Below are 56,793 nucleotides of genomic sequence, written 5' to 3' on the forward strand. Positions count from 1 at the left end.
CAAACGGTGCAGGCATAGGTTGCACAGCAGAAGGGTCCTCCGGAACAGTTGGTACAGAAGGACGTGCAGGTTCAACAGGGGTAGAAGGAGTGGGGACAGAATCTGGAGATGAAGTGTCCTCCGGAACAGAGAGCTCAGATGGACGAACCTCATCAGTAGAATCTTCAACTGGAACAAACGGTGCAGGCATAGGTTGCACAAAAGAATGGTCCTCCGGAACAGTTGGTACAGAAGGACGTGCAGGTTCAACAGGGGCAGAAGGAGTGGGGACAGAATCTGGAGATGAAGTGTCCTCCGGAACAGAGAGCTCAGATGGACGAACCTCATCAGTAGAATCTTCAACTGGAACAAACGGTGCAGGCATAGGTTGCACAGCAGAAGGATCCTCCGGAACAGTTGGTACAGAAGGACGTACAGGTTCAACAGGGGCAGAAGGAGGAGAAACAGAATCTGGAGATGAAGGAGATACCGGAATAGAGGGCTCAGATGGACGAACCTCATCAGTAGAATCTTCAACTGGAACAAACGGTGCAGGCATAGGTTGCACAAAAGAATGGTCCTCCGGAACAGTTGGTACAGAAGGACGTGCAGGTTCAACAGGGGCAGAAGGAGTGGGGACAGAATCTGGAGATGAAGTGTCCTCCGGAACAGAGGGCTCAGATGGACGAACCTCATCAGTAGAATCTTCAACTGGAACAAACGGTGCAGGCATAGGTTGCACAAAAGAATGGTCCTCTGGAATAGAGGGCTCAGATGGCAGAACCTCATCAGTAGAAGGAGCCTCTGGAACAGTTGGTACAAAAGGAACTCTAGGTTCAACAGGCACAGAAGGAGTGGGAACAAAATCTGGAGATGAAGGAGATACCGGAATAGAGGGCTCAGATGGCAGAACCTCATCAGTAGAAGGAGACTCTGGAACAGTTGGTACAAAAGGAACTCTAGGTTCAACAGGCGCAGAAGGAGTGGGAACAGAATCCGTAGATGAAATATCCTCTAAAACAGAGGGCTTAGATGGCAAAACCTCATCAGTAGAAGTTTCAACTGGAACAAGCGATGCAGGCATAGGTTGCACGGAAGAAGCGTCCTCTGGAACAGAGGGGACAGAGGGAAGTACAGGCGAAACAGGGGCAGAAGGAGTGAGAGTAGAATCCGTAGGAATAAATGTTTCAGACGGCTCAGATGTTTCAGGCAAAGAAGGTGTAGATGGTATAAGCGGTGGCTTAACAGAAGGAGGTTGTTCAGGCGCAATAGTCTCTGATGGCCGTTCAGAAGGTATAGTTTCTTCTTCAGATTTAGGTGGTAAAACTGTGGACGTAGGCTTAATAGACGGAACTGAAATAGATTCAGAAGGATCTAATTCAGGATTAATGTAAACACTTTCGAGACGAAAATCCCAAAAATCTCCTTCCCCTTCAACCAATCTATTTTCGGGACTTGCTTCTCCAGAAGAAGAACCAGGACCATAAGCACGAAGTTTATATTGATAAGGAAATCCATTTATCGCAACATAATCATTCAAAAGCTTAAAAGTATCTTCCTTTGCTTTTCCAAAAACCTGAATAATCGAAACACTTTGATGACTTCCGTCAATCACGTTTGTATCTGAAGCTTTTTGAAATTTTTCCATTCCAATGAGCGTGGTTCCCAAAACATCACCATAGATTAAAACGCGATCAGTTTTTTGAGGATCAAATGAACCATCATTATTCATAAATGTGCTCATCTTAATCCGAGAATTACCTTCCGCACTGTATACTTTATTGTATACGTCATCCACACCCGCTGTTTTACCAATATCATCTAATGCATAAACATCTTCTTTATTGTATATTTTCTTTCCAATATGCAATGTTTGATAATCTTGAGAGACATATTTCTCAAAAACAAGCGTACTATCAAGGAGACTCAAAGTAGAAAGCGATGAAACCGTAACATCCTTTTCTTCTAAACCTTGATATTTACTTTTAGTAAGATACCATGTTGAACCATTTTTTAACTGTAAATCTACGCGAGACCTATCTTCAATGCGCACTCCCCCTATAAGGGTTGAAGAATATGCTTGAACAAGAAGAGAAGAATCTTTTTCAGTTTTTATTAATAAGTCACCAGAGATTTTTGTATCGTCCAACAGTTCAAGGGTAGCTTTAGCCCCAAAACCATCAGTCCCAGTGCTATAAATGGCGATACCTTCTGGAACTGTAAAGTTTGTCTTTGATAACTGAACAAATGCCTTTCCTATAATGATATTTCTGCCTTGTAACAACATTTCATTAGTTGAATCAGCTATTCTAAACCCTTCCTCTGGTTCTAATCCATAAAAATACAGACCATGTACTCCTTTACCCTGCACAGAAACATTGGATTTGTTAATCTTAATATTTGTCTTCTTAAATTCATCCGATGAACTAAATGCTTTCCACAACAACTTTTCTTTATCATTCACATCAACCGAAGAATTTTTCACCAAAAAACCATGCATATCACTCAGTTCAATAGAACTATTACTCAACTGAACATTACTTCCTTGAGAGACATCGAAAGCTTCTGGTATTTTATCAAAACCTTCCTCATCGACGATAGTAGTTTTTTGTTTTCCTTTACCCTTAATGATAGTACTATCGAAATTATACCCTCCCCCATAAAATGATGAAAATCTACCTTTCCCATTAAATGTAACAGTACTGCCTGACATCCTAATCTTTGCACCAAGTCTACTCACAAACCCGATATCTTGCAGGTTGTCTGGCTCAATCTCAATCTTTACACGCACTAAAGCAATATCCGCTTCTTCACCCAATGCATACATAGCGTGAGAAGTTTCCGTAATTGACCCATCTGTCATGCTAATGACCGCATTTTCAGCATGAAGAGCACGTACATTCTTAAAATTTGAATTTTTTAGATTAAGACGCGCACCATATTTTGCATATGCACCATATGTCAATATTTGACCTGAATCATCGCCATAAACATTTATCTGAGATGCATCAACAACTGTACCTGCTTTTTCTACATATATAGCCTTAATAGGAGCAGAATCAGGAGCATGTTCTTGAGAACTTTTTAAATTATAAGTTTTATTTTCAAGTGTATGTTTTTTACCATCACTGCACGTATAAAAGCTCCCTGTTTCATCACAGGGAGCTGCAAAAGCATGAAAGCCAGCATTAATATTTACAACCCAAAAAAAAGAAAAAGCAACTGTTGTAAAAGTCAACCTATAATTTTTAAATATATTAACCATAACTCTTTTGCAAATCCTTCTCCCCCGCTTTATTTAAAAGTGAATGAGATCTGAAATAATGTTAAGTTAAACATATGAATAGTTTTAAGTATAACAAATAAATACTTGCTTTGCAATTCATAAAATACTATATATTTATGTAAATGTTATTCTATATTTCAGAATATACATAAAAGCGTAGTGTAAACCGCATGAAAAATCATCTCTGAAAAACCAGTTTTACTAAGACGATGCTGATAGGTTAAATCTCCGTGCAATAAAAATTTGAAGATAACTGAGCATTACCCCCCATTCCAGCTTCTAGAGAAGAACCAAAACCCCCTAATTGGAATTCATCTCCAAACTGTACACGTTGTTTTCCTCCAAAACTCATGGCAAGATGAAACTTGCCATTGAAAGAAACAACCAGAGCCTCTTCAGAAGCAGCAAGCGTCTTTCTTAAAGACCCGCCAACACGCATCACCCACAAATCAAGTTTTTCTATTTCAATATCAAAACCATCAATATCAAACGCCTGATCAAACCGCACATTTTGATAAACAACCTAAACCTGCGGTATCAAAATAACCCCTTTATGTCCTGTCATAAATGACTTACCCGCAATCAATAAAGCACTCAAAGGTGTTCCCTTCAATGTTGTTGTCTTGCCTCTTGCTTGCGTGAGAACATTCCCTTTAAATAAACCATAGGAAAAAAGACCCTCGATATAAAAGCCTGTATCATACTGCATGCTGCCATATGTGTAATAGACCATTTATCAAATGTACTTTTTTGTTTTCTTCAACATCTTGAGGTTGTAGAGAATTTTTTCCATCATTCCCCATTATTCCAAAGCTTAAAGTGTGATGTGTATCCTCAATCGCATTGAGCAAAACACTTGCCTCTATAGCGTTATAATTCAAATTTCTACCATAACCATATTCAAGCGCAGACAGATCAGAAACATAACGATAACTTCCACCGTAACCTCGCGCAAAAAGAGCAGGATTTTTTACCTTTTTCTCCCAAAGTCCCAGCAGCAATACGCAATGTTTCCAGCAGTTTATTGTGATTGTTCATATCCATCAAACCAACCTGAAACAAGCATGAGGCATCGATAGATATGCTGAAACTTGCGGAACAACAGCTTTAATGCCCTCTTCAGGATAAAGAACAGAAGCATCATGATCAGCTAAAACATTATTATGATGAGTATGAGTACTTAAAGAATGAGACACATCATTTTCCAACCGCATATGATGCAGATGAGAAAGTTTCTGAACATATTCAGCTTCAAGTCGGAAATCCCAAAAATCTCCATTATACTCAATATTTTTCTCTTTAACGGATCCATCCCCACCTTTACCTGTCTATGAGAAAAATTGGGACCATAAGCACGAACACTATATCGATAAGGCGCTCCTCTTAGAGCAACATAATCTGTTGTTAATTTAAAGGAATCATCCGCAGCCTTTCCATAAACCTGAACAATTGAAACACTGAGGCTGTCTTTTTTATCGTCTTTTTGCTTACCTTTGCTCTGGTTCTTTATTTTTTTTGAAGCCACTGTAACATCGACAATATGCACCTTACTTTTTCCATAAACATCACCATAGATAAGAAGTTTATCAGCTTTTATTCCCTTGCTTTTACCATTTGCAGTAAGATATGCATTAACATATAAGCGTGCGTCCTCTCCTACAACGTAAGCATGATCTAAACCATAATCATCATCCAATCTCCTAACACGAAGTGTCTGATAAAAATCATTTCTTGGTTTCTGAAAGAAAATAAAACTATCAATAAGCCTTACAAAGAAAATAGATGAACCTACACAATATGGAACTTTTTTATGATTATTTTCAAGCGCATTTTTATTTGCTCTTACAGTCCATAGAGATTGATTGAACAACTCAACACTACCATAAAAACCTTTCTCAACATGTTCCCTTCCTGCAAGAAAAGACGCATAGGCACCAAGCGCAACAAATGAATTATTTTTGACATCTAACCGATCAGCAAAAATACGCGAACTCTCTGATACCGTAATATAAGGATACCTCCTAGCATCGTTACTATAAATAGCCGTACCATCAAGAACATGAAGAGCAGTCTTTTTAAATCGAAATTCACCTAAACTTATAAGAAGCACTCCCTCTTGATATTCATGTTGAGGAGTACTTCCTCTAAAATGCAAACTATGAACCCTTTGTCCCTGAAGAATGATCTCTGAGTTTTCAAAAGAAACCAAAGACATAGAACTATCTCGAAACTCAAATGACCTTTCCTTAAAAACCGGTTTTGCACTTTCAATCGCTATGTCATGAACATCAGAAACCTGAATCTTACCTTCATCAAAGAAAAAAACCGCTCTGCTTCACACCAAACACAGATTGAGATAACTTGGCATTTCTACCACTTTTCTTTTCGCTATTTCCTATAATAGAACTCTTTTTAAAAGAAGTTTTATTGTCTTTTGACACAACCACTGCTGATGTAATCTTCTCAGATCTATTTAATTCTAAAATTCCACCAATTCCTGAAACGCCTTTTCCCCTTTACTTTTTTCCGGCTTAATAACTATGTTATGAGATTGTATTGTAAAAATAACACCTGTAGTCCTTCCTATCCAATCCACTCATATATAACTTATTACGACTTCCAAAAGTACAAGCAGCACCAACTGTATCACACGAATACGATTTAAAAAGAGAATTACATGAGGGTTTATAACCTTCTGCACTCACATCTATATTGTGCGCGAAGAAAAAATAGAGGTCGTAAGAAAACACACACATGGCGTTTTAATACTTTAATCATAATTTAGTCTAAACTTTCTTTATTTTATCTTCATAAAAAATCGAAAAGACACCTCTGGTTCATCTACTTATTATTCTTATTATGTGCCGTCATAATAATTTGTTTTGTATTATACATAAAGTCAAAAATCAGAAAATAACACTATAAAACCATGCTTTATACTTATATTTTCCACAAAGGATATATTAAAGGAAAATACAATTAAAAGTGATAGCTTAATCCACCAGAAAAATGCGTTCCAGAAAATCCGGCATTCGTAAATTTATGCTGATAAATCAGGTCGCTATGAAAAATAATTTTTGGAGATAATTGCGAAAAAACACCAAATCCAGCTTCTAAAGAAGACCCAAAGGAACCAAGCTGGAAGGCATCTTTAAAATATACAAATTGTTTATCATCAAAACTACGAATGAAATGAAGCTTACCATAGAATGAAAGAACATGTGCATCTTTAGTAAATGTAAGTGTCTTCGTTAAATACCCACCAATACGCATCCCCCAATGATCTGGGCTTCGCATATCAATATTAAAATTATCAATATCACGAGTCTTATGAAACTGGAGATTTTGATAAACAAACTGAACTTGTGGTTCAAAAATAAAATATCGGCTGCCGATCATAAACGTTTTACCAGCAGTTAAGGAAACACTCAGCGGCTTACCTCTCAATGTAGCTGTTTTACCTCGCTCAAGTGTGAGAACATTTCCATTAAACAAACCATAAGAAAAGAGACCATCCATATAAAGACCCGTATCATGCTGCATGCTTCCATATGCCGTGATTGTCCATTTATCAAATATACTTTCTTGACTTTGTTTAACCTTTCGAGGCTGCAAAGAAAGCTTGCCATAATTCCCCATAATCCCAAAAGATGTCGTACTGTATGCACTTTCGATTTTCTTGAGTAAAATATTTGCCTCTAGTGCATTATAATCAAGCTCACCGCCATAATCACCATATTTAAGTACAGATAAATTTGAAGTATAACGATGATGTCCACCGTAACCGCGTAAAAACAAAGCGGGATTTCCATCATTTTTCAATAACCGACCAGAAACAGTTCGCAGCGATTGCAACTGCTTGTTTTGATTACTGATATCCATCAATCCAGCATAAAATAAGGTATTTGGCACAAGAATATAAGTCAGAACCTGGGGAACAACGACTCTCACATTTGGCTCAAAATGAGAAGAAGGCTCAAAAACAGATGCCGGAACAGAAAAACTAGACGCAGGTGGTGCAACAACAGAAGGAGCGGGTGAAACATGCGGCGGAACAAGTGAACCAGATGCAACTGGAGTAACAACAGAAGGAGTGGGTGAAACATGCGGCGGAACAGGTGAAACCGATGCAACTGGAGTAACAACAGAAGGGGTGGGTGAAACATGCGGCGGAACAAGTGAACCAGATGCAACTGGAGTAACAACAGAAGGGGTGGGTGAAACATGCGGCGGAACAAGTGAACCAGATGCAGGTGGTGCAACTGGATTAGATTCAGCAATAGCGGGAATAACAGGTGCAAGAGAGGAAGGAGGATGGGGGATCTCAAGCACAAAAACATCAGATACATTAGGTGTGGTCGTAAGATGGAAATCCCGATCAGGAGAATCTACAGGAGAAGAAAGACTTGGCTCCTGAGGTTTTTGCTGAGAGTTAGAATCAATAGAACCATCCTCTCCTCCAGTAATATTAGGATGAATTTTAGGAAAAGAAGGAATATCATCAGAAGAAGGAGGGACAACCAAATCAAGAACGGGAAAAACTTTAGTGGAATCAACAAATTTACTTTCAAGGCGGAAATCCCAAAATGTTCCAGAGTTTTTAAGCACTCTTTGATTTGAATCTGCTGCCCCTAAAGTAGAGCCTGGACCATAACTCTTAAGATGATACTGATAGGGGGAGGCTTCAAGTGTGACATACCCCCCCTTTAACTGAAAAGAATCTTCAGCAGCTTGTCCATAAACCTGAATAATGGAAATCCCCTGATTATTACCACCATCTCCCGTCAATGCCCCTGAGCTTCCAGGAACACTATACACATGGACTGTCGTCTTTCCTTCAAGATCACCATTGATTAAAAGCCGGTCAGTTTTTTGCTCTTGCAGAGCTCCCCCTTTATCCAAATATGCATTAAGATAAAGAAGCGCATCGCCTTGTGCACGGTAAACAGTCCCCGATCCTTTTCCGATAAGAAGTGTCTGATAACCATCAGTCGTTTTGGATTTTAGTTCTTTAAAAATAAGAGAACTACCCATAAGATTGACCGATGAAATGAAGGAATAGTCCCCTAAATTAGAACCAGACGCATCAGAATTTTGCAATTTGTCATATTTTGGTCGCGATAAAATCCATTTTGAACCATTTTTTAACTCTATCTTAGCCGTAGAACTTCCATCAACATGTGCGCCTCCTACAAGGGTAGAAGCATCAGCCTCAATCTTTACATTGGAATGCTCAACAGCTTTCAGGAGTGAATCTCCAGAAACTGTTGAATGTTGTGAGAGTTTAACAAAACTTTCGAATTGGCGGCTGTAAATAGCCGTACTTTCTGGAGCCATAACGGTTGTCTTTGTCAAATAGACAGTCCCTTTTCCAGGCATAATTGTTTTTTTATCATTTAAGACAGCTTCCCAAAAAAAGCGCATGCCATTAAATGCATTCCCTCTCACAAAAACATTGGAATATTTGATATGAGCAGTATTATTATCATTCCCCTCCAAGGCAATACCATGCGCTCTAATGACATTAACGTTTCCCTTCTGGAAATTAAGAGAGCCTTTCCCCTGCAGCATACTAAAAGCAGAAGCTTCACGATGATTACCTGTATTTGTCCCCTGTTTTCCCCTCCCCGTAATAGAAACACCATCTAAATTAATTTCTCCATCTCCTCCTGTTTGGACACCAATACCACTGGTAAAATCAATTTTTCCTTCTTTCATATAAATTTTTGCACCATTATGACTCAAAAGACCTATCGCATCAGAAGATGTCTTAATCTCTGTCTTGGTCAAAGAAACAAACGACCCTTTACCCGCAACACTGATCCCCATTCTGGTTGCTTTAATCACCCCATCCTGCATCTCAAAAGCCCCCTCCTCATTAACATCGCCCCCTATCGACACGTTATTTAACATGGAATCAAATAGAACAACGCCTCCCCCATTTGAGGACTTTACAGCTGTTGTCCAAGCGTTTGTTTCTGAATGGACATTTGCATTCGAAACACCGTTAATGATTATAGCCTCTCCCTCAATGACTGTATCTTTCCCTGATGCCTCTATGGCAGCATCAGAACTTTCACCCGTAAGTTGATAAGTTTTCTTGGAAATTTCATGCGTTTTACCATCATTACAGCGATAAAATGAAGCACTTTCGTTACATGAATATTGCTTCTTCTCAGAAGAAGTCTCACCTGCATCAGTATTGTATACAAAGAAAAAAATAACCGTTGTAAAATGACATAAAGAGAGATGATTTTTAAACATAATTTTCTACAAACTTTCTTCCCCTTCCCTAAAAACAAAAAAAACGCGTTCTGTTTAATAACTTTGGTTACGCGTAATAATTTAAAATACGTTTTGTATTTTATATATCGACCACATGTTTTATGTAAAGCCAGAATCTCAAAATATCACAATTTAAAATTGTATTATTTATAAATACGCGTAAAAATATAAATAGAAATAAAAATTCTACCCCAAAGCGATGGTTTCAAGAGAATTTAATAAAAATACACTCAAAGAAGAAAAACAGCATAAAAAGCGAAAACTGCAAACCAGAAAGCCTTATCTTGTTTCTAAAAAGAAACAAACTCGCTCATGCAAAAAAAAACATTTTTTTAAAAAGCTTATTTAAAAAGTTGCAAACAAATAATAAAAAGCCACAAGCTATGCTTGTGGCTTTTTAAACAACTTACCCCAAGATGATCACCTAAAAACGATAGCGCAATCCACCAGAAAAACTGATTCCAGAAAAACCACCTTTGCTCAACTTATGCTGATAAACAAAATCACCATGAAGCGCAAATTTTTGAGACAAGCGAGCATTAAGACCTAATCCAGCCTCTAGAGAAGAACCAAAAGCCCCTAATTGGAAAGAATCTTTAAAGCGCACAGCTCTTTCTTTGCCAAAATCATGGGCAAAATGAATCTTTCCATAGAAAGAAACATCACGATCTTTTTCAGGTGCAGTAAGAGTCTTCATCAAACGACCACCCACACGCACCATCAATTGATCAAGTTTATCCATCTCAATATTAAAATTATCAATATCGCGGGCCTCATTAAATTGAAGATGTTGATAAACAACCTGAACCTGTGGATCAAAAACAACACCTTCATATCCTGTGGCAATTTTCTGACCACTCATCAAGGAAACACTTAAAGGGTTACCCTTCAATGTTGCAGTCTTACCCCGTACAGTTGTCAGAACATCTCCCTTAAACAGACCATAGGATAAAAGACCATCAACATAGAATCCTGCATCATGCTGCATACTGCCATAGACTGTAGCAGTCCATTTATCAAATGTACTTTTTTGGCTTTGTGCAACATCTCGAGGCTGTAGAGAAAGCTTTCCATAAGACCCCATAACCCCAAAGGATATAGCACTGTCAACATTTTCAATTTTTTGTAGCAAAACACCTGTCTCTAGCGCATAGTACCCTAGATCTCCCCCATAACCATATTTAAGCGCAGATAAATCTGAGACATAACGATAACTCCCACCATAGCCACGCAAAAATGAAGCAGAATTTTCACGAATTTCCAACATTCCACTAGGATTAGTCCGTACTATCTCCAACTGCTTGTTTTGATTGCTGATATCCATTAAACCAGCATGGAATAAACTATTTGGCAAAAGCAGATAAGTTGGTACCTGAGGAACAACAGATCTCACACCTCGTCCAGATGGAAAAACATTTTCAATCTTAGAAAGACTATCCGCAAAAGACGCCGGAACAACATCACCAGAAGACGCTGGAACAACACCACCAGAAGACACCGGAACAACACCACCAGAAGACACCGGAACAACATCACCAGAAGATTCGGGAACAACATCACCAGAAGATTCGGGAATAATATCCTCAACAGAAACATGTACAGGAGGTGTACGTTTAGAAACCGTAAGAATGTCGTTATCATCAGCAGATGTTTGAACATATTCATTTTCTAAACGAAAATTCCAAAATTTCCCCCCATTCAAAGCAAATTTTTGTTTAACATGCTCATCCCCTCTAGTAGCACTTGGATCATAAGAACGAAGTACATATTTATAAGGCGCCCCCTCTAAGGCAACATACTGTCCATTCAATTGAAAAGAGTCAGGCAATGCATCTCCATAAACTTGAATAATTGAAACACTATGCGCTTTTTCGTTTTTTTCTTCTAAGCCTCCTGCAACCCCTTGTATATGGACTATAGTTCTTCCCTTAACGTCACCATGAATGAGAAGCCTATCCGTTACTTGATGACCACTTGTATCATTAGGATTTAAACGTGCATTCAAATGAATCCAAGCATCACCAAAAGCCTGATAAACAATACCTGTTCCTTTTCCAATATAAAGCGTCTGATAGGCATGAGCAGTGCCGGATTTCGGTTTTTCAAAAGTAATAGAACTATTAGAAAGGTGTACCGATGAAATAAACGAAACACCTCTATAATTAGGATCTTCTAATTTTTTATGTCTTGGTTGCAATAAAGCCCACTGTGAATTATTTTTCAAGTCAAGGTCAACTGTAGAACTATTATCAACCTGAGTTTGACCGACAAGTGCAGAAGCATCAGCAACAACCTTTATAGAAGAGTTACGATCAGCCTTCAGCAACAAATCTCCAAAAAGCTTTGTTTCCTTTAAAGATATTTTAGACTTTCCAGATTGACTGCTATAAACAGCTATACTATCTGGAACTACAAAACGCGTCTTTTTCAAATTAATGAACGATGTTTTTCCCTCTGACAAACCCTCTAATGTTGCCTCATTTTCAAAGCGCATACCATAAAATGCATTACCTTTCACTGTAATATTGGAATCCCCAATATCAATCTGAGAACCTTTATTTCCCTGCAATAAAAGCCCATGAGCATCAGTAACATCAACAGCCCCTTTCATAAACTCAACATAACCATCTTTAAATATATGAAAAGCAGCATTATCATTCTGACGATCTGCATTCAGCCCTTGACCATCCTTGCCAGTACTACCTTTTCCGGTAATAGAGACACCCTCTAAAATAAAATATCCTTTTTCTCCTGCTTTAACCCCAACACTCCCTAAGCTAATTTTCGTATTCGTTAAATAAACTCCACTTTGAGATTCTCCTCCAGCAAAAGCCCCCACTTTGATTGCATCAATCGATCCACCGGATATTGTGAAGGACGCACTATGAGCTTCCACCCCCACTAAAACACCACTCAACGTGGAATCGCTCAGAAAGACGCCCGCTTTTTCTGATGCCTTTACTCCATATTTCCAAAAATTGTTTTCCGAGTTATTCTTTTTATCCAAAATACCCTTAACAGTTATATTCTTGCCACGAATAAATGTACCACTTTTAGACGCCTCTATGGCTCCATGAACACCATTAACATTTTTATCCATTAGCGAATAAACTTTATTATTAATTTCATGCTCTCCACCATCACCACACCGATAAAATTCTGCATTCTGATCACATGAAGATTGCGTTTTTCCAGAGGAAACTTGAGATGCAGCATTGTGTGCAAAAACATCAACATTGTGTGTAAAAAAAAGAAGTGCTGTTGTAAAAGTACATAAGGAGAAGCGATTTTTAAATAAACTGACCATAATTCCACCATAATCCCCCCCTCTTCTTACCAAAGATATACATAACGTATTAAAAATTTAACTAATAGAAAAATGTTTAACACGTTTAGGTTTTAATATGTGAGGCTTATTAATATTTTTTGTGTTTTATGTAAATATGAAATTAAAAAATTACTCGAAAATACAATCTAAATCTGTTGCTTTTACAAATAATTTGCAAAATATAACTGAAAAACGACAGAAAAATCACCTTTAAAGTTGTTATTCAAAAACACCCTTAATCAGTTGACATGCATTAAAAACACCTACTTTAACTGCTGTCTAATCACCCCCCAGAGCTGACATAATCAACATCCTCACGATAGATCTTATATTGAAACAATATGTACTTTGTAAGCAGACAAAACATATGCCAAAATTGAGAAACAAGAGTTTACATATGCATTTTTAGGCAATATTCATGGCAAGATAGCCTAATAAAGGGTAAGAACATGTAAAAATCAGTTCCGATTTTACTATCTCCTTTTAATTCAACTTTACAACAGTCGAAAGCATTCAGAGCCGTACTTTTAAAAAGTGAAGATGACACATGACTTCATCCTGTTATTTATCGAATTCCTTTGAAGAAAACATATTTTCCAAAACAATATATCATTGTGTTTCTCATTCACCAATTTTCTCAGATATATCTCATTATTTCCATCCCCATTTCACAACGACAGCGGATATAATATAAAGTTCATCAGATACAGCCCTCATTGCGCCTGAGTAGCATTTTTGTCTTTGCCAATTTCTAATATTGTAAATCCTCTCCTCTTAACATAATTCCCAAAATTATATTGACCCTTTCTTAAATGATTATCCACTTGCCAATCTTACATATAATAGACAAAGGAATGCTTTTTATGGATTCATCATAAGAGCATTGAAAATATTTCAGCGCCCTAAATTAAAAAATATCTTTATAAATCAAAATATTATAAATAATATAATAATCACTCTGAAATACGCATTTTGAAACAATAACGTACAAACTCTTCAGACTTTTCAAAAAAATGAAAGAAGTCCAACCTAAAAGCATATTAAAGATATGCAAAGTCACACTCTCGTAAAAATGCTATAACACAAGATGAATAGAGAATGAGAAAAGCCACAAGTACAACTTGTGGCTTTTTGAAAGATTAATCAAAAACAGGAACAACACTAGAAATGATAACGCAATCCACCTGAAAAACTCGTTCCAGAAAAACCAGCTTTCGTTAGTTTGTGCTGATAAACCAAATCGCCGTAAAGCGCAAATTTTTGAGACAATTGGGCATTAAAACCTAACCCAGTTTCTAATGAAGAACCAAAAGCACCTAGCTGAAAAGCATCTTTAAAATGCACAAATTGTTTTCCTTCAAAACCATGAGCAAGATGAAGCTTGCCATAGAAAGAAATAACTTGAGCCTCATCAGTAGCAACCAGCCTCTTTGTTAAACGCCCCCCAACACGCCCTATCCATTGATGAAGCTTTCCTAAATCAATATCAAAGCCGTCCACATCACGCACCTTATTAAATTGAAGATATTGATAAACAACCTGAACTTGAGGATCAAAAACAAAACCGTCCTCTCCTACCATAAATGTTTTACCAGCAGTCAATGAAGCACTTAAAGGATTTCCCTTTAATGTTGCCGTCTTGCCCCGTGCGGTTGTTAGAACATCACCCTTAAAAAACCCATAAGACACAAGACCATCAACGTAAAAACCCGCATCATGCTGCATACCACCATATGCTGTAACTGACCATTTATCAAATGTACTTTTTTGACTCTGCTCAACATTCAAAGGTTGCAAAGAAAATCTCTCGTAAGCCCCGATAATTCCAAAAGAAGTGGAACCATACGTATTTTCGATTGCTTTCAGTAAAACACCAGCCTCTAGTGCATTATAATCAAACTCGCCGCCATAACCATATTCAAGCGCAGAAAGATTTGAAGTATAACGATGATTGCCGCCATAACCGCTCACAAAAAAGAGAGGTTTTTCACGACTTTCTAATAAGCCCCCAGAAGCAATTCGCAAAGCTTCTAATCGCTTATTTTGATTGTTAACATTCATCAAACCAATATGACGTAAGGCATTTGGCAAAAGGAGATAAGTCGGAACCTGCGGAACAACAGCCTTAACGCCCGGCTTAGGACGAGGATGAGGCTCCGGAGCTGGTGCTGGAGAAGGTTCTGGTCCTGGAATTGGGTCAGGATCTGGTTTAGGTTTAACATCAGAATCTATCGATCTACTTTCAAGGCGAAAATCCCAAAATTCTCCGTTCCCTTCAACTAATCTCTGATCCATACTTGCTTTTCCAAACTCAGATTCTGGACCATAACTATAAAGCTTATATTGATAAGGTAATGCGTTTAACGCTACATAACCACCTTCCAACTGAAAAGAATCTTGCTTTGCTTGTCCAGAAACCTGAATGATTGAAATACCTTCAGCATTCCCCCCCTTTCCCGTATATCCTCCTGGACTTCCTGCAACACCATGCACTTGGAGCTTTGTTTTTCCCGAAACATCACCATGAATTAAAACACGATCAGTCTTTTGATGATCAAGATCACCGCCCTTATTCAGGTATGTATTAAGAGAAATAGAGGCACCGCCCTGTGCTTTATAAACTTCACCCTTTCCCTTTCCCACACGAAGGGTTTGATAATCATCAACAGAAGAAGATTCGTGTCTTTTAAAATTAATAGAGCTCTCATCCATAAGACTCACGAGTGAAATAGAAGAATCATGTGCAGCCTCGTGTTGATCTTTTTGCAACGGTTGTTGTAAAATCCATTGAGAATGACCTCCCAAATAAAGCTCAGCATTAGAATTTTTATCAACGTGTGTGCGACCCTCAAGAGTAGAAGCATCCGCCAAAACTGTTATAGAAGCACCTTCCTCAGCTTTTAATAAAAAATTCCCTGAACGAAGAGTGCTGTGTACCAACCCCACCGCACCAGAAATCATGTTTTTACCATAAAGAGCCGCATCGTCTAAAACAGAAAATTCTGTTCTATCCAAATTAACAACTTCTAATCGTGGTGGAACTTTTTCTTCCTCTGATGAAATTTCTTCTTTTTTATCCCCACCTTCACTCCATGGCTTCTCTCCCCGAAAATAGATACCATAAGATCCCTTACCCTTTACGGTAACAGAAGAGGATTTCATATTAACTTCAGTCACAGGAATCTTTGAATCAGAATCCTCATTTGATAAATTTTTAACTTCCTGAAGAGGAATAGAATTAACTTTATTTTCTAATAATATGCCATGGACACCCCCACCAGTACTAACAATAGTACCCTCTAAATTAACAGCCCCCCCTAAATCCGTACGCAAAACCGCATGATTATCCGAATTTTTTTCTTTACCTTTCCCAGTAATTTTAACATTCTCGAGATTTACTTTTCCACCTAACATCGAAGAAATCCCATGGCTGTTCATAAAATCAACTGATCCACCTGACATCCAAATTTCTGAATGATCATAACTTAAAAGACTTGCATTCCCATTAGCGGTCTTAACTTTTGTATCTTCTAAAAGAACAAACGATTTCTCTGCTGCATCAACACCCTCATGGTTCTCCACAATCTTTCCATTTTTTACCTCAATCACGCCATTACTCGCACGAAGGGCTATAATTGTGCCTTTGATAATCGGATCTTCCAAAACAATCTTACCGTTCTCTAATACATGCACCCCCATTAGAAAAGTTTTATCAGCAACTTGACTACTAACCGTTACACCCTTCCCGCAAACTTCTGTACCTATTCCTTTCACCGTTATAGCAGTAACGCTCGACGGTTTCCCCCCACGTACAGCTTTATAAGACCGATTATCAATTTTGTCTTTTTCACAATTATCGCATATATAATATGCACCATCATGTAATATAAGCTTATTATTTTCATATATTTCACGGCCGTATACACCTTCTTTTTCCTCACTGTATCCACTGAAAAAGTTAGAAAAATTATCCCTAATAGGATATCCATCAACACTACTGATAAAATAACTGCTGTTTGGAACAGTGGGGGCAATTGGGACGACATAAACATCGGTCTCGATATTGCTAATACCATAAGAAGACGTACTATAATGCCCTTTAACACTTGCTTCAACCATTGCTCCATTTTGAAGCAAAGAGAGGATAGCGGTTGTACAAGCACATAAACATACATGATTTCTAAAAACTTTAATCATAGTTCCCTCGAAACTTTCCTTCCCCTCTCATTAAAAACAAAAGCACTTACAAAACACCCCATTGCACACCTCAAAAATACGAAAAGTGTAACAAAAGAACATGCCTCATGCTCATCTGAACTGTGCAATGAATTATCCCAATAAATTTGGCAAAAGCTCTACGCCAAAACCACCTATAAGAGAATAGTTACAAAACACACTTTATGAGTGTATAATGCATTCTGTATTTCGTGTAAAGAAAAAATAAAACCAGTGCGTGCAATTAATTAAAAACACAATCAAACCTTGTGAACTTTAAAAATTAATCCACAAGGAAATGAATGAAACAATGACTTAAATCAGTAGAAAACAAACGCTCAAAAACGAGCTTTAGAAAACATCAAATATTATATTAGATATCAATACAGTACCAAAAAGGATAACGTAACGCATACCGGTCTGCTGAACGCTTAAAAAGCCGATAAAAGCGAAGCACTCTATCGCATCAGTAGCAGCATAAATTTTAAGAAAATTCGCTTTAGCGGAGAAAAGTGCTCTCATGCATAAAACAAACTATGTCTTTTTTGCTTAATAAAGAAGACGAGATTTTTTAAGAACAACACAAGTTGTTATAAAGAAAAAAGGCAGCACAATGTGCTGCCTTTTCTAAAAAAGTACATAGTGTACCTTATATTAAAACTGATAACGTACTCCTCCGGAAAAACTTGTTCCCGAAAAACCAGCCTTATTAAGCTTATGTTGATAGAGAATATCAGCATGCAGAGAGAACTGTGGCAACAATTTTGCATTAAAACCTAATCCAGCCTCTATAGAGGAACCAAAAGCTCCTAACTTGAAAGCATCATTGAAATGCACAGACTGTTTTCCTTCAAAACCATGAGCAAGATAAAGCTTACCATAGAAAGCAATAGCATTCACGCCTTCAGAACCTGTAGGAATCTTGGTTAAGCGTCCACCAACACGTGCTACCCACTGATTAAGGTTACCCATTTCAATATCAAAATTGTCAATATCACGAGCTTTATTAAACTGGAGATGTTGATACACAACCTGAACCTGCGGATCAAAGACAAAACCCTTATATCCTGTCGCAATTGTCTGACCACCAGCTAAAGAAACACTCAAAGGATTACCTTTTAATGTTGCTGTTTTACCCCGTGCAAGGGTGAGAACATCACCTTTGAACAGACCATAGGATAAAAGACCGTCGACATAGAAGCCAGCATTATGCTGCATGCTACCATATACCGTAGCAGTCCATTTATCAAATGCACTCTTCTGGCTTTGCTCAACATTCAAAGGCTGCAGAGAAAGTTTTCCATAAGTTCCCATAACGCCAAAGGATATAGCACTGTCAGCATTTTCAATAGTTTGCAGCAGAACACCTGCCTCTACACCATTATAACTAAGATCGCCGTCATAACCATATTCAAGTGCGGAAAGATCTGAAGCATAACGGTAACTTCCACCATAGCCGCGCAAGTATAAAGCGGGATTTTCACGAACCTCTACCATTCCTGTAGAAGTCATCCGCAACGTCTCCAATTGCTTATTTTGATTGCTAATATCCATCAAACCAGCGTGGAATACGCTATTAGGCAAGACAAGATAAGTTGGAACCTGTGGAACAACAGACCTTACAAATTGTTCAGGAAGGGCAGCAGATCCAACAGACTTAACATACTGATTTTCTAAACGGAAGTTCCAAAATTCTCCACCATCCTTAACAAATTTCTGCTGAACATGCTCCTGTTTCGAAGTCGCTTCTGGACCATAAGCACGAAGAGTATATTTGTAAGGTGAGTTTCTCAGTGCAACATAATTGCCATCGAGTTGGAAAGAGTCTTTCTTTGCTTGACCATAGACCTGAATAATTGAAACAGTATGAGCAATCTTGGCATTCGCTTTACCATCTCCTACATTGCCCGCATCACCTCGTACATGTATTTTTGTTTTTCCAGAAACATCACCATGAATTACAAGCCGATCAGTGACTTGCTGATTACTCGGATCATGAGGATTTAAACGTGCATTGAGATGAATTGCAGCATTACCCTGTGCCGCATAAACTGTTCCTTTCCCATTTCCAATATGGAGAGTCTGATATTTTCCTTCAGATTCCGAAGATGCAAAATCAATAGTACTATTTACAAGACTTACAGAAGAAACGCATGAATCCACACATCCTAAATCTGGAGTACCCAAATTCCTCTGTGCACTTCTTTTTAGAATCCACTCTGATTGATTAATTAAATCTAATTTTGCATAAGAACTTTTATCAACGCGAACATCGCCTTTAACAATAGAACTATCAACCGATACCGATATATTGGAATTATTCTCAGCCTTCAACAACAAATCACCAGCAAGAGTTGTCTTATTTTCTAATGAAACATGACCACCAGAATTATTACCATAGATCGCTATACCCTTTGCAACTTCAAAACCAGTTTTCTTCAACGAAACTGTCCCTGTTATGCCTACAAGCGTTTTTTCCTGTTTGGATACAGTACTCCGCTTAACAACAATTACTTTCTCAGTTGCTAAATCCTCACTCCGATTTTGTTGACTCGCTTCTTTCTGTATTCCCCCATCAAAATATATACCATAGGTTCCATCACCTTCCACTGTAACAATAGAAGACTCGATATTTGCATGATTCGTAGTAGGACGAACCTCAGAAGATCTCCTTCTCCTAGAAGAGCCGGTCTCAACCACATTATCATCAGACTTCATAATCCACAAAGCATGAGCATCAGTCACAACATTCCCATTCTTAAAATCAACAGAAGCATTATCACTCAACAGAAAAGCTGCACGCCCAAAGTTATCTGCGGAATCTAACTTACCCTGTCCTTTTTTCGCAGTAATATTAACTTTGTCTAACTCAACGCTTCCCCCAGCTTCTGACCTCACAGCCACTCCCTTTTCCAAAGTAATAGCCCCAGAGTCCATAGACACCTTACCAGCCAGACTTACCAAACCAGCCGCAGCCAAATCCCCCGTCACGTTAATTTTCGTATCCTTTAAATTAACAGATGATCCAGAACCCGCCAAAGCGCCTACATAAAGCGCATCGACTGTCCCATCATTCATCGTAACCTTCCCACCACTTTGCGCTTCAAGCCCAATCACAGAAGATTGGATTTTTGATTTTTTATCCAAAATAACTTCTGCTTTATCTTCTGCAAGCACAGCACTCACGAGCTTTGATATAGTAAAATCAACATTATTTTTACTATTAGAAGAATCCGCACCACTAACAGTAGTACCCTCTAACTTGATAACTGTATTCGGATTTCCTGCATGCATAGAATGTTGAGTTGCCTCACTTGCCTTCAGTGTCTTCCCTGTTATTGTCCGCGATTTACCATCTCTACACAAATAAGAAGTCTGTGATCCCCTCTCACTATTATTATTCTCCGTATCACCACATGTAGAAGAAATCGTTTCCTTACCAGAATTATTAAGCACAAGAACACGTCCAACAGCTCCACTAGAAGATGCAACAGGCTTTACAGAAACCTTAGAAGAAGGCTTTATGGAAGCAGTTGAATTTAGACTAGAAGATGCAACAGGCTTTACAGAAACCTCAGAAGAAGGCTTTATGGAAGCTGCTGATTTTATAGATGGAATCTTATTCGATATAGTGTGCCCAGATGATAGAGAAATCCCATCTGTCGATATCACAGAAATCCCACCTCGATCAGATCTCGCTGCTGAATCAGCTCCTAAAGATATTAAATTTAACGAACTTCTACCTCTAGATGAAGGAGATAAATTGGATGAAACAGTATATACGCTATGCCCAGATGTCCCCGATCTTGCAAGATTATTAGATGCGCCCCTCTCAGATACAGCAGAAGCAACAGGAGACGTAGTAGGAGAAGGACGAGACGTTACAGTTTCAGATGTTCCAGCCCTCCCCTGATCAGTAGATGCTCCCCCCTCAGATACAGCAGAAGCAACAGAAGGCGTAGTAGAAGAAGGAACAGACGTTACAGTTTCAGATGTTCCAGCCCCACCCTGATCAGTAGATTCCCTCCCCTCAGATACAGTAGAAGGAACAGAAGACGTAGTAGAAGAAGGAACAGACGTCACAGCTTCGGATGTTCTAGCCCTCCCCTGATCAGTAGATGCGCCCCCCTCAGATACAGCAGAAGCAACAGAAGGCGTAGTAGAAGAAGGAACAGACGTTACAGTTTCAGATGTTCCAGCCCCACCCTGATCAGTAGATTCCCTCCCCTCAGATACAGTAGAAGGAACAGAAGACGTAGTAGAAGAAGGAACAGACGTCACAGCTTCGGATGTTCTAGCCCTCCCCTGATCAGTAGATGCGCCCCCCTCAGATACAGCAGAAGCAACAGAAGGCGTAGTAGAAGAAGGAACAGACGTTACAGTTTCAGATGTTCCAGCCCCACCCTGATCAGTAGATTCCCTCCCCTCAGATACAGTAGAAGGAACAGAAGACGTAGTAGAAGAAGGAACAGACGTCACAGCTTCGGATGTTCTAGCCCTCCCCTGATCAGTAGATGCGCCCCCCTCAGATACAGCAGAAGCAACAGAAGGCGTAGTAGAAGAAGGAACAGACGTTACAGTTTCAGATGTTCCAGCCCCACCCTGATCAGTAGATTCCCTCCCCTCAGATACAGTAGAAGGAACAGAAGACGTAGTAGAAGAAGGAACAGACGTCACAGCTTCGGATGTTCTAGCCCTCCCCTGATCAGTAGATGCGCCCCCCTCAGATACAGCAGAAGCAACAGAAGGCGTAGTAGAAGAAGGAACAGACGTTACAGTTTCAGATGTTCCAGCCCCACCCTGATCAGTAGATTCCCTCCCCTCAGATACAGTAGAAGGAACAGAAGACGTAGTAGAAGAAGGAACAGACGTCACAGCTTCGGATGTTCTAGCCCCCCTCGGATCAGTAGATGCGCCCCCCTCAGATACAGTAGAAGCAACAGGAGACGTAGTAGTAGAAGGAACAGACGTCACAGCTTCAGATGCTTCACTCTCTACGTATCCATCATATCCACCTTCTGTATGGTCTTCATTACCTGTCTCAGTTTGATGAACTACAGAATTCACACCAACCGTATCAGAAGTACTATAGCCTACTATATCATATTCTGCTTCATTCTGACTAACCGTTTGACTCGGATCAACATTAAGAAGGGAAATACCCACATTTCCATCTGTTGTATACAATTCTTCATGATATCCCAAATTTCCCCCCAACATATAAGGATCCGTTCCCCTATTACTACTTCCATCAACAGTCCCCCCAATTGTCGAAATATGTAGAGAAGGAGATAAAGGATCTGATATTGTAGAAGGCTCATTTCCAACCTCTTCATGATTTATATCACCTGTATCAGATCTCCTAAGTAATGCGGGGTCCCCATTCGTACTAGAAGTAATAACTCGATTAGGTGGTGTAGATTCAGAAATTCCAGATGGAAGAGTTGATCCTACAGAAGAATTATCTACCTCACTTCCCACAGTTTCACGAGGTTGCACGGAAGGAATATTTACTCCCGCCCTCTCCCTATTGCCACCTACGAAAGAAATAGAATTACGCTCATAGAGCAAATTTCTATCTTCTAAACGAAAATCCCAAACATCTTTACTGCCCTTAACCAAAGCCTTATCGAAATACTGCATTTTCGAAGGAATAGTTGGACCATAAGCACGAAGAACATACTGATAAGGAGTTCCGAGCGTAACATAATTACCATCTAAACTAAAAGAGCTTTCTTCTGCCCTTCCAAAAACTTGAATAAGTGAAATACTATATCCCTTACTATTCTTGTTATCGCTGCTACCCCAACCTGCTCCTTGTGCCCTCACCTTTACTTTAGTTTGCCCAGAAACATCACCATGAATCAACAGTCTATCAGAATTTCGACCAATGACCTTACCAGATACATCTACGGCCTTACCAGTTACATCTACATTGAACTGAATTGAAGAAGTTCCCTTAGCACTGTAAACAGTGCCCTTTCCTTTTCCGATGCGAAGAGTTTGATATACAGTAACAGCCTTTCCACCGTTAGAACCCTCACTATTTCTCTTTTGTGAAGTAAAAAATTCAATAGCACTATCTTGAAGACTCACAGATGAAATACATGAATCTATACAATGCCGATCGACATCTTCTGAATCTTCATAGGAACTTTTTGTTACCTGCCATTCTGCTCCATTGGATAAAAAAAGCCTAGCATGAGATTTATCATCAAAACGTGTAGCACCTGCAATGGTAGATTTGTTAGCAAAAACAGATAAATCAGAATTTTTAGCTTTCAACAAAAGAGCACCCGAAACTTCCGATTCATTTTGCAAAAAAACGTAACCATTCAAACCATCACCGTAAATAGCGATACCCTCTGGAACTTTGAGAGAAGTCTTTTCTAAAAGAACCTCATGTGGCACCGGATCCACAGACTGTGTCCCATTACCCCGACGATCAAAGTCTATACCATAAGACTTTTTACCTGGAACCTCAATAGATGAAGATTTTATAACAGCATTTAAATTCAAGAAATTAGAGAATGGATCAATGCCAAGGGCACTCTCTTTCTGTATTCTAGCCTTATAAATAGAAGAAGAAATATCACTAAAAGCTTTGGGGAAACTATTGGAAGAACTATGGGAAGAACGAAAATAAACAGGAAGATCTTCCTCACCATTTTCATCTTCAAACTCAACAAAATAAGTGGCTATATCTTCTTGCATATTTCGTACAATATTGCTTGGAACATTTGGACCAATCTGCAAAAAAACAGTATTTGGAACATCAAAACTCCCATTGTTAAACGAAATATAACCATCACGTGATAGAAAAGCAATGCGCCCAACATCTTGAGAAGAATCATCTCTATCAGAATCTTCCGGACCCACCCGCTCTCTACTTCTCCCCCCTGCCTGTATCTGTGCAGCATCATTTATTTTAGAAACATTTTCTTGAATTGTAACATTATCCAATAGAACAATTCCCATTTCTGAAGCGATAACCCCTACCGTTGTACTTCCTAAAGAAAGTGTTCCTCCTTTCATCTCTATTACAGATTTATCATCACTCCACAGACCAATTATATCTGCTTTAACATTTGCATTTTCCAAAAGAATCACACCTTGTTTTGAAGCCATAGCATTCACATAACTGCTGTGAAGGGAACCACTATTCATAGTAACCTTTCCATAACTAGAAGCTCCAATCCCATAAGCAAATCCCTCAACCACTGTATCTTTCAAATTAATCTCAGCGCCAAATTGAGACTTACCATCCGCAAATACAGAGCCCCTACCTTCACCCTGAAACAGAATTTTATTGTCAACCACCTTAATATCTGCACCTTCTTCAGCAACCACGGATATCCCAGATACATTAATCACTGTAGGCGAAGGACCTGTTACATATATAGCACGCTCATACCTTCCTGCTTTAAGCTGAGTTTTACTACTACCTGCACCTTGTCCAAGTGTATGTGTAGCACCATCATCACAGAAAATAGACGCTCTAGACGGAGATTCTTTGGCTGAAGAACAAGGCGGTAACAATGCTGGTACTGATTCTACTAAAGGACTCGGTTGCCCAGAACCAGAGACACCGCCAGTGCCAGCGCCGCCAGGAACACCGCCAGTGCCAACGCCGCCAAGAACACCGCCAGTGCCAGCGCCGCCAGGAACACCGCCAACGCCAACGCCGCCAGAAACACCGCCAACGCCAACGCCGCCAGAAACACCGCCAACGCCAACACCGCCAGGAACACCGCCAACGCCAACACCGCCAGGAACACCGCCAACGCCAACACCGCCAGGAACACCGCCAACGCCACCAGCACCACCAAGTCCACCAGCACCACCAAGTCCACCAGCGCCACCAAGTCCACCAGCACCAACGCCGTCAAGGGCACTACTAGTTACTCGTGGTGCGGGAGGTGCGGGGTCTTCTGCTACTTTAGGTGCAGAAGATTTCGATGAACTTCCCCAAATTGATTCTGTCAGATATGAGAATCCAGTTGACAACCACATTTGCCCCATAGAAGCATCTACACCTTGTAAAAAGAAGAAAGCACTTGTTGTCAGTGCGTACAAACGTGTACGCTTTTTAAATACATTGATCATATGTCAAACTTTCTAAATAATGTTGCAAAAACACTAGAATTAAGTGAAAATGAGGTAAGTGAACAATTTGTAACATATGTAAGTCAACTTTACAACATAGTGTTATTTATTTACGCTTCATTTTGTGCATAAAAATACCAAAGTTAAGTTTTTAATTGCACAACCCCTTGTAGTATCAGATAAAAGGATAAAATCACGATGATAAAATATATGAAATGGATGACTTCTGTTTTACTGGTTGCCATCAGCTTTGCAACGGTTTTGTGGACTCATACGAGTATTGCAAATACCAGTACCCAGACAAATGTAACGATTGATCATGTTTCAGGCACGACTTCTGTTCCCGCTTCTCCGCAAAAGGTTGTTGTGTTTGATCTTGCTTCGCTAGATAATATGAATCGCCTTGGTATCAAAGCCGTTATCGGCCTTCCAGAAGGAAAAAAACCTTCCTATCTGCAACAATTTAATGATGAAAAATATGAAAGAATTGGAACCGTTTTTGAACCAGATTATGAAAAAATTGCCACTCTTCAACCCGATTTGATTATTATTTCCTCCAGAACTCAAGCAAAATATAAAGATTTATCCAAAATAGCTCCAACAATTGATCTAACAGTAGAAAACGAAAATTCTCTTGAAGATATTAAACGAAATGTGTCTATCCTTGGAAAAATTTTTGGCAAAACACAAGAAGCAGAACAGGAAATTGCAAAACTCAATGAAGCTTTTGCTGAAGTCCGTAAAAATACCCAAGGAAAAGGCACTGGGCTCATACTCATGACTTCTGGTGGAAAAATCAGTGCTTTCGGACCAAAATCACGTTTCGATATTTTTCACTCCGCTTTTGGAATTGCCCCTGCAACCGATAAACTTACCGTGCAAAAACATGGACAACTCATTTCTCCTGAATTCATTCTTGAAACCAATCCTGATTGGTTGTTAGTGATTGATCGCGATGCAGCCATTGGACGGGAAGGACAATCCGCAGCACAATTGCTCAACAATGAGCTTGTTCACCGCACAACAGCAAGCAAACAAAACCAAATTATTTATTTGGACTCTTGGAGCTGGTATCGTGCAAATGGTGGTTTAACGGCACTCATTGAAACCGCACAGCAGATCAATGAAGCCTTTACAAAGAGCAAATAAGCGTACAAAAGAGCTTGCTTGCTATATAAATAAAATTTAAAAGCAGAGGTTGTTTATTAAGCAGTCTTTGCTTTTTTTAGATTTTGTTAGAAAATGATTTAACGTGAAGAATTACTGGATAACCATAACACTTCTAATTTTCCTGTCGATCCTCAGCATTTTTGTTGGTTATTCTGATGTCACACCTTCTGACCTTTTCGCAGCCGATCCCCATGCGTGGCTTATCTTTTGGCAAACACGTCTTCCTCGTACCATTGCAATCCTTTTAGTAGGCGCAGCACTTGCACTTTCAGGCATGATTATGCAACTATTGACACGCAATCGCTTTGTCGAGCCATCAACCACTGGAACCATTGAATCTGCTTCCCTTGGCATTCTTTTTATTATGATTTTTTTACCCGATATTCCTGTTTTAGGAAAAATGGTCGTTGCGACAATTTTTGCCATGGCAGGCACTTTACTTTTTATGTTTTTATTGCGACGCATTCCTCTAAAATCTGCTCTCATTGTACCCCTTACAGGGATTATGCTAAGCTATATTATTGGCTCTTTAACCAATGCCATTGCAGATTATGAAATGTTACTCCCTTCTCTTCAAGCTTACTTATTTGGCAGTTTTGCGATGGTTCTTGAAGGAAAATATGAGCTCTTATGGTTATCCCTTCCCCTTTGTATTCTAGCCTATTGTACTGCTGATCGCTTTACGGTTGCAAGTTTGGGAGAAGATTTAACCAACAACCTTGGATTGAATTATCGTGTTGTCATGTTTTTTGGTCTTTTTATTGTCGCCTCAATCACTGCTGTTGTTGTCTGTACCATTGGCCGTATTCCTTTTGTTGGGTTGATTATTCCAAATATTGTTTCAAGTTTCATGGGAGATAATATGCGCTATACCGCTCCTTGGGTGGCCATCAGCGGTGCAGGATTGGTCTTGATTTGTGATCTTTTAGGACGAATAATTCATCCCTCTCTTGAAATTCCCATCAGCACCATAATGGGTGTAATCGGTAGTTTTATTTTTATGATACTGCTTTTACGCTGGAGAAAGCGTCTTGGATAAAAGAAGAAAAACAATATGTGTACTAACAACACTTATCATCATAGCATGTACTATCATTAGTCTTTACATGACATGGAATATCAATGTTTATACATGGAAATTTCGTCTTACAAAACTTTCCTCTCTGCTTCTTATTGCCTACGCAATAAGCGTTTCTACGGTTTTATTTCAAACAATCGTTAATAACCGTCTTCTTACCCCTTCAATTATGGGATTTGATCAGCTTTATATTTTAATAAAGACTGCCCTAATGTATTTTGTAGGCTCTCTTTCTTTACCCTTTTTGAATGAAGAAGGACAGCTTGTTCTTGAAGCCCTCATTCTTATTCTTTTTTCAATAAGCCTTTTTCGCTGGCTCTTTTCAGGAAGCCTAAAAGGGCTTCACTTGACGCTTTTAATCGGTGTTGTTTTAGGCGGCTTTTTTTTCAGTTTACGGATGTTTATGCAATTGCAACTAAATCCAGACCAAATGATGAATTTAACGGATATTATGTTTGCAAATTTTAATAAATTCAATACACCATTAATAAGCTTTGCCACAATCATTGTCTTCATTGTGAGTCTGATTGGATGGCATTCCCGTCATCTTCTTGATATTTTGGCTTTGGGACGTGAAAATGCCCTCAATCTTGGCGTTAATTACCACAAAAGTGCGACAGCTGTCCTTATTTTTGTTTCCATTCTTGTATCCATTTCCACCGCATTAGTAGGCCCCGTCACCTTTTTTGGACTGTTAGTTGCCAACCTTTCCTATGAACTTTCTCCTCAAGCAAAACACAGTGTTGTTGTGCCGATTGCAATATTGTTAGCGATTATTTGTTTGGTGGGGGGACAATTTATTTTAGAACAAATTTTTCATATGGCAGGGCGTTTAAGTTTTATCATTGAGTTTTGTGGGGGTATTGTTTTCTTAATGTTACTGATGAAGGGAAAACTAAAATGATTGAGATCAATCATCTTTCCAAGGCTTACGGAGCACGATTGATTATCGATAATTTATGCCTTCATCTTCCAAAAGGGGGGATTATTTCTCTCATTGGGCCCAATGGTTCCGGAAAATCAACTCTTTTAATGCTGATAAGACGTCTTTTGCCACACCATAATGGTACAATTCATATCGACGGCTTTGATATTGATAAAATGCCCCACGATATTTTGGCTCAAAAACTCTCAATTCTGCGTCAAGAAAATCCTTTGTCTTTTCGCTTAACCGTGTACGATTTAGTAAGTTTCGGACGCTATCCTTATTCAAAAGGCTGGTATACACATGAAGATAAACAATTTATCGACAGTGCGCTACGCTATCTCGGCTTACAAGATTTAAAAGACCGTTTTTTAGATGAGCTTTCTGGCGGTCAGCGTCAACGCGCTTTTATAGCCATGGTTATCTGCCAAGACACTGATTATCTTCTTTTAGATGAACCATTAAACAATCTGGATATGAAACATGCCGTTTCTATGATGAAGCAGTTACGCCGCACAGCTGATGAACTGAAAAAAACCATTCTTATTGTTATGCACGATATTAATTTTGCCTCATCTTACTCAGATATGATTGTTGCATTGAAAAATGGGAAAGCGGCCTATTGTGGGACTCCAAAAGAAATTATGCAACCAAAAATTCTTAAAGACATTTATGATGTCGATATTCAAATCAAAACAATTAATGACATCCCTATCGCTCTTTATTATCGATAATCATAAAGATTTTTTGCGCTTGCATGCACTATAGAATCTGCTAGGGATAGTAAAATTGGCTTATTGGGGAATAGTTTAATGGTAGAACAGCGGACTTTGACTTCGTCAATCTTGGTTCGAATCCAAGTTCCCCAGCCAGTATTTAATGCCAGCCAGTATTTAATGCCAGCCAGTATTTAATGCCAGCCAGTATTTAATGCCAGCCAGTATTTAATGATTGTAGCTTGTCATCGGGTTTTGTATAATTTGAAAGCAGGTTTTGCATCAATTTATTTTTTTCAAAGGATCTTCAAAAACGTTCAAGGGTTATTTAAAATCCCTTTAATGCATATTTTTCTCTTCCTCTAAAAATTGCAATTTGAGATGATAAGCTCTTGAGCCGGTGTGGATTCTTTGAACCACATGTATAAGATGTGCCAACCTCTTTTATCTTAAATTGGCTAAAGATTTTTCGGATCTGAGGCACATCATTGACTTTCCCTTTAATTGCACAAGCAAAGCAAACATCGTTTGGTAATCCTCTCGCAAATAAATCCTTTCCATAGTAATACACGTATATCTGGCTATGTTTATGGGAACGCCTTATCTAATAGCTATAAACCTATCTAAAGAGAATTCAAAAAAGAAAGCCGTGCCAAATGATATGACGCGGCTTTCAGATATTGATTATAAGATTCGAATGAATCATCCACAATGGAGTAATGAATGCATATATACAAAACGTATCATATTGCAAGTGCTCTATTAGAAATATGAAAACTTATCAAAAGAAACGTAAATGATAGCTATGATTTTGATATCATTCATTAGCATTATAGAGCCTATAAAAGCTTGGTAACTTTATCAATCCAATCAAAAGAAAATGCATCTTAAATGAATGTCTTCTCAATAAAGCTTTCATAAGTATCTTTTCATTTTGCACTCAAATGTAACTTCTTTGCAAATTAACCAGCTCAAATTTGAGTTGGCAAAATCAACCAATCCAATTTTGGAGGCATTATCTTTAGAATAGAGCCATCTTTAAACATTATAGCTTTTGACTCAAAATTAAATAAAATCCCATGCCTTAGATGTTACAATGGTTTTGAATTTTGCTGCCTCATCTTTTTTTCAATAGGTGCCCCCCAAATTTGGGGGGAGCTCATTTGGTTTCGTATTTTTAAACTGTAACTTTTAAAACGTTTTTTGCTCGCTTGCTTGCGTTATATCATTAAAAGGTTTTCAGTTTCATAAGACATAACATTGTGATTTTCATTCTATATTGTGATGATAGTATCTATATAATGCCTGCCTATCATTTACTAACTTTTTAGTAAGCGTTTTTAAAAACGATCTTGTCTTTAAATTCTTTTATGCAATCTTTATGAACTCAATCCATAAGCTTATGATAGTTTCAAACGATTATTCCTTTTAAGGTTGCACTCAAATAAAGAGCAAAACACATCCCATTCTTAAATGTATACAATTTATGTTATCGATAATTCCAAACGACTGAAATTTAAAACAATGTGATTTGTGCTGTGATAAAAACGTATCATAAAATTTATGACCTGTTATGAATGATAACCGCTTTTCATTTCATTTGAATGCACCCATGCGTTATAATATTTACATCATGATTTGCTTTTTATGGTCTATTCATCCATGGCAATCTTATATAAAAAATGATCAATTCAAACATGCATAAAAGTATGGATTCTTAAGTGGGTTCATACAAAATAACTGCACTTAATGTATTGATTTTATTAGTTTTTATGTACAATACCTTTTTAACTTCATAAAGATATCAATTTCCTTGTAAAGAATATTCCTCCCATTCCAACAAAAAACTCCACATAAGGCGATGAGGGATAGCTTCTATGATTTACAGGTACTGATCACTGGCCATGCAATAACGCCGACTGATGTCCAAGCCAATGAGGCCGCCTGTGGGAACAGGCAAGTTGTGGGGCTGAATATAATGGAACAGCACCGAACGGATAAGCCACGCGTCGTAAGTAAGCCTCTTAGCGTGCATAGCTTATAGGTTTTGGAAACAGACAATTATTATAATTCAGGTATTATAATTCAGACGATTAAACATCGGATCTCAGGCTTTTTAATCTAGTGGACAAACACGAATAATGTGTCCGTCTGGATCTTTGATTAGGAAGGTACGTCCAAATACATCAGTATACGGTTCCTTCAAAACATTTATCTCAACAGTGGTTTGCTCTTTCCATTCCGCATAGAGCTTATCTACATCCTCTCCCTTAGGCAACATAATGCCGATTTCTGAAAAACGAGGCACATTTTCCTCAGGCGCATCGCCCCCAGATCAGAGAGTGCGTCACCTGAAGAAGCAAATGCAACATAACGTGGCGAGATGAATACAGGTTCTTTCTTGAAGATGAATTTGTAAAAAGCAGTAGAATATTCTACATTTGAGACATATACTAACTGTAGGTTTGGGGGAACAGGATAAGTGGAAATATTACTCATTAATTCTCCATGATTTAGTAGCTGTCTTTTAACAAAGTATGCCTATATAGAGAATATTTCAACAAGAGTTTGTGATGCTTCCGTTCACGGTGTGCTCTATTTATATGTGTTTATTCGCTTATTGCTATATGCTAAAACATTGAGACCGCCACTACTGGGATTATAATGATATCCCTATCGCTCTTTATTATTGATAATCTAAAGATTTTTTGCACTTGCCTACACTATAGAATCTGCTAGAAATGGTAAAATTGGCTTATTGGGGAATAGTTTAATGGTAGAACAGCGGACTCTGACTCCGTCAATCTTGGTTCGAATCCAAGTTCCCCAGCCAGTTGTATGTATGTAGCTTGTGTAGTGTAGCTTGCCAGTGTAGCTTGCCAGCAGGTTTTGTATATTTTGACACTAGGTTTTGTACCAATTTATTTTTTTCAAAGAGTTTTTAAGGGGTTCTCAAAGGGTCTTCAAAGGCCTTTCAAAGATCATTTAAAGCCTCTTTTTCTTTTCTGCTCAAAATCGCAATTTGAGATGATCAATCATTGAGTTGGAATCGTATTATTTGAGAAGCAGCGTATATAAAGCGTATATAAGATGTGTTCACCTCTTTTAGCATAAATTGACTGATGATTTTTCTGTATCCTAAGCACATTATTCAGGACATTATTAAATAAGAGAAGCGTTTAAGGAATTCGGTCAACTTGACCAAATTGCTCTTCAGTCTGCAATTGTGCAATGTTTGCACCATTGCTCCTTTAAGGAATTGGGTAAACATTACCCTATTTCTGTACTCATGCAATTGGATCAACTTGATCCTATTTCTCGTTTTAGCAATTGGGACAAGTTGTCCCTATTCCTCTAAATGCCCTTCATCACCAATCAAAGGGTAAACATTACCCTTTGATTTTCTGTCACTCAGAGGTTTCCTTTTCTCCTGCCTCTTTTCCCTTGTTTGGTGCTTCAAGTGTAATTTCTGTGGTGTATCCGCTTTGTTTTTCATAGCAGTGGGTGACAGTGGAAGCTTTCCATAGTCCATTGATTTGCCCACGAAACCCTTGAAGGATGAGAGGTTGATCCGCCATGATTTCAGGGCGTCCCTCAAGGGTCAAAGAACCACTGCCTACAGCACGACACAACCTGTCCGACTCGGAAGCAGCAGCAGCTCGTGCTTCCTCCTCACAAGTATAACAAGTCCGCAAACGCCGCACGGGACCGCTAAACCCTGTCTGATGTTTGACTTGGCATTGCTGCCCTTTTGAGCGATCAAAATAAGAAGCTTCAATGGTGCCATATTGCGTACGTGGCTCTAACGTAAATTCCCAGTTGGAACAGTCGTGCTTATGGATGTCGAGTGCTGGTAAATTATCTCCGCTTAAAAACAAAAACTTATTGTCTTTGATTAAAAAACGTGCCCGCATGCGATCGGCAAGGCGGGTTAAAAAATCAACCGCCGATTGATCTGTACGAATCACATAAGGCAAAGTTTGTGTGGTGAACTGAGGACTGACCTTTGCTTGATAGCCATGGCGTTTGGCAAGTGTCTCAACAATCTCACCAATGGTTTGGTGGTCAAAATGTTCACTCACCTGTTCTTTGAGCTCTTTACGCATCGAGGCACTTTTGCCACAAAGGCGCAAAATCTCTCCATCACTGCCACCACAACTTACAACCGATTCGACAACAAAACACCCCATAAAGGCACTGATGCTGTTCTCATAGCCAAAAATCACTTGCAGAGTGCTGTTGCTTGAGGGAACCTCTAAATCATTGCCACTATCATCAAACTCTGCTTCAAATGTATCGGCTTTATTATACAACACATTGATTTATAATGATAATTTACTGTTTTGTATATTGAATGAGAGACCCGAATATTGTAAGATTCTCTCATTTCAAATCTGTTTATATTGCTGAAGTATTTTTTTCAATTTTTTCCTCAATCGTATTGTGTAAAATTAAAATAATCGGGATAGCCATAAAACAACAGATCAAAATAAATAAGCTAAAAATACATATAAAAGTAAAGATATCAAACTCTCTGCCCCCATCCAATACTTGGATAATGACCTTATCCAACATCTGGATAACAAAGTCCACTGCCAAAATGATAACAAATATGCAGATGATTATTTTATAGTCCTTCGATGAAAGGACCATAACTTCTTTAAACGCTAAAACTTCAGATTCTTTATCAAATGCTGAAGAGACTCCCAAAACCTTATTATCTGGATTTTAAAGTGTCTCATGAAATGGTTATGTTTCTTGTATTGTCATACTGGTCTCATTTTTTTCTTTCATTTTCGGAGCGTGTTTCTGGTGATTCTCCATATCTTTTCCATCTATCTCTTTCCGCTCTTTGACAGTTTCTGTTACACAAAAAACAAAGAGTCCCTATAATAACCATAACGGATATGATGAGTACTATTGCAAATCCCACCGTTCATTCCTTTTTCAATGAAATCGTTGTTCATCATCTCATGCATTTTTCCTCATTTGCATTAATGAACAACTTTGCTGTTTTCTTATCGAGATATTTTCTTCAAATTTTGAAGCCTATTGTTTAAACTATCAACTTCGTGATTGAGCCTTTCAAGTTCTTTATTGAGTCCATCAACATGTCCATGATGTTCAGAAATCACTTCTAAGTAATGTAACATTTGAGACTGATTTTTATGCTTATTTGCTTCACCTAGCCCTCGAAAGGCTTCTGTCCTTTTCTCAACATGCTCAAATAAAGTAAAAGCCTTCTCGATCCGCTCAAAAACCGCAGCATTGCGTTTTAGAGTTGTTTGATATTTATAAGAAAATTGTTTGTTGTTTGGCATATTTTTCAGCAATGCCAAATAGAGTTCCTGCTGTTCAAGAGCTATTCTCTTCAAGTCGTCTATCATCATATTCAATATTTTCATGGTATCGTTCCATCCCCGTTCAGCATTTTCTTTTTCAAACTCGACTGAATCCAACTTTTGAACAGCATCATCGCGCTCCCTAACCACTTTGGAACAAAATAATTTATCTATACCCGTATAGCCATGCGAGGTAGACAAAAAATATGGTAGCAAAAATATGATAAGCAATAAGCCTTCTCTAAACAGAACTTTTTTTGTAAACATTTTTTTATTTTTCTCTGAACACAACAATTTAAATAGACATATAAATTCATATCAAAATATTCATAATGAAATTTATTAAATCTATTTTAAATAATCTACAATAAAAATAAAAAATGATAAGTTGTACAACAATTAAATACGCTACACATAGAGTAAATCTATAAAAACTAATTTATTCAACAGAGTAGCCATGGAATTTTCTATCTAGTTTTATATCTCTAGAGGAGTAATTTAATCTTTTATCCATGACTTTAAAAGAGTTTAATACGATGCTATAAATAATTCAAAAATGATATTTTGATTAACAATCATATTAACAATGGTGAAATAATGAGTAGACAAAACAGATAAACACAACCAATGATATTGAAGGGTATAAAGGCTACTTTTAATATAGCTTTGCTTTTTATCAGCAGCAGTAAAAAGTTTGTGTTTTTTACAAAGATTGAAATTTATTCATTTTTTATCGTATATTTTATGCTATCTTCCTTACATTAATTAAAAGATCATAGAGTATTAAACTGATAGGATGCATTTTTCTCAAGCGGCATTTTTAGAGAAATGTTGATTTAATCAGTGAAGACAAACAATGAGCAAAGTTATAATTTGAAAAGACAGTATATAATGTTTATGATCAATGATCTAAATTAGAGACATGAATTGGGGGAGTTTGATCTTTCTTACAGCACAGTAGCTCAAAAAAACAGTAGATGAAGTTTAAAATTCACCATTACCCATCATAAGATGAAAGCTTTCATCCCACGTTTGATTTTTTTAAACTATTTTCTTATCCTGTCTGTAATATCTAAAGAATATCTTCAAGCACTCATAAGCACTCTTTTAGGTTATCATTTCCATGATCAAAGTAACGGTTATCGAGCTTCCATTCAAGATACTGTTTTGCAAAAGGAAATCGTCATTTCAGGATACGGAGGGATTTATGTATTTAGTCACAATGTATCATGCACCCTTCCTCTTATATCAGAAATTTAATTCTTAATTGTAATGACGTGATTAAAAAGCACCTTGCGAGACAATCTTTTTAATAAATTTTTAATAAATAAAGTAAAGATGAATTCTGAAAAAAACTTTTTTAGACGTAAAGTGATACGGAGAAACAGTCAGAAAGAAAGGGGGGGGGATTACAAATGTTGATGATTATAAAAAAAGATATCAAAAAATTACCAAAAACCGATTTATGGATCATTTGTGCTATTTCACCTAATCAGCAAAGAGAATGGATCCGTAAATGGTATATAAAAAATAAACAAGCCTCTATAAGTTCTAATTATGTCAATGATCTTGCCGTCCTAGGGTCATTTTACAGATCTAGACAAAATGATTGCTATGAAAGCAACAGCCCCACAAGCAACTCCCCTCAAAAGATGACAATCTCATTTATGAGGCTTATGTTGCTCCTCATAATCACTTTAAAATTGCATCATTTCCTTTCATTAATACGCTTTGAAGTCTCATATAGACTAAGGGACCTTTTTAATTTTGGGGTGGTTATGGAAGCCTTCTTTCCACTGATCCCTGAATGGGGATATGAAACCGCTACCTTTTCACAGAAAAATATTCTTTTCAGTGGAAATTCTTATTGTACAATCTATGGAACAACACAATGAACAGACCACGCGCCCTTGCTCTCAACTATGGCTCCTATAATGCTGTCCGCATGCTGATCGGCGTTTACCATGCTATTTTTTTAATGTCCATGGGAGTTAGTCTGGCGCAATTAGCTCTGCTTCAGGTTGTCTTTTCCACCACTATTCTGCTGCTTGATTTTCCCTGCGCTGTTTTATCTGACAGATATCGACGTAAATATTCCGTTATGGCTGGGGTCTTTATGACAGGAGTATTTTATCTTTTATGCCTTCAAGCTCCCAATATGACAGCACTTATTATTGCGCAAATTCTCTATGCAGCGGGCATTTGCATCATTGTCAGCGCCATTGACGGATGGATTTACCATTCTCTAGGCGATAAACAGGATCACTTTTCGCATTATGCTCATCTCTACCACCAGGTTAACTCTTTTGGAAGTATTCTCAGTGGGATTATAGGAATTGGAACGATCTATTACTCTGGACAATATTTTATGGGATATATTATCTCATGCCTCATGATGGGATTTATTTTTTTGATATTCCTTATTGTTCCTGAAGAAAAGAAAACGACAATTGAAACGTCCAAAACAAAAACAATCTTGCATAATGCCAAGGAAACGCTCTGGATATTTCAAAATACAGTAGGAGGAGCATGGTTTATTTTCCTCATGTGCCTTTTTAGCGCTGGGATTCAGATTATTTATCATTTCTGGCAACCGATAATACTTTCAGGGGGAAAAATTCATCACCTCAACGGTTCGCAAATGCTCGTCTTGATGTGCTGCCATATTGGAGCCTTTTCAGCACAATATTTTTCAAATTTACTGATGTCTAAGTATCATGTTCTTGATAAAAAATATAAGAATTCTATAAAATATTTTTCCTTCTTTTCTGCTCTGATGTGCATAGCGCTCTATTTTTTAGTTCATAGCCATCAAACCGCTGCATCAGTCATTGCCTTCTCTTTAATCCATGGATTTATTTGCACTGTACCGATCGGGGCAAAAAGCTTATTTTTCTCAGAACTTAACCAAAAACAAACGCAACATATTTCTGGTATTGTTGGTGCTGTCTCTTTTAGCGGAAGAATATTTTCAATTACAGTATTGAGTATTATTTCTTTTCTTCCTGCAAAAGTTTCTCCGTCTTACTACCTAATATTACCGACCATTACTTTTTTCATGTGTGGTTTGGTTGTCATGAGATGGATGAAACACTCTCAAAAGTCTCTATGAGAGGAAAACCATAACATTTCACCCACAATGTTTTCTTCTAAAAGAAATCGATACTTTTTTGAGAGCATTGCCACATCCAACTTTCAATATACAATGCAAATATAAAGCAACACATTGATTTATAATCATAATATACCAAACTTGAATATTGTAAGATTCTTTCTTTTCAAATCTATTTTTATGGTTGAAACAATCAAAATCATTTGCTTGCACATCATAAGTGGAGAAAGCCGTATAGATAAAAACAATTTAGAAAAGAAAAAATGCCTTTTATGAACTCTCATAGTTAAAATCTATAACAACAGGAAGGCAGATATATAATATGCCTCTTTGCATCTTCATAAGGATACAAATGGTGTGGCTTTATAAGGCTTTATATGTCTCACAGAAACTTTTGTGTTTTATACCATTTACGAGGTTGCGTCGCAAAATGGGCTTATACACATTGCAAAGATATCTCTTTAAAACAAGTGCATAAATTGGCAACACAAGTATATTTGTGTTTAGAACATGCTTTTTATATGAGAGGCATAATCCCAACGGGATAAACAAAAGCGTGAGATACGCAATCTTCATTATTTAAAAGACACGACCATAGAGATTCATGAAATTTGGAAAACTGAATTAATAAGATGATGATAAAAATGGGAGCTCATTTCCATCTTTTCCGCTTTCATATTTTTTTCAAAATTAAAAGATCCTTCCGTTTTTAGAAATAACTCGCTAACAGATATATACAATATTTTCTCCCCTATTTGATATATAAAAGCTGACATAACCGATAAAGCAGTAAACCATCTTAAATATTGATCTCAAATATGCCGTTGTATAAGGAATAGGTGTTGATTGACACGCAAAAGCAAAAGCTTAGTAAAACAACGTCATAAAATAATAAATATGCCACCAAACGATTGAAACGACATAGGGAGATCAAAAACACTTTGTAGAACCAAATCCGTAACATATCTAGCTTTACGGCCGCTTATTCTTACAAACGTTCATGCTGCTCCCTATATCCATAAAATAAATAAGCAATCCTTAGCTAAAAAATATGCAACGTCAATGTGATTGCTATAACAGAGCTTCGCTTTCTCCTTTATCAACAATAGCAATTTACATGAAACATCTTGCGCTTAAAATATCCCCCATTGGTTTTGCTTTAGTTTACACCATTAGAAAAGAAATTTTTGTAACTTGTTTCATGAAACATAAAATTAAAAATCAACACAGGAATTAAGAAAATGAGCAACCACACGCGCTGCTAATACAGGTATTACAATTTCGCACATAAATTTAGATGGAAGGAAGATAAAATAGCACCACTCTATAGCAGAGTAGCTGATAGAAAACGCCTAGCAAGAAAAGAAATCAAAAAACTTCACAAAATTGAGATTGGTAGAAAAGCAAATGAGCACAAATCACTGAAAACAAAATTCCTATACACAATCAACTGCTTTTATAACAATAGATGGCGGAGAGGAAGAGATTCGAACTCTCGAGAGCCTTTTGAGCCCTACTCCCTTAGCAGGGGAGCGCCTTCGACCACTCGGCCACCTCTCCAACAGAGAGGCATAAATGGTATCAACAGAAAGTTCAAGACATTTTCGATTTTTTTCCCAAATATCTGAAAATTTTTCTCCTATTGATCCCATAGGGAGCAAAAGTTAATAAAACAAGAATTGTGTCTTTTTTACCACAGCATCTCGAATAGTACATATATATATTACAAAAAGGTAATTTCATATTTGAAACTCTAAAAAGATTAGTTATAGCTAAGATAACAAGTGCTGCGTATTTTACTTATGTCTTTGTCCTTAATGCGTTAGGCAAATGGTACTCTTTAGAAGAAATTTAACCGGACCGCGGAGATCCCATATGAATATTAAATCCCTCTTTTTAAGCTCTACAGCAGCTTTTTTAGCAATTTCTGGAGCACATGCCGCTTCAACAGTTATCGCCGAACCCGAACCTGTAGAATATGTTCGCGTTTGTGATGCCTACGGAAAAGGATATTTCTATATCCCTGGAACAGAAACCTGCATGCGTTTATCAGGAAATGTTCGTACTGATTTTATAGGCGGTAATAATATCGATGCAACAACCGAAACTGAACTAAGAAACAAAAGAAAAACCTACGGCGCAGCATCACGGCTCACCCTTGTTTTTCAAGCAGCTTCTGAAACAGAAATGGGAACACTTCGTTCATATGCAAGAATTTATTCAAACTGGGGTGATGGTAGAGACAACGCTGCTGCAAGGCTTGCCGCGGCTTACATTGAACTGGGTGGTTTTCGCGTAGGTCTTGATGACACAATTTTCAACAGCTGGACTGGTGATTATGGAGATGTTCTCAATGATGACAGCATAGCGCCTGCCGGCACAACACGCACCAATTTTATTTCCTACACCTTTAATGGTGATTCCGGCTTTTCTGCTATTATCGGCGCTGAATTAGGCAATAATGCAGATTCTCTTCCAGGAATAACAGGATACTACATTGATAAAGATGATAAGCTTGTTTCTATCACTGAGGGTACTCTTCCAAGTAAAGCAATTAAAAATTACACCCCGAATGTGATTTTGGGTATAAAGTTCATGCAAAAATGGGGTGGTTTTTCAGCAGTTGCAGCATATGATGCTTACTACAAAAAGTGGGCTGGAAAAGTACGTGCAGATTTCAATGTCAACGATCGTTTCAATCTATGGGTAATGGCTGGCTATAAAAATGGCCTTGATTACTACACAGTAAATGAAAATGATGAATTATCACGACAAAGCACAACGATTTATGCAAACTGGGGTGGTAAATGGGCAGCTTGGGCGGGTGCCACTTACAAGCTTACTCCAAAAGCAAATTTGAATGCTCAAGTTTCTTATAGTGCTGTAAAAACCTTTGCAACTTCTGTAAATATTACATACACGCTGGTTCCAGGATTTGTGATTACACCTGAATTAACCTATGTTTCTTGGAATGATGATCGCGTTGTGACGGATAAAAATAATGATGAAAAACATTTATTCAATAAGAAAAGTGCTTTTCAAGGTATGATCCGTTTACAGCGTTCATTCTAATCCTATTTAAGCTACAGCTTTTAAAAACTGGCAACATGGTTTGCCAGTTTTTATTTTTGGAATCAAATATCATGAATATCTTTTCCTGATACGTATTGTCTTGTCTCTCGGAAAAAAACGACTTAGTTTCATAAAACTACTCTCAGAAGATTAACCCTGATATGCTTGATAAGAGCACTTTACACGGGCGTTTACACATCACTTCAAACATAATCTCTTCCTTGCCCTTTAAAGCATGAGCAGACCCTTTTGCTTTATGACCAAATTGGTCTTTCTTAGCAATTTACTTCTAACCTTTGTTAATTTAGGTCATGAACTTCTCTGGTCAATTCTGTACTGAACAGATAAAATATTGAAAAAAACAAGACATCATTGTGTTTTTGATATGCCTGAATGTGTCTTCTATCAACACTCTAAAACACAATGTTTTATAACACGGCTTCATTAAAAAACTTAATCATCAAGAAACATGCTGTCAAAACGATGCAAATATTCCCTAAAGCAATAAAAGAGAAAAGCGATATATCTTCAAAAAATGAATTGACCTCTTCCCCGTCTAAAGAATAAAGCCCCTATCAGTAGCAATCTGTAAATACCCCTATTTTTCCTGAACCTACATCATATTGATTTATAATCATAATTTATTATTTTTCATGTTTCAATCAACCAAAACCTTTCACTTGTACAACAAGCGGAGAGAGCCGTGTGAATAAAAACGAGTAAAGAAAACCCTTTTATGAATCGTTTTAAACTCCAAGGGTTGTCGTAACATTGAGATCTGACAAAGTGTACGATAGTGCTAGGCACTTTTATTAAGCATAAAAATGAGGATACACTTCATAGAGGATTTTAGATTATATTCTCTATAAACGTCGCTGTAAAATATGTGTTGTAATACGCATTAAAAGACATTGCTTTAAAACAAGCATGGAAATATACAACACAAGTCCATTTTATTTGAAGCGTTTTATCCTGCGTAAGGAGCATGCCATCATATACGCAACATCTTGACTTTACGCGTTTTTAAAGGAAGAAAAGAAACCGTAAATTTAATCTTTGCAAATCATAGAGCTTTCAGAGTTATGTTTCCATAAAACGCCTTATACCATACAGGGGATTTTTTACACGATTAATGCCTTTTTTACATAAAGCCAATTGGCAAAAAGCAGCCTCTCTTGATAAGAAAAAGGCTTACACGTAATCATAAGCCATATTTTCAATTAAAACGCATTGAATTCACGGAAAATACTTATCAACCAATGCATAAAGAATTGCTGCTGTTTCAACATCTAGAATCCCATCATAATTTTCTTGACGAAAATGAAGTTGAAATGCTCGGATCAAATCTTTGTATCCTGTTTGGGGACACGCAGCAGAAATGTCATATCCATAACATTTTAGCTTCGCCAAAACATCTTCTTTGGGTGGAAAGTTCTTAGAGAATTGCTCTTGATAATGACTTTTTAGTTCATCATCATACCATGCTCCTATACCTGCCTTATAAAGTTCTTTCCATGGAAAAGCTGCTCCTGGATCACTTTTTCTTCCAATGGCAATATCACTATGTCCCACCACATCAGTTGGCATAATATCGGGATACCGTTGAAGAATATTTAAGGCAAGTTCCTTAACGGCATCAATTTGTATTGGATTATAAGGAGGAAATATCCCCCCCTCATCATGATAAGCCATAAAACCAACTGTCTCTTCTGGAGACTCAGAATGACCCGTCGCTAAATTAACGATTTCAATCCCGATAGACGCATCATTGAGATGACTATGCCCAGCCCATGAACTCACACCCGCATGCCATGCACGCTCATTTTCATCGACCAGATTAAAAATACGCATGTCCTTAAAGCCTGCCTCACGATATGTCTGCTCTGAAGGATCAGGAACAAGATAGTGTGCACTAACCTTTTCTCCTGTAAGCGCCATAATCGAGGCTTTAAAATCAAGAGCCGTATAATGCATAACGAGAAAACGAACGCGACGATTAAAACTCTTGACAGAACGATAACTGTTGTAATCAATCTGATACATAAAAGCCCTTTCTTTGTTGCTTAAAAAGACCACTGCGCACCACAACAGATAGGACACGAACTGTTAAAAATTTCGCAATGAACTTCCTAATCTAGATACTAAGAATTACGCCTAAAATTTGTTCATCAAAAACATTGACACTCTTATCAACAATTAAGACACATTTTTATTTCTCCCCCACACACGCGTAAAATGTTTTTAACCACATTCACAAATACACCGCATTAAATCTTTTCCCCAAACAAATTCCTACAAATTACCAATCGAAAGGAAAACAAAAGCGTAAAATGATCACTCATTAAATCTTCACGTCTTACAGAAAAAATAGTTCTTCCTGTTATCAAATTGAAAAATATCGCCCCTCGGAAGCGAACACCCAACGATCATGCAATCACACAAAAACTTAAAGGAAAAATTTTATGAGCTCTTTACAGCAATTTATTATCAGATCACGGAACGGCACATGTTCACAATAAAACTCTTCACGGACATATTGTTCAATAAAATTTGCAAAGCTTTCCTGTAAATGACACGACTTCTTGTCTTTTCACACCATCGCTTTTTGATTTACAAAGAATCTCAATTATCTACAACGCTTGAGGCACATGAAGTCTCTGGATTCCTTGTCATCAGCTCTATGAAATATAACATATTGATTTATAATCATAATTAATCATTATAAATATTGAATGTAGCGAACCTAATATCGTAAAGTTTTTCTTAATCTTGAATCAATCAAAGTCATTTAATGACACATCAAAAGAAAGTTTAACCTATAGATAAAAACCACTGAAGAAAAGAATAAAAATACTTCTTATAATAGAACGTTTAATAATTTAAGAAATATTGTTACGTCCCCATAGAGGTTCATTTTTTCTTCTCCGTTTTCAAATATCTTTTTAAGACAGCCCAAGCTGCATATTCTTGTAAGACGACACCTAAAAGTGGTCGCGTATAGGGAAAAGTAATATGATCCTCACCATAATCTTTCATCCGTATAGCCATGGTAGCATGTCCAAGGCTTTCTGCTTGATTTTCTAATGTCTCCAAGGAAGGCTCTAGGCTCACTTCAACCTCAAGCAGTGGAATATCTTGTTTACCTTTTTCTATGGGCTGAAAATATTCTAAAAGCCGCGGATCATTGGCAGACCAATGAACCTCAACGTGCATTGCTAATTGTTTACAAGCAGTAGTAACTTCTGCACCAACCAAATAGGGGTGAAAATGACTTTCAAATTCTTCCACGAACTGTTGTTCCAAGGGCGCTTCTGATTGACCAACAAGCTGTACAAGAACATAGGGGCTTTTCCATAAAAAATGCCGTTCAAAGGGTTCATTTTCAAAATGATCATCCACCCACTGCGCAATTGTACTTTCATCAATTCCAATCAAAGTCCATGCATACTCCGCACGCGATACAGAAGAATATTTCTTCTCATTGTGTTCTAAATAATTCTCTAAAAGCGCAAGAGCCTGTGATGGTGGACCAGGCAAAACAACAAGCGTACTTCCATCGCAAGAGAGATAAAAGCCTGGTGCTGTGCCTGTAGGATTATCAAGCACGGTTGCTGTCTCAGGAAACAATGCTTGACGCGCATTACTCTTATCCACCAAAATCCCTAATCGTTGTAATTGACCTTTTATTGTTTGCCAAACATCTTCATGATGTAGTAAAGGCTGCTTTACAGCTTGAGCAACTCCATCGCGTGTTATGTCATCTGATGTTGGTCCCAATCCCCCACTGATAATGATAAGATCTTCTTGTCCAAGACAAGAAACAACAGTCTCACTGATTTGCTGTAATTGATCAGCACAAACAAAATGACGTGTGACTTGAATATTTCTCTTGTTCAAGCTTTGGCTTAAATCTTGTAAATTCGTATTCAAATATTGTCCTGAAAGGAGTTCATCACCAACAGTGATAATCGCCGCACGACAAACAAAGACAGGCTTCACAAGAGAATTGCGAACAGCTTCAGCCATTTGACGGGTAGAGGCGACACCTCCAAGATCATAGGTAACGGTTTTTCCAGCACGAATAACCTGATCAACACTCTCAGATAATTGTTTTGCTGCATCTTTAAAGCCTAAATGCTCTAAGAGTAAAGCCGTGGTATAAAGCATCGCAGAAGGATTTGCTTTATTTTGTCCAGCAATACGTGGTGCGCTTCCATGAACAGGTTCAAAACAAGCAATCTCGCTCCCCACATTCGCATGAGATGCAAGCCCCAATCCCCCCATTATCCCAGAGCCAAGATCAGAGAGAATATTGCCAAACATGTTTTCAGCAACAATCACACCAAACCGCTCTGGCTTGGTTGCAATCCACAAAGCAACCGCATCAACATTATGAATATCTGCTTCAATTTCCGGATAGTTTTGCGCAATTTTCTCAAAAATTTCCTGAGCAAATTGTCCACTTTCTCGCATAACATTGGGCTTATCAGCAAAAGTAACGCGCCTAAAGCTATATTTCCTTGCATAAGAAAAAGCATATTCAAATAACCGCTCTAAACCAAAGCGTGTCTGCAAACGGACTGTCCACGCAGCTTCCTCAAGCCCATATTTTGTCAAATTTGGATGTTTTAGCCAAACGGCTTTTTCAGGAGAAATACCCCGAAAATCCAATCCAGCATAAAGGCCTTCACTATTTTCTCTGATAACACAAAAATGAAAAGGTTTTCTCGGACCAAAGATGTATCTTACAGGACGTATATTTGCAAACAAACCTAACTTTTGGCGAAGTTGAAGTGCGGGAGCAACATAGGCAAGGTTTTTCTCTTTTAAATGCGGAGCAAGTTCTTTTAAAGCCGCTTCTTTTCCTTTATTGGTCACAGCACCAAGTAAAATAGCATCACTCTGAGTAATTTTTTGCCAAGTCGCTTGAGGGACAGAATTTCCTTCCTGTTTCCAACATTCAAAACCAATATCACCATAAGTCAATTCAATCGGCAATTGAAATTGCTCTAAAACCATCAACGCAGCATCACAAACCTCTGGTCCTATCCCATCACCAGGTAAGACAAGAACTTTCTTTTTCATAGTCCCTCCATCCACTCATCAATGACTGCATCCGTCATAGTAGGATTATCCTCCCACAAACGCGTACCAGCACCAGAGATAAGCTTATATTCATGATTCAGATTATGACTTTTTGTCTGATTATCTACCGTTGCAAGTTGCGACTTTTCTCCCACTAAAGCTAAAAACTTCCCCTTATACTTAACTATTTCATCTCTAGCATCTATTTCTAATAAGAGTTTAAACCCTCTTGTCATGCGTTCAATTGCCACGCTTTTTTGTTTATCGGGAATCTCCAATAAAACTCTTTTTTTCATAATGCCAGAAGGATGCATAAAACCATTGAGTATTTCCAAAGCCCCCGATAAATCATTATTTTCTAAGGAGGCAAGAATATCTCCAAGGCGCCGTTGCAAAACCTTATCTGGATAGCCAGGTGCATTCACAGCAAGCACAGCTTGAACATTGGGAAGCTGGGCTGCCAATATTTGTACCAATGTTCCAGCCATAGAAAATCCCACAAGCACTGCGGGCTCTTTAAAATAGCTTTTAAGTTTTTCTGCCATAAAAGATAAAATGTCTACAGCAGAATAATTGAGAACATGAGAACCCTTAGGAAAAAGAGAAAGCGTATCCAGCAGAGTGACAGGGAATCCTTTTGTTGAACATAGCTTTGTCAATGGAGAACAAAAAACACCACCATCCCAAATTGGCATTACAGGAGAGAGAATAATAATAGGAAGTCCCATTGATCAATTCCTCCCCTTATTTTTAAACATGCATTAGAGCCAGAACTTTTCCTACCCAATATAATGAAAATATGTTGAAATTCTATGCTCATATTCTCCCCTCATAATAATCGATTTGTTAAACTCAAACTAAGCTTGTAACAAATTTTAAACCCACTCAATCCAGAAACTTAATAAAAAAAATTCATCTAATGTACAGGTGCCCCATTTGTGTAAAACATCAAAAGCATTTCCGCATAATGCTTTCTTTTTATCATTTCACTCAGCTTATTTCTGAAGTCATAAAATGACGCGCTTTTTGAATATAAATGATAAAACCAATCATACAACACACAGCTAACAAAGTTGCCATAGCCCGTGGGCTATGACCAGAGATTTTTCCGATAACCGCTGCACTGAGTGCCGCACTTCCTAATTGCAAAGATCCCATAACACCAGAAGCCGCTCCCGCAGCTTTCGGATGCGATGAAATAGCCAACGCTGTTCCTAACGGCAATAAAAAACCATTTCCAAAAGTAAGAACAGCAATAGCCATAAAACTTGTCACAAGGGGCCATGGGCTTAGATACATTTGCAAAGCAAACAGCACACCACCTATCACAAAAATAATGTACCCTCTGCCCACAGTTTTTTCCATAGACTCGCGTTCAAAAAACCATCGCGCCAAAAGATTTCCCAAAATATAGGGAAACGAAACACCAATATAGCTATAACTAATGTGTATCGGTGATAACCCCAAAGTCGTGAGTAAAAAAGGCGACTCCACAATATAAGCAAAATAGGCAGCGTAAGAAAAACACGGAATAAGTGCATAAAAAATAAATTGTTTATTTCTGAAAACACCTAAATATGCCTTCATCAATCCTATAGAAGAAAAATGCTGCCGCCTTTGAGGGGGTAGAGTTTCGCTTAGCACAAAACAACATAGCAAAATGGTCAAAAATATAAAAAAGCTTAAAAAGATAAAAGTTGCCTGCCAATGAAAAGCCTGTATCAAAAGTCCACCAATGAAAGGTGCAAGCGCTGGTGACATTCCAATAAAAGGGAAAACAATCAAATAAAGTTTTCCAGCCGCTTTTTTATCCAACAAATCATTGATAATTGCACGACTTAAGACAAGTCCCGCACAAGCACCAAGACCTTGCAAAAAACGTAACACAAGAAAAGCGTGAATATGAACCGTATAAATCACACCAAGTGTCGTAAATAACCACAAGAATAAGCCCAATAGAAGTGTTTTTTTACGCCCAAAATTATCACTCAGCGGCCCATAAATGAGCTGTCCAAGTGCCAATGCCAACAAAAAAACCGCCACTGCACTTTGAATTTGAGATTGTGTCACTTGATAATATTGACGCATATCGCCCAGTGCTGGTAAAAAAATATCGGTAGAAATCAAACCTCCTGTTGATAAACATACGATAAGTATAATGAATGGTAATGTATATTTATGTTTCATCAGGAAAGTCACATTTCTTAAATTTAAAAATATTTAAATTTTACGTTTATAGAAAAATAATAATTTATATTTATAAATATAAAGCTATTTTAACTTTATCCACAGGGAATAAAATAATTAATTTTCTTTATTCTTTTACTTTATTCGAGAATAATTCAGCTTGTTGATACATAAATCCAGTGTATGATCCGCACGCACACACTCAACACGTAAATAAACACTTAGTGCTTCACTTTATAATTAATTTTAAAGCATAGCAAATCGCAATTTTAAAACTATACGCAAAAGAAGCTAAAAGATCAAAACTCTCCTTCAGAGATATATTTCCCAATCCGAAATAGCGCATTTTGTTGTATTCATGTTGCCCTATCTTCATCAGCTTTTTTCATTGATATCATCAACAAAAACGCTCCCAAACTCTATCCCTCTCCATGACAACAACATCACTTTCCCGACAACATCTTTTATCAGAAGTGGTTTACAACGCTCAAAGAAAAAAGAAGCCACAAACTCCCTTTCCTCAAAACTCCCCACGCAAATATTATTGTAACAATACAGCATATAATAATGGCTCATGGAGAAGTCTTTATCAACACAAATAATTGAGCAAATAAACTTAATAGCCCACTAATATCATAAAGCAAATTGTGCTTCTATCTCGCTCTAAAATCTAAATTCATCTTGTCCATTTTGTTAGAATTTCATTCTACATAGCCAGCACAAAGTTTATTGCCTAAGCTATTGACAAACATGCTATAATAAAAATTTGATAAATCATTCTGCATCTAATTTAGAAAGCAAGGAGAAGCTAGTAATGAATATAACAGAACGAGCCACGTACCAATTACTTGGACCTATTAAAGTGGAAGGAAAGACATACACAGAAATCACCTTACGCCGCCCGAAATTTAAAGACTTAAAAGCAATACAGAGCAAAGAAGGCGACGAGCAATCAATCGAAAAATCGCATGTCTTTCAGGGTGGTCCTATAATGCCATCAGTAAACTTGGTGTTCGTGATTTTTTAAACATTAAAGACATTTACGGGCCTTTAATAAAAGAATGACTAAAAGAGTTTGATAAAATGCTAAACAAAGTAAATGCACCCATAAAAAGCATAATGGATGAATGTATTTTAATCGACAGTAAACCCGAAAAACGCACAAGTAACCTTTACACAAATACATTTGAAACAGAAGACATGAACAACTGCAAATGCAAAAGTGAAAACCTGTAGCACCTATGAACCGATTACAGTTCATAATCCCTACGTCATAAAGGTGGAACGCATGACCTTTACAAAAGGCACTTTCTTAGTACAAGATGGTCCATCGAACCAAATTTATCTCTCAAATCAAAGTGCTCTTACATCGTATAAAAAAACTGCGGGCGAAACTAAAAAACAACCTTTGGAGAGAATCTCAAAACTTTTGGACATTGTCTCAAAACTTTTCAACTTTCCTCTCTGGTTTTGGGAGTTTTTACTCAAAGAACTTAGAAAATTTTTCCAGCATTGTTTTGATATAGAGCAATAAGAGAAGGAAAAACAGCTTAGAACACTAATGTTTCTTCCTTCTCTTTTATCTCTCATAGCTTTTTGAATTGAATACTTTTGATATTTATTTTGAATAATTGAAGCATTCTTTTAATTATAAGTACAATATAAAAAACTAAAATTTTAGAAGACGCGCTGTTTTTACAAAAAAATGAATAATAAAATAAAGACTCCAGAATTTTACTTTTTACCTTCAAACATAATCAATGATGGAAAAGCGTTTACAAAGTTTTCCTCAAGCAGTATCTGGGACATTACTTGAAAGAAAAGCATTAAGAGAGCTTACTTTTAAGCTAAGGGGGAAAGATTAAACTTCACAACGACATTCAATCTTTTAAACATTGCAGTACAGAACGGGAAAAGAGAGCCATTCCTTTATTCCTCATAGACCGTTTATCCCCCCATCAACTAAAATTCTCGATAAACTGGTATTATCAGTTCTAGACTGGAGTCATGTAAGAAGAATTTTAAGTAATGATCACCGTCTTGTTTTCGATGTTTTCTGTCCTTTTTGGCGCATATCTATTCACTTTTGGAACATAATTTGCAAAAAGGCATTGTATCTCCAGCATATTCAAGGAGATAAAACATGGAAACTCGCATTCCTGAAAACACACCATTTGAGACGAATTTTCTAGGAGAAACATCTCTAGAAGAAAAATATTCACTCTTTCACACACCCATTTCATGGTCCGCAATCTTTGCGGGACTGGTGACAGCTCTTGCCACCTCAATTTGCCTCTCTTTTCTGGTCGCAGCTTTAGGCTTAAGCCAAATGGATTTCACCTCTTCAACCCCATTTGAAGGCTCTTTCCTCTCCTTTGGCGTGGGCTCTGTTATCGTTACACTGATTAGCCTAGCCTTGGGAGGCTTTGTAGCTGGACGTTTTGCTGAAACCTCAGGGACTCTTCATGGCTTTCTCACCTGGGCTCTCATAACATTGCTGATGACCCTCCAAGCCATCCACGTGGTTTCTAGTACAGCAAAGATAGGAGCTAAAACGGCTCTAGAAAACAGCTCCATGGTCCAACAAACCGTGGACAGCCTCAAAAACAATATTTCCCCCATACTTGCAAACTTAAACAGCGAAAGTCTTGAAAAGTTTTTTGCAAAAAATAGTGACAATGGCATCAATTTTGACCAACTTTCGAGTGAATTGCGCACCCTTCTCAATAAAAGTGACATTCCTGCTCTCAACCCTGAGCGCTTAAAACAAACCTATCAAGCTGCACTCAATGATATTGGTTCTGCGATAACAGCTTTCAAAAATGATCCTTCTTACTATCGCACCACTTTAAAAAATCTTGGTGAGCGTCTGTCCGATCGTGTAGAAGATCTCACGACAAAATTTGATCGAAGTGATATCATCAATGCCCTTGTGACCGATGGCATGTCCCGTGCGGATGCACAAACAGCAGTCAACCGTGCCGTCCAACTCTATCAAAGCGCAGAAGAAAAGACCGAAAAAGCCATCAAAGTCCTTGAAGAACGGGCAGAAACACTCTCAGACAATCTTGAGGATACGATCAAGGGCGCCAAAAACACTGCGACTAAAGCCACAAAAACAGCCTCCAATATGGGGTGGTGGGGCTTTTTAGGCAGTCTGGTAGGCGCCATTATTTCCAGTGTTTTTGGCTATTATGGTTATAGAAGCCGTAAGGACACTTTCATGCTTTAAAACGTCTACCTTTAAAGCAAATACATAAAAAGCTGCACGTATAGTGCAGCTTTTTTGCAAAATCTTCTGATTGTCTTTTTGTATTATTGTCTCTCTCATATCAGACAACTTCGCCAGCCCATCATCCTTAATACTCCCCTTTCAAAAAACATAAGGAGCTGGTCATTGCTGCCAATAGGCATTGTGCTTGTTTTGGAAAAGAGCTCTGAAAACTTCCTTTCTCAACTGATCATCAAGAAAAACTATACAAAGCATGGGATATCCCATAAACACGTAGAAGAAAATTGTACCTTATAACCTCTTGGGGAGGAGCATTGTGACAAAGAAAAAATCCATGATTTTTACCCAAATGGGACTTTTCCTTGTTTTGGGCTTTAGCAGCTTTGCCGATGAAACAGCACAAGTTACATTTGCTCTCCACTTAGCAGAAAGCACAGCATCTATTTCAATGCTGCTGTTTGCAGGGCTTGTCGGGGCAATTTGTGCCGGACCAATTGCACCACGCCTCTTGCATCGCTTCCAACCAGCGCGAACAGTACCCATTGTTTTATTGTTTGAAGCACTCTTCATAGCCGTTGCCGCAATTGCCAACAAATTTTGGGTTTACATTGCCCTTTCTTTCGCACTAGGTTGTGCTGGTTCACTCTTTTGGTCTGCTATCCTCGTTTCCGTCCCAGAATTTGCAACCAATGATCAGCAACTAGATCGACTAAACCGCGTTATCCAAACAGTTCGTAATCTTGGCTACATTGCCGGACCACTGCTAGGGGGTGTATTGTATGGAATATCAAATGGGCAAAAAGGATTGTTTGCGTTGTCAATCATGGTTCTTTTTGCTACCTTTATCACTCTCTTCTGTTTTAAAAGTTTAAAAATTCATACACAAACGACAAACACAACGCAAAAAAGCAAAAAAGGGCTAGATTTAACGGGTCTCTTGCGTAAAAAAAAATGTTGTCTATGCTCTTTCTCCCCTCATCATTACCATCATCCTTACCTCTGCTCTCAACGTCTTATCGATTGTCCGCATTCGTACCGATCTCAACTTAAGCGCTGAAACCTATGGGGTAATCACAAGCATGTTAAGTCTTGGCCTCGTGGTTGGTCCACTCTGTTTCTCCAGCCTTTTTCATCGCTTTGGCAATGCCGCTGGTGCATCACTTGCCGCTGCAATAATTGGCTTTGCAATTTTCTGCTTTTCCTTAACACATATTGTATGGTTGATGATGCTTTCATTTTTTATCCTTGGGGGTGCAAACGGCGTACAAAATGCTCTAATGGCAAGTTTTATGATGAAAGCCATCCAGAAAGAACACCGAAACAACCAAATGCCCGCCTATATTTTCATCATACAAACAGCGGTGTGCCTTGGCTTTCTAGGAGCCGGTTTTGTAAAAGTGCATCACACCCAAAGCACACTATTTATCATTGGCATCGCCACAATGATCGCAGGCATATTAGGTTTTATCTTGAACAGTGCCGTACAAAAAAAGGAATATGATAATGGTTAACGAACTTTACTATCTTTGCTCTCAGGCAAACCAAACCCAAAAATGGCATAAAAATCATCACCTGATCAAATTATTGTATCTCCCCTATAACCCCATACCAACCAATAAGACTTTGATGAACCACTCTTGAGTGTGGAAGAGCTAACAACCCTAGCAAACAACCATTGCCAAAACTTGATATTTCAAAGCAGAAGAAACCGGTTTAACATCATGCAACAAGATCCTATAGGCTTAAACTTTTACAATGGAACAGGCGGTTATGTATGGCAACTTGCAGACTATATGCGACATGATTGTCATGAGAGCTCCCACACACTTGAATTGCAAAAACCAACACCACCCATAGCCATCAATTCTTTTGCTGTCTACCCACGTGAACTCAATCCTTTATCACACATTCAATGGGCAAAAGATGTACAAATAATAAAAAACAAACCAGCACTCATTGGCAAACGGCAAATACAACCCATCACCATTGTTTCTACAAAAGGAGCGGCATTTGGCGGATTCGACTTTCCCACATTTGAAGCACTTCGTGAAGGCTGCCTTGTCCAATCACTGAGAGAAATACAATTCTATAGTACTCTTCTTGCCTCTGGGAGTCTTTTGATATCACTTTTACAACACGGGTCTCATTCAAACAAATCAACAAGCCTTTTCACCAGATCATGCAACAGCTCTTTTACGAGAGCCAACAGTATTATCATAGATTCTTCTCTTGACACTCTTGCCATTAATCAACTCAATGGGCGTACAATCCAACTGAATGAAAAAACCAACCCTCTCTTGCAAAAAGCCACAACCAAAATGCACATTCAACACCCCATAGAACAAACAACCACGTTTTTTGTAAAAGCAGAAATAATGATAAGGATCAAAAGATGTCCCTGATAAGCCCCGATATGGGAACAGAAAATAGTGCACAGCTCATTTATGCGCTCATTCAAATGGCAAGACCGCGCACAGTCATTGAAATCGGTGCTGGGGATAGTACGTGCTTTATCGCAAAAGCACTTCAAAAAGCGAAATTATCATGGCAACAAGATAAAAAACTTTTAGAATCTTCCACCTGGGAAGAGCGCACAGCTTTGCTTGACCCTTCAGGAATCCTTGAGAATTACGAACCACGGCTTATCACCATTGATGATTTTTCAGCAGAAGGCCAATCAGCCGAAGAAGCATGGCAAGAACTGCTTCAAGACGGTATTGAAAAAGACATGGTAACATTTATCCATGAGAATTTTTTCTCTCTTGATGAAAGCACCCTCAAATCTTGGGGACCAATAGATTTTGTTTGGCTTGATGCTGGAACGCCCGCAGATGATGTGCGATTTGTTATAACCCTTTGGGAACACATCACCGCTGGTGGTTATCTTTGTCTACATGAACCAACAATGACCACAACAATTGCTCACAATAGCGAACAACGGGTTCGACGCGTCAGAACTCCCATCTGGGAAGAAATTCTCTACCGGCTTGACGGCTCCTATGAAGCTTTAACACTCCCCGAAAACCACAAATATCGCCAGGGTGGTCTGGGGATTATTCGCAAACGCACCCCAGCTGAACAAATTGTACGCGCACAATCGCTCCAAGCAGAACTCATAGAAATCAATGAAATTCCCATTCGCAATGATATTTTGCCCATGGGGAAAAAAACCCTTCACAAACGCAATACCCGCAATTCACTGATCTCTGCCATGACCTCACCGACACTGCGCGCTGTTTATGCCGCCATTATCCTTGGTGCAAAAAATCTTACTGATATCCTCAAACATGTCGATTCAGATGCCAAAAACATTCACAAATCCATCAGTCGCCTTTTGAATCTTGGACTTATTCACAACACAACAGCAGGATTTCAAGCCGAAGAGACAGTGTGGAAAATGCTAGAAAATAAACATGAGCGAAATAGGGAAAATTTAAGCGACCGCCATTTAGAAACAGAAGAGATGCTATCAAAAATTGGTGAAGCCTTTCAGAAGGAAAAAATCTATAGCGAAACGGAAGTTTCCAAGATATGCAACCTCTTTACGATAGACTTTGCCCGATTACGACGCACTCTTGTTGAGAGAGGTTTTTTACAACGCCATGGAGGAAAATATCAACGCATGCGCTAAAAGAGAATTGAAAAATGATTAGCGAACTCTATCGTTTTTCTTCTCTATTTCAAGAGAATGAATAACCTTCCACTAAAAAATATAATTTCATTAAAAGGTTACAAAATCATTCATCCCATTCATATGTTGACAATCTATGGGGGGATAGTACATCCTCTTCATAAAGGATAAAATGGAAAAGCAAGAATGCGGGGTGCCAATTGGTTATCAAAAAGGATTGGGTGGTTATCAAAAAGAATTGGGAATAGTCAAAATCATCAGGAGAAGATATAGGATCAAGGTCTCAATGATCTTACGGTTGTTGCGCGAACATCAGGGCACAGTATTGTTGCTCAATCCAAATCATGCTCGATATTTCTAAAAACATCGTAGAAAAAACAATATTCTTGCATTGGGCTGGCTGGTGAATCAAGAAGGATACTATTTCAACGAAATGTGCACAGCAGAAACAGGGCTGACAAAACTTCCTCAAGAGATACAACAAAATGTATTTGATCATTTAACGACACTTCTATGGAAATTCCATGGGCAAAAATAAAATAACTTTTTTCATCTATAGCACAGTTTTTCTTTCTGAATTTTCCTTTTTCTTTGTACTCCCTTTGCTTGGAAACTCTTCTCTCATAACTGCTGCCAATGTCGCTTTTTATCTCGCTGGATCAGTAATCCTTGAAAGCATTCTCATGGTAACCACAACGGGTTTATTAGAAAGATTTTCGCGTAAACTCTTAATGGCTAGCGCCTTTATTTTAAGGAGTAGCGCTTTTGTGTGCATTATCCTATCGCTCACACCTTCTGCATGGTTGATCTTTTTTACCTTAATGGCTTTTTCGAAAGCAGTTTCAAAGCCATTTTTGAGAGAAATTTTATCAGAACATCTCAATGAAAATGCTCTTAAACGCGCATTAACTCTCTATTCTTTTTTTCAAAATGCTGCTGTCGTTATCGCCCCTCTTGTTGCAACGAGTGCCATAAAATACAACGCATCAACCTTCTTAATGGCTTTTTTTGCACTCATTGGTTTGTATCTTTGTGTTCTATCCATTCAAATTGTTTATCATTACCCACATAAAACATTATCTCTTGAAAAGAATAAAAAAACAAAAAAAGCTCTTCTTTCTTCTTTAAAAACAATAATACATAATCGTTCTATTGCTTATTTGCTGGTCACGGCTTTGCTTTGTGCATTCCTCATGGGAATTTTCATCACCACCACAACACTTCTCAATAAATTTGACAGAAATCTCGCCCCTTATAGTGGAATTTTCTTTTCAATTGTTGGCATCAGTATTTGTATCTGGCAGGGGGTAATCAATAAACATCTCACCCTTTCCGATAAAGCAACTTTCTATCTGCTCTGCTTTATGGGAAGTTTCGCTGCATTTTTCCTCATAGGTGGGGTCTTTACCGCTGTGATTGCGTTAATTGCCTACAGTGTCTATGAATCTGTCATGATTCCAGAGATATACTATCAAGCAGGGAAAACAACCTCATCCCTCTCTGCCAGTGTTCTTTTTAGTTATATTCTTGTTATTTCAAATATTGGCCAAGCTGCCGGCTCATGGACAAGTGGATGGATCATCAGCCATTTCAACAATCATATCGCTTTCACCTTTTGCATGATTGTTGGTGCCTCCGCCTTTGCTTCTTGCCTTTGCCTCATGCAAACGAAAAAATAAGCAGCTTCCATGTCACATATCATTTTTGAAAACCCGTAGCACAACAAGAGCACTCAAAATAATTCGCCATAAATCACTCAATTATGGGTTTGTAATACAATCTGCGGCAAAGAAGCTCGAAACGGTCTTTAAAGATTGCTCTGTAAGGCTCCGTTGCCAATTGCCTCATAGCTTAAAGTATTATGGGGGCAGACAAGCGTAAGGTAGCTACATTCTGCACGAATAATATTCTATTGATATCCATGTGCAACACAGCCAAAGCATTTTTTTATAATTTGCTCATTAAGGATTTTGAACTAATCAATCTCAAGCCTCGCCATGCGCGTTTAACTTTTAATGCCGCCCATTCTCTCTCAATTTATATT

At 38.0% G+C, this 56,793-nt stretch carries 30 protein-coding genes, 3 tRNA genes and 4 pseudogenes; 18 read left to right on the top strand and 19 right to left on the bottom strand.

Features of this window, described 5'->3' with window-relative positions; genetic code table 11:
- The 10 genes from ACFIK7_RS06905 to ACFIK7_RS06950 all read right to left on the bottom strand — a co-directional run.
- The coding region (locus ACFIK7_RS06905; RefSeq protein ID WP_375663145.1) for an autotransporter outer membrane beta-barrel domain-containing protein at nt 1-3,244 on the bottom strand (3,244 nt) is incomplete at its 3' end.
- 241 nt (nt 3,245-3,485) lie between these two features.
- The gene (locus ACFIK7_RS06910) at nt 3,486-3,773 is read right to left on the bottom strand and encodes a hypothetical protein (protein WP_375663146.1); all 288 of its coding nucleotides are present in this window, start codon (nt 3,771-3,773) and stop codon (nt 3,486-3,488) included.
- A 15-nt stretch (nt 3,774-3,788) separates the two neighbouring features.
- Nucleotides 3,789-3,974, bottom strand: coding sequence for a hypothetical protein (locus ACFIK7_RS06915; protein WP_375631529.1), 186 nt, complete (start codon nt 3,972-3,974; stop codon nt 3,789-3,791).
- Complete coding sequence (locus ACFIK7_RS06920; protein ID WP_375658072.1) at nt 3,964-4,266, bottom strand: hypothetical protein; 303 nt, start codon at nt 4,264-4,266, stop codon at nt 3,964-3,966. The genes ACFIK7_RS06915 and ACFIK7_RS06920 overlap by 11 nt, the downstream gene beginning before the upstream one ends.
- A 42-nt stretch (nt 4,267-4,308) precedes the next feature.
- Nucleotides 4,309-4,461 carry a hypothetical protein gene (locus ACFIK7_RS06925; protein WP_375660161.1) on the bottom strand — a complete coding sequence of 51 codons (153 nt, stop codon included), beginning with the start codon at nt 4,459-4,461 and terminating at the stop codon, nt 4,309-4,311.
- On the bottom strand, nt 4,446-5,480 hold the full coding sequence (locus tag ACFIK7_RS06930; protein WP_375663147.1) for a hypothetical protein: 1,035 nt from the start codon (nt 5,478-5,480) through the stop codon (nt 4,446-4,448). Before ACFIK7_RS06930 ends, ACFIK7_RS06925 begins: the two co-directional genes overlap by 16 nt.
- Nucleotides 5,481-6,244: 764 nt before the next feature.
- Nucleotides 6,245-9,529, bottom strand: coding sequence for an autotransporter outer membrane beta-barrel domain-containing protein (locus tag ACFIK7_RS06935; protein WP_375663148.1), 3,285 nt, complete (start codon nt 9,527-9,529; stop codon nt 6,245-6,247).
- A gap of 445 nt (nt 9,530-9,974) precedes the next feature.
- Nucleotides 9,975-12,857 (bottom strand): autotransporter outer membrane beta-barrel domain-containing protein, encoded by a 2,883-nt coding sequence (locus ACFIK7_RS06940; protein ID WP_375663149.1) that lies wholly within the window; start codon nt 12,855-12,857, stop codon nt 9,975-9,977.
- A 1,182-nt stretch (nt 12,858-14,039) separates the two neighbouring features.
- The gene (locus ACFIK7_RS06945; protein ID WP_375663150.1) at nt 14,040-17,075 is read right to left on the bottom strand and encodes an autotransporter outer membrane beta-barrel domain-containing protein; all 3,036 of its coding nucleotides are present in this window, start codon (nt 17,073-17,075) and stop codon (nt 14,040-14,042) included.
- Nucleotides 17,076-17,747: 672 nt separating this feature from the next.
- Nucleotides 17,748-25,199 (bottom strand): autotransporter outer membrane beta-barrel domain-containing protein, encoded by a 7,452-nt coding sequence (locus ACFIK7_RS06950; protein ID WP_375663151.1) that lies wholly within the window; start codon nt 25,197-25,199, stop codon nt 17,748-17,750.
- Between the two features lie 198 nt (nt 25,200-25,397).
- Here ACFIK7_RS06950 and ACFIK7_RS06955 point away from each other — a divergent pair, with 198 nt between their 5' ends.
- The 5 genes from ACFIK7_RS06955 (at nt 25,398) to ACFIK7_RS06975 (ending at nt 29,244) form a co-directional block, all read left to right on the top strand.
- Nucleotides 25,398-26,348: a siderophore ABC transporter substrate-binding protein gene (locus tag ACFIK7_RS06955; protein ID WP_375643607.1), complete on the top strand. Its 951-nt coding sequence runs from the start codon at nt 25,398-25,400 to the stop codon at nt 26,346-26,348.
- Nucleotides 26,349-26,451: 103 nt separating this feature from the next.
- Nucleotides 26,452-27,408 (top strand): iron chelate uptake ABC transporter family permease subunit, encoded by a 957-nt coding sequence (locus ACFIK7_RS06960; RefSeq protein WP_273791483.1) that lies wholly within the window; start codon nt 26,452-26,454, stop codon nt 27,406-27,408.
- Nucleotides 27,401-28,351, top strand: a complete 951-nt coding sequence (locus tag ACFIK7_RS06965) for an iron chelate uptake ABC transporter family permease subunit (RefSeq protein ID WP_375658079.1) — start codon at nt 27,401-27,403, stop codon at nt 28,349-28,351. The genes ACFIK7_RS06960 and ACFIK7_RS06965 overlap by 8 nt, the downstream gene beginning before the upstream one ends.
- The gene (locus ACFIK7_RS06970; RefSeq protein WP_273791485.1) at nt 28,348-29,106 is read left to right on the top strand and encodes an ABC transporter ATP-binding protein; all 759 of its coding nucleotides are present in this window, start codon (nt 28,348-28,350) and stop codon (nt 29,104-29,106) included. Before ACFIK7_RS06965 ends, ACFIK7_RS06970 begins: the two co-directional genes overlap by 4 nt.
- Before the next feature lie 64 nt (nt 29,107-29,170).
- Nucleotides 29,171-29,244, top strand: a tRNA-Gln gene (locus ACFIK7_RS06975).
- A gap of 206 nt (nt 29,245-29,450) precedes the next feature.
- Here the strand turns inward: ACFIK7_RS06975 and ACFIK7_RS06980 are convergent.
- Both ACFIK7_RS06980 and ACFIK7_RS06985 read right to left on the bottom strand, forming a co-directional pair.
- Nucleotides 29,451-29,650: pseudogene (locus tag ACFIK7_RS06980) on the bottom strand (DNA adenine methylase); the annotation flags it as partial.
- 1,554 nt (nt 29,651-31,204) lie between these two features.
- Nucleotides 31,205-31,396, bottom strand: coding sequence for a hypothetical protein (locus ACFIK7_RS06985; RefSeq protein WP_375663152.1), 192 nt, complete (start codon nt 31,394-31,396; stop codon nt 31,205-31,207).
- 451 nt (nt 31,397-31,847) lie between these two features.
- Between ACFIK7_RS06985 and ACFIK7_RS06990 the strand changes: the two genes are divergently transcribed.
- A tRNA-Gln gene (locus ACFIK7_RS06990) sits at nt 31,848-31,921 on the top strand.
- Nucleotides 31,922-32,495: 574 nt separating this feature from the next.
- Here ACFIK7_RS06990 and ACFIK7_RS06995 read toward each other — a convergent pair.
- Together ACFIK7_RS06995 and ACFIK7_RS07000 are read right to left on the bottom strand one after the other, a co-directional pair.
- Nucleotides 32,496-33,395 (bottom strand): annotated as a pseudogene (locus ACFIK7_RS06995) (phage late control D family protein); the annotation flags it as partial.
- A gap of 711 nt (nt 33,396-34,106) precedes the next feature.
- Nucleotides 34,107-34,697, bottom strand: a complete 591-nt coding sequence (locus ACFIK7_RS07000) for a hypothetical protein (RefSeq protein ID WP_375663153.1) — start codon at nt 34,695-34,697, stop codon at nt 34,107-34,109.
- Between the two features lie 1,154 nt (nt 34,698-35,851).
- Here ACFIK7_RS07000 and ACFIK7_RS07005 point away from each other — a divergent pair.
- The 3 genes and pseudogenes from ACFIK7_RS07005 to ACFIK7_RS07015 form a co-directional block, all read left to right on the top strand.
- Complete coding sequence (locus ACFIK7_RS07005) at nt 35,852-36,325, top strand: hypothetical protein (RefSeq protein ID WP_375663154.1); 474 nt, start codon at nt 35,852-35,854, stop codon at nt 36,323-36,325.
- On the top strand, nt 36,322-37,542 hold the full coding sequence (locus tag ACFIK7_RS07010) for an MFS transporter (protein ID WP_375663155.1): 1,221 nt from the start codon (nt 36,322-36,324) through the stop codon (nt 37,540-37,542). Before ACFIK7_RS07005 ends, ACFIK7_RS07010 begins: the two co-directional genes overlap by 4 nt.
- A gap of 1,245 nt (nt 37,543-38,787) precedes the next feature.
- Nucleotides 38,788-38,927 (top strand): annotated as a pseudogene (locus ACFIK7_RS07015) (integrase); the annotation flags it as partial.
- An 84-nt stretch (nt 38,928-39,011) separates the two neighbouring features.
- Here ACFIK7_RS07015 and ACFIK7_RS07020 read toward each other — a convergent pair.
- Nucleotides 39,012-39,102: transfer RNA gene (locus ACFIK7_RS07020), tRNA-Ser, on the bottom strand.
- Between the two features lie 315 nt (nt 39,103-39,417).
- On the opposite strand from ACFIK7_RS07020, the gene ACFIK7_RS07025 reads away from it, so the two are divergent.
- On the top strand, nt 39,418-40,614 hold the full coding sequence (locus tag ACFIK7_RS07025) for a porin (protein ID WP_375663156.1): 1,197 nt from the start codon (nt 39,418-39,420) through the stop codon (nt 40,612-40,614).
- Nucleotides 40,615-41,850: 1,236 nt separating this feature from the next.
- Here the strand turns inward: ACFIK7_RS07025 and ACFIK7_RS07030 are convergent.
- The 4 genes from ACFIK7_RS07030 to ACFIK7_RS07045 all read right to left on the bottom strand — a co-directional run bounded on the left by ACFIK7_RS07030 (nt 41,851) and on the right by ACFIK7_RS07045 (nt 47,886).
- On the bottom strand, nt 41,851-42,657 hold the full coding sequence (locus ACFIK7_RS07030) for an N-acetylmuramoyl-L-alanine amidase (RefSeq protein WP_273791536.1): 807 nt from the start codon (nt 42,655-42,657) through the stop codon (nt 41,851-41,853).
- Nucleotides 42,658-43,524: 867 nt separating this feature from the next.
- The gene (locus ACFIK7_RS07035; RefSeq protein ID WP_375663157.1) at nt 43,525-45,699 is read right to left on the bottom strand and encodes an isocitrate/isopropylmalate family dehydrogenase; all 2,175 of its coding nucleotides are present in this window, start codon (nt 45,697-45,699) and stop codon (nt 43,525-43,527) included.
- On the bottom strand, nt 45,696-46,427 hold the full coding sequence (locus ACFIK7_RS07040; protein ID WP_375663158.1) for an alpha/beta fold hydrolase: 732 nt from the start codon (nt 46,425-46,427) through the stop codon (nt 45,696-45,698). The genes ACFIK7_RS07035 and ACFIK7_RS07040 overlap by 4 nt, the downstream gene beginning before the upstream one ends.
- A gap of 262 nt (nt 46,428-46,689) precedes the next feature.
- Nucleotides 46,690-47,886: a multidrug effflux MFS transporter gene (locus ACFIK7_RS07045; protein ID WP_375663159.1), complete on the bottom strand. Its 1,197-nt coding sequence runs from the start codon at nt 47,884-47,886 to the stop codon at nt 46,690-46,692.
- Between the two features lie 814 nt (nt 47,887-48,700).
- Here ACFIK7_RS07045 and ACFIK7_RS07050 point away from each other — a divergent pair.
- The 8 genes and pseudogenes from ACFIK7_RS07050 to ACFIK7_RS07085 all read left to right on the top strand — a co-directional run bounded on the left by ACFIK7_RS07050 (nt 48,701) and on the right by ACFIK7_RS07085 (nt 56,428).
- A complete protein-coding gene (locus ACFIK7_RS07050) occupies nt 48,701-48,913 on the top strand; it encodes a phage tail assembly protein (protein ID WP_375663160.1) in 213 nt (70 codons plus the stop codon).
- A 261-nt stretch (nt 48,914-49,174) separates the two neighbouring features.
- Nucleotides 49,175-49,420 (top strand): hypothetical protein, encoded by a 246-nt coding sequence (locus ACFIK7_RS07055; RefSeq protein WP_375663161.1) that lies wholly within the window; start codon nt 49,175-49,177, stop codon nt 49,418-49,420.
- A 609-nt stretch (nt 49,421-50,029) separates the two neighbouring features.
- Entirely contained in the window at nt 50,030-51,118 is a 1,089-nt protein-coding gene (locus ACFIK7_RS07060; RefSeq protein WP_375663162.1) for a DUF3792 domain-containing protein, read from the top strand.
- Nucleotides 51,119-51,434: 316 nt separating this feature from the next.
- Nucleotides 51,435-52,629: pseudogene (locus tag ACFIK7_RS07065) on the top strand (MFS transporter).
- A 210-nt stretch (nt 52,630-52,839) separates the two neighbouring features.
- The gene (locus ACFIK7_RS07070) at nt 52,840-53,520 is read left to right on the top strand and encodes a hypothetical protein (protein ID WP_375663163.1); all 681 of its coding nucleotides are present in this window, start codon (nt 52,840-52,842) and stop codon (nt 53,518-53,520) included.
- Nucleotides 53,511-54,749, top strand: coding sequence for a DUF2087 domain-containing protein (locus ACFIK7_RS07075; protein ID WP_375663164.1), 1,239 nt, complete (start codon nt 53,511-53,513; stop codon nt 54,747-54,749). Before ACFIK7_RS07070 ends, ACFIK7_RS07075 begins: the two co-directional genes overlap by 10 nt.
- 172 nt (nt 54,750-54,921) lie before the next feature.
- Nucleotides 54,922-55,110 carry a hypothetical protein gene (locus ACFIK7_RS07080; protein WP_375631794.1) on the top strand — a complete coding sequence of 63 codons (189 nt, stop codon included), beginning with the start codon at nt 54,922-54,924 and terminating at the stop codon, nt 55,108-55,110.
- Nucleotides 55,111-55,273: 163 nt separating this feature from the next.
- A complete protein-coding gene (locus tag ACFIK7_RS07085) occupies nt 55,274-56,428 on the top strand; it encodes an MFS transporter (protein ID WP_375663165.1) in 1,155 nt (384 codons plus the stop codon).
- The last annotated feature ends 365 nt before the right edge of the window (nt 56,429-56,793 follow it).

Source organism: Bartonella sp. CL266QHHD (genome assembly GCF_042195355.1).
GTDB lineage: Bacteria > Pseudomonadota > Alphaproteobacteria > Rhizobiales > Rhizobiaceae > Bartonella.

Coding starts and splice junctions, on each gene's coding strand:
- ACFIK7_RS06915 (WP_375631529.1), bottom strand. CDS start 3,974: ATGCAGTATGATACAGGCTTTTATATCGAGGGTCTTTTTTCCTATGGT.
- ACFIK7_RS06930 (WP_375663147.1), bottom strand. CDS start 5,480: ATGTCTTTGGTTTCTTTTGAAAACTCAGAGATCATTCTTCAGGGACAA.
- ACFIK7_RS06935 (WP_375663148.1), bottom strand. CDS start 9,529: ATGTTTAAAAATCATCTCTCTTTATGTCATTTTACAACGGTTATTTTT.
- ACFIK7_RS06940 (WP_375663149.1), bottom strand. CDS start 12,857: ATGGTCAGTTTATTTAAAAATCGCTTCTCCTTATGTACTTTTACAACA.
- ACFIK7_RS06945 (WP_375663150.1), bottom strand. CDS start 17,075: ATGATTAAAGTTTTTAGAAATCATGTATGTTTATGTGCTTGTACAACC.
- ACFIK7_RS06950 (WP_375663151.1), bottom strand. CDS start 25,199: ATGATCAATGTATTTAAAAAGCGTACACGTTTGTACGCACTGACAACA.
- ACFIK7_RS06955 (WP_375643607.1), top strand. CDS start 25,398: ATGATAAAATATATGAAATGGATGACTTCTGTTTTACTGGTTGCCATC.
- ACFIK7_RS06970 (WP_273791485.1), top strand. CDS start 28,348: ATGATTGAGATCAATCATCTTTCCAAGGCTTACGGAGCACGATTGATT.
- ACFIK7_RS07000 (WP_375663153.1), bottom strand. CDS start 34,697: ATGTTTACAAAAAAAGTTCTGTTTAGAGAAGGCTTATTGCTTATCATA.
- ACFIK7_RS07005 (WP_375663154.1), top strand. CDS start 35,852: ATGATTATAAAAAAAGATATCAAAAAATTACCAAAAACCGATTTATGG.
- ACFIK7_RS07010 (WP_375663155.1), top strand. CDS start 36,322: ATGAACAGACCACGCGCCCTTGCTCTCAACTATGGCTCCTATAATGCT.
- ACFIK7_RS07025 (WP_375663156.1), top strand. CDS start 39,418: ATGAATATTAAATCCCTCTTTTTAAGCTCTACAGCAGCTTTTTTAGCA.
- ACFIK7_RS07030 (WP_273791536.1), bottom strand. CDS start 42,657: ATGTATCAGATTGATTACAACAGTTATCGTTCTGTCAAGAGTTTTAAT.
- ACFIK7_RS07035 (WP_375663157.1), bottom strand. CDS start 45,699: ATGAAAAAGAAAGTTCTTGTCTTACCTGGTGATGGGATAGGACCAGAG.
- ACFIK7_RS07040 (WP_375663158.1), bottom strand. CDS start 46,427: ATGGGACTTCCTATTATTATTCTCTCTCCTGTAATGCCAATTTGGGAT.
- ACFIK7_RS07045 (WP_375663159.1), bottom strand. CDS start 47,886: ATGAAACATAAATATACATTACCATTCATTATACTTATCGTATGTTTA.
- ACFIK7_RS07050 (WP_375663160.1), top strand. CDS start 48,701: ATGAATATAACAGAACGAGCCACGTACCAATTACTTGGACCTATTAAA.
- ACFIK7_RS07055 (WP_375663161.1), top strand. CDS start 49,175: ATGACCTTTACAAAAGGCACTTTCTTAGTACAAGATGGTCCATCGAAC.
- ACFIK7_RS07060 (WP_375663162.1), top strand. CDS start 50,030: ATGGAAACTCGCATTCCTGAAAACACACCATTTGAGACGAATTTTCTA.
- ACFIK7_RS07070 (WP_375663163.1), top strand. CDS start 52,840: ATGCAACAAGATCCTATAGGCTTAAACTTTTACAATGGAACAGGCGGT.
- ACFIK7_RS07075 (WP_375663164.1), top strand. CDS start 53,511: ATGTCCCTGATAAGCCCCGATATGGGAACAGAAAATAGTGCACAGCTC.
- ACFIK7_RS07080 (WP_375631794.1), top strand. CDS start 54,922: ATGGAAAAGCAAGAATGCGGGGTGCCAATTGGTTATCAAAAAGGATTG.
- ACFIK7_RS07085 (WP_375663165.1), top strand. CDS start 55,274: ATGGGCAAAAATAAAATAACTTTTTTCATCTATAGCACAGTTTTTCTT.